This is a genomic window from Halobacillus litoralis, assembly GCF_020171725.1.
In the GTDB taxonomy this organism is placed as follows: Bacteria; Bacillota; Bacilli; order Bacillales; family Halobacillaceae; genus Halobacillus; species Halobacillus litoralis_F.
On the sequence record NZ_JAIVAJ010000005.1, the window covers coordinates 403701 to 461371 of the forward strand.

Annotated in this window: 50 protein-coding genes (2 of these 50 cut by a window edge); 13 read left to right on the forward strand and 37 right to left on the reverse strand. The window is 46.6% G+C overall.

All coding sequences use genetic code 11. The features are described 5' to 3' along the window. The 12 genes from LCM20_RS11835 to LCM20_RS11890 all read right to left on the reverse strand — a co-directional run. Window positions 1-289: the start of a ParM/StbA family protein gene (locus LCM20_RS11835; RefSeq protein WP_225195666.1), read on the reverse strand. The gene continues 887 nt to the left of window position 1, outside the view; only the first 289 of its 1176 coding nucleotides appear in the window; it begins with the start codon at window positions 287-289; the stop codon falls past the left edge of the window. A 460-nt stretch (window positions 290-749) separates the two neighbouring features. Beyond that, the gene (locus tag LCM20_RS11840) at window positions 750-1115 is read right to left on the reverse strand and encodes a rhodanese-like domain-containing protein (protein ID WP_225195667.1); all 366 of its coding nucleotides are present in this window, start codon (window positions 1113-1115) and stop codon (window positions 750-752) included. A 255-nt stretch (window positions 1116-1370) separates the two neighbouring features. Continuing rightward, window positions 1371-1925 (reverse strand): redoxin domain-containing protein, encoded by a 555-nt coding sequence (locus tag LCM20_RS11845; protein ID WP_225195668.1) that lies wholly within the window; start codon window positions 1923-1925, stop codon window positions 1371-1373. Window positions 1926-1971: 46 nt separating this feature from the next. Continuing rightward, entirely contained in the window at window positions 1972-2574 is a 603-nt protein-coding gene (locus tag LCM20_RS11850) for a hypothetical protein (RefSeq protein ID WP_225195669.1), read from the reverse strand. 140 nt (window positions 2575-2714) lie between these two features. Then, window positions 2715-3989: a murein hydrolase activator EnvC family protein gene (locus LCM20_RS11855; protein WP_225195670.1), complete on the reverse strand. Its 1275-nt coding sequence runs from the start codon at window positions 3987-3989 to the stop codon at window positions 2715-2717. A 45-nt stretch (window positions 3990-4034) separates the two neighbouring features. Continuing rightward, complete coding sequence (gene ftsX / locus LCM20_RS11860) at window positions 4035-4928, reverse strand: permease-like cell division protein FtsX (RefSeq protein ID WP_225195671.1); 894 nt, start codon at window positions 4926-4928, stop codon at window positions 4035-4037. Between the two features lie 499 nt (window positions 4929-5427). Further along, on the reverse strand, window positions 5428-5631 hold the full coding sequence (locus tag LCM20_RS11865) for a hypothetical protein (protein ID WP_225195672.1): 204 nt from the start codon (window positions 5629-5631) through the stop codon (window positions 5428-5430). 25 nt (window positions 5632-5656) lie between these two features. Beyond that, entirely contained in the window at window positions 5657-6364 is a 708-nt protein-coding gene (locus LCM20_RS11870; RefSeq protein WP_225195673.1) for an aspartate/glutamate racemase family protein, read from the reverse strand. Between the two features lie 40 nt (window positions 6365-6404). Continuing rightward, on the reverse strand, window positions 6405-7949 hold the full coding sequence (locus LCM20_RS11875; protein WP_225195674.1) for a Mur ligase family protein: 1545 nt from the start codon (window positions 7947-7949) through the stop codon (window positions 6405-6407). Between the two features lie 33 nt (window positions 7950-7982). Further along, window positions 7983-9170 carry a carboxylate--amine ligase gene (locus LCM20_RS11880; RefSeq protein ID WP_225195675.1) on the reverse strand — a complete coding sequence of 396 codons (1188 nt, stop codon included), beginning with the start codon at window positions 9168-9170 and terminating at the stop codon, window positions 7983-7985. Window positions 9171-9414: 244 nt separating this feature from the next. After that, complete coding sequence (locus LCM20_RS11885) at window positions 9415-9558, reverse strand: hypothetical protein (RefSeq protein WP_225195676.1); 144 nt, start codon at window positions 9556-9558, stop codon at window positions 9415-9417. Window positions 9559-9723: 165 nt separating this feature from the next. Next, window positions 9724-10512 carry an RDD family protein gene (locus tag LCM20_RS11890; protein ID WP_225195677.1) on the reverse strand — a complete coding sequence of 263 codons (789 nt, stop codon included), beginning with the start codon at window positions 10510-10512 and terminating at the stop codon, window positions 9724-9726. A gap of 102 nt (window positions 10513-10614) precedes the next feature. On the opposite strand from LCM20_RS11890, the gene LCM20_RS11895 reads away from it, so the two are divergent. Next, window positions 10615-11568 (forward strand): stage II sporulation protein M, encoded by a 954-nt coding sequence (locus LCM20_RS11895; RefSeq protein ID WP_225195678.1) that lies wholly within the window; start codon window positions 10615-10617, stop codon window positions 11566-11568. A 266-nt stretch (window positions 11569-11834) separates the two neighbouring features. Here LCM20_RS11895 and LCM20_RS11900 read toward each other — a convergent pair whose 3' ends face one another. The 5 genes from LCM20_RS11900 to LCM20_RS11920 are packed head-to-tail and all read right to left on the reverse strand — an operon-like array spanning window position 11835 to window position 16772. After that, window positions 11835-13193: a DUF58 domain-containing protein gene (locus LCM20_RS11900; protein ID WP_225195679.1), complete on the reverse strand. Its 1359-nt coding sequence runs from the start codon at window positions 13191-13193 to the stop codon at window positions 11835-11837. Beyond that, complete coding sequence (locus LCM20_RS11905; RefSeq protein ID WP_412097999.1) at window positions 13144-14049, reverse strand: AAA family ATPase; 906 nt, start codon at window positions 14047-14049, stop codon at window positions 13144-13146. The genes LCM20_RS11900 and LCM20_RS11905 overlap by 50 nt, the downstream gene beginning before the upstream one ends. 20 nt (window positions 14050-14069) lie before the next feature. Continuing rightward, entirely contained in the window at window positions 14070-15176 is a 1107-nt protein-coding gene (locus LCM20_RS11910; protein ID WP_225195681.1) for a DUF4350 domain-containing protein, read from the reverse strand. Beyond that, a complete protein-coding gene (locus LCM20_RS11915) occupies window positions 15163-15810 on the reverse strand; it encodes a DUF4129 domain-containing protein (RefSeq protein WP_225195682.1) in 648 nt (215 codons plus the stop codon). Before LCM20_RS11915 ends, LCM20_RS11910 begins: the two co-directional genes overlap by 14 nt. A gap of 5 nt (window positions 15811-15815) precedes the next feature. Then, a complete protein-coding gene (locus tag LCM20_RS11920) occupies window positions 15816-16772 on the reverse strand; it encodes a hypothetical protein (protein ID WP_225195683.1) in 957 nt (318 codons plus the stop codon). Window positions 16773-16895: 123 nt separating this feature from the next. Here LCM20_RS11920 and LCM20_RS11925 point away from each other — a divergent pair, with 123 nt between their 5' ends. After that, window positions 16896-17804 (forward strand): nuclease-related domain-containing protein, encoded by a 909-nt coding sequence (locus LCM20_RS11925; RefSeq protein WP_225195684.1) that lies wholly within the window; start codon window positions 16896-16898, stop codon window positions 17802-17804. A gap of 493 nt (window positions 17805-18297) precedes the next feature. On the opposite strand, the gene LCM20_RS11930 is transcribed toward LCM20_RS11925, so the two are convergent. The 12 genes from LCM20_RS11930 to glgB all read right to left on the reverse strand — a co-directional run bounded on the left by LCM20_RS11930 (window position 18298) and on the right by glgB (window position 39574). Continuing rightward, on the reverse strand, window positions 18298-19656 hold the full coding sequence (locus LCM20_RS11930; RefSeq protein ID WP_225195685.1) for a dipeptidase: 1359 nt from the start codon (window positions 19654-19656) through the stop codon (window positions 18298-18300). A gap of 31 nt (window positions 19657-19687) precedes the next feature. Beyond that, window positions 19688-20434 (reverse strand): hypothetical protein, encoded by a 747-nt coding sequence (locus LCM20_RS11935; protein ID WP_225195686.1) that lies wholly within the window; start codon window positions 20432-20434, stop codon window positions 19688-19690. Between the two features lie 105 nt (window positions 20435-20539). Further along, the gene (locus tag LCM20_RS11940) at window positions 20540-22027 is read right to left on the reverse strand and encodes a glutamate synthase subunit beta (RefSeq protein WP_225195687.1); all 1488 of its coding nucleotides are present in this window, start codon (window positions 22025-22027) and stop codon (window positions 20540-20542) included. 19 nt (window positions 22028-22046) lie between these two features. Further along, window positions 22047-26627 carry a glutamate synthase large subunit gene (gltB, locus tag LCM20_RS11945; protein WP_225195688.1) on the reverse strand — a complete coding sequence of 1527 codons (4581 nt, stop codon included), beginning with the start codon at window positions 26625-26627 and terminating at the stop codon, window positions 22047-22049. Window positions 26628-26951: 324 nt separating this feature from the next. Beyond that, window positions 26952-27788: a YihY/virulence factor BrkB family protein gene (locus tag LCM20_RS11950; protein WP_225195689.1), complete on the reverse strand. Its 837-nt coding sequence runs from the start codon at window positions 27786-27788 to the stop codon at window positions 26952-26954. A 141-nt stretch (window positions 27789-27929) separates the two neighbouring features. Beyond that, window positions 27930-29303 (reverse strand): FAD-binding oxidoreductase, encoded by a 1374-nt coding sequence (locus LCM20_RS11955; protein WP_225195690.1) that lies wholly within the window; start codon window positions 29301-29303, stop codon window positions 27930-27932. A 171-nt stretch (window positions 29304-29474) separates the two neighbouring features. Continuing rightward, the gene (locus tag LCM20_RS11960) at window positions 29475-31394 is read right to left on the reverse strand and encodes a glycoside hydrolase family 13 protein (protein WP_225195691.1); all 1920 of its coding nucleotides are present in this window, start codon (window positions 31392-31394) and stop codon (window positions 29475-29477) included. A gap of 20 nt (window positions 31395-31414) precedes the next feature. Continuing rightward, window positions 31415-33853 carry a glycogen/starch/alpha-glucan phosphorylase gene (locus tag LCM20_RS11965; protein WP_225195739.1) on the reverse strand — a complete coding sequence of 813 codons (2439 nt, stop codon included), beginning with the start codon at window positions 33851-33853 and terminating at the stop codon, window positions 31415-31417. A 29-nt stretch (window positions 33854-33882) separates the two neighbouring features. After that, window positions 33883-35313, reverse strand: coding sequence for a glycogen synthase GlgA (gene glgA / locus LCM20_RS11970; protein WP_225195692.1), 1431 nt, complete (start codon window positions 35311-35313; stop codon window positions 33883-33885). A 77-nt stretch (window positions 35314-35390) separates the two neighbouring features. Beyond that, window positions 35391-36497: a glucose-1-phosphate adenylyltransferase subunit GlgD gene (gene glgD / locus LCM20_RS11975; RefSeq protein WP_225195693.1), complete on the reverse strand. Its 1107-nt coding sequence runs from the start codon at window positions 36495-36497 to the stop codon at window positions 35391-35393. 12 nt (window positions 36498-36509) lie between these two features. After that, window positions 36510-37667, reverse strand: a complete 1158-nt coding sequence (locus LCM20_RS11980; RefSeq protein WP_263622074.1) for a glucose-1-phosphate adenylyltransferase — start codon at window positions 37665-37667, stop codon at window positions 36510-36512. Further along, window positions 37664-39574, reverse strand: a complete 1911-nt coding sequence (glgB, locus tag LCM20_RS11985) for a 1,4-alpha-glucan branching protein GlgB (RefSeq protein ID WP_225195694.1) — start codon at window positions 39572-39574, stop codon at window positions 37664-37666. Before glgB ends, LCM20_RS11980 begins: the two co-directional genes overlap by 4 nt. Before the next feature lie 276 nt (window positions 39575-39850). Here glgB and LCM20_RS11990 point away from each other — a divergent pair, with 276 nt between their 5' ends. From LCM20_RS11990 to LCM20_RS12005, 4 genes are read left to right on the forward strand one after another with little or no spacing between them, the layout of a single operon-like run. Beyond that, the gene (locus LCM20_RS11990; protein WP_225195695.1) at window positions 39851-40279 is read left to right on the forward strand and encodes a DUF948 domain-containing protein; all 429 of its coding nucleotides are present in this window, start codon (window positions 39851-39853) and stop codon (window positions 40277-40279) included. A gap of 4 nt (window positions 40280-40283) precedes the next feature. Then, entirely contained in the window at window positions 40284-40736 is a 453-nt protein-coding gene (locus LCM20_RS11995; RefSeq protein ID WP_225195696.1) for a DUF948 domain-containing protein, read from the forward strand. Beyond that, a complete protein-coding gene (locus LCM20_RS12000) occupies window positions 40729-40968 on the forward strand; it encodes a hypothetical protein (RefSeq protein ID WP_225195697.1) in 240 nt (79 codons plus the stop codon). The genes LCM20_RS11995 and LCM20_RS12000 overlap by 8 nt, the downstream gene beginning before the upstream one ends. Continuing rightward, window positions 40949-41413, forward strand: coding sequence for a YtxH domain-containing protein (locus LCM20_RS12005; protein ID WP_225195698.1), 465 nt, complete (start codon window positions 40949-40951; stop codon window positions 41411-41413). The genes LCM20_RS12000 and LCM20_RS12005 overlap by 20 nt, the downstream gene beginning before the upstream one ends. A 39-nt stretch (window positions 41414-41452) precedes the next feature. Here the strand turns inward: LCM20_RS12005 and LCM20_RS12010 are convergent, their stop codons facing one another. Further along, a complete protein-coding gene (locus LCM20_RS12010) occupies window positions 41453-41623 on the reverse strand; it encodes a hypothetical protein (protein WP_225195699.1) in 171 nt (56 codons plus the stop codon). A gap of 104 nt (window positions 41624-41727) precedes the next feature. Continuing rightward, complete coding sequence (locus LCM20_RS12015) at window positions 41728-43125, reverse strand: NAD(P)H-binding protein (protein WP_225195700.1); 1398 nt, start codon at window positions 43123-43125, stop codon at window positions 41728-41730. A gap of 160 nt (window positions 43126-43285) precedes the next feature. Between LCM20_RS12015 and LCM20_RS12020 the strand changes: the two genes are divergently transcribed. After that, entirely contained in the window at window positions 43286-44506 is a 1221-nt protein-coding gene (locus LCM20_RS12020; RefSeq protein ID WP_225195701.1) for a dicarboxylate/amino acid:cation symporter, read from the forward strand. 127 nt (window positions 44507-44633) lie between these two features. Beyond that, window positions 44634-46040, forward strand: coding sequence for a DHA2 family efflux MFS transporter permease subunit (locus tag LCM20_RS12025; protein ID WP_225195702.1), 1407 nt, complete (start codon window positions 44634-44636; stop codon window positions 46038-46040). Window positions 46041-46098: 58 nt separating this feature from the next. Here LCM20_RS12025 and LCM20_RS12030 read toward each other — a convergent pair whose 3' ends face one another. After that, window positions 46099-46668: a hypothetical protein gene (locus tag LCM20_RS12030; RefSeq protein ID WP_225195703.1), complete on the reverse strand. Its 570-nt coding sequence runs from the start codon at window positions 46666-46668 to the stop codon at window positions 46099-46101. A 172-nt stretch (window positions 46669-46840) separates the two neighbouring features. Between LCM20_RS12030 and LCM20_RS12035 the strand changes: the two genes are divergently transcribed. Next, complete coding sequence (locus tag LCM20_RS12035) at window positions 46841-47236, forward strand: VOC family protein (protein ID WP_225195704.1); 396 nt, start codon at window positions 46841-46843, stop codon at window positions 47234-47236. 262 nt (window positions 47237-47498) lie between these two features. Here LCM20_RS12035 and LCM20_RS12040 read toward each other — a convergent pair whose 3' ends face one another. The 3 genes from LCM20_RS12040 to LCM20_RS12050 form a co-directional block, all read right to left on the reverse strand. Continuing rightward, window positions 47499-48764: a PucR family transcriptional regulator gene (locus LCM20_RS12040; RefSeq protein WP_225195705.1), complete on the reverse strand. Its 1266-nt coding sequence runs from the start codon at window positions 48762-48764 to the stop codon at window positions 47499-47501. A gap of 279 nt (window positions 48765-49043) precedes the next feature. Further along, complete coding sequence (pruA, locus tag LCM20_RS12045) at window positions 49044-50591, reverse strand: L-glutamate gamma-semialdehyde dehydrogenase (protein WP_225195706.1); 1548 nt, start codon at window positions 50589-50591, stop codon at window positions 49044-49046. A gap of 18 nt (window positions 50592-50609) precedes the next feature. Beyond that, window positions 50610-51527, reverse strand: coding sequence for a proline dehydrogenase (locus LCM20_RS12050; protein ID WP_318247311.1), 918 nt, complete (start codon window positions 51525-51527; stop codon window positions 50610-50612). Between the two features lie 340 nt (window positions 51528-51867). On the opposite strand from LCM20_RS12050, the gene LCM20_RS12055 reads away from it, so the two are divergent. The 4 genes from LCM20_RS12055 (at window position 51868) to LCM20_RS12070 (ending at window position 55170) form a co-directional block, all read left to right on the forward strand. Further along, complete coding sequence (locus tag LCM20_RS12055) at window positions 51868-52917, forward strand: fatty acid desaturase (RefSeq protein ID WP_225195708.1); 1050 nt, start codon at window positions 51868-51870, stop codon at window positions 52915-52917. Window positions 52918-52994: 77 nt separating this feature from the next. Next, window positions 52995-54131, forward strand: a complete 1137-nt coding sequence (locus tag LCM20_RS12060) for a sensor histidine kinase (RefSeq protein ID WP_225195709.1) — start codon at window positions 52995-52997, stop codon at window positions 54129-54131. Continuing rightward, window positions 54128-54724 carry a response regulator transcription factor gene (locus LCM20_RS12065; protein ID WP_225195710.1) on the forward strand — a complete coding sequence of 199 codons (597 nt, stop codon included), beginning with the start codon at window positions 54128-54130 and terminating at the stop codon, window positions 54722-54724. Before LCM20_RS12060 ends, LCM20_RS12065 begins: the two co-directional genes overlap by 4 nt. A gap of 110 nt (window positions 54725-54834) precedes the next feature. Beyond that, on the forward strand, window positions 54835-55170 hold the full coding sequence (locus tag LCM20_RS12070) for a nucleoside triphosphate pyrophosphohydrolase (RefSeq protein ID WP_225195711.1): 336 nt from the start codon (window positions 54835-54837) through the stop codon (window positions 55168-55170). Window positions 55171-55740: 570 nt separating this feature from the next. On the opposite strand, the gene LCM20_RS12075 is transcribed toward LCM20_RS12070, so the two are convergent. Further along, window positions 55741-56811: a branched-chain amino acid aminotransferase gene (locus LCM20_RS12075; protein WP_225195712.1), complete on the reverse strand. Its 1071-nt coding sequence runs from the start codon at window positions 56809-56811 to the stop codon at window positions 55741-55743. A gap of 345 nt (window positions 56812-57156) precedes the next feature. After that, window positions 57157-57671, reverse strand: the 3' portion of a protein-coding gene (locus LCM20_RS12080; protein ID WP_225195713.1) for a carbohydrate ABC transporter permease. Its footprint extends 307 nt past the window's final position; the window shows 515 of its 822 coding nt (coding positions 308-822); its start codon lies beyond the right edge, outside the window; the stop codon is at window positions 57157-57159.

The following is a 57671-nucleotide window of genomic DNA, read 5'->3' on the forward strand; positions in this document are numbered from 1 at the left end:
CTTCTGACTTGTAGCTTCCCGGATCCAGCTCCGTAGAGTTTGTCGTTTTTGTAGCCAGGTTTCCTACACGATAAATCGCGTTATTTTCACGCAGTGCCGGTGAGTGCACGCGAATGTGCAAATTATCAAGTGGATCCTTTTCATCTAATTCTTCAATTCCGATGACAGGTCGGTCCTCTAAGTCTCGTGCAATTACGTTCGGAATATATAGAGAAGACTCCAATTTACCGAAGTTCGCTTTAACGGCATCGTTCCCCACATCAACGGCAGCAATTCTTGATTTCGTCATCCATCAGCTCTCCTTTTAAGAAGTTACTATTTTTTCCCTCTTGCATATTTTCAATCTAATAAACTATTCATCAATAGTCAATGTGCCTTTCGGTGTACCCATTTTTGCTTACATGTGCACAAGTGCGCACACATGAAAACAAAGGCGTGTACATACTGATATGACAGCATGTACACGCCTTTGTACACAAGTACACGGAATTGAAAACACGTTGTATACAGATTGTTTACATGAATACACTTTTGTACACAACTACATAGTCCCGAATATTTATACATATTTCGTCACAAAACCATGCACTTAGTCTCCCCTCTTTTCTATTAGAAGCCGGGCTGAGTCGAACGATTTTTTATATTTTTTTCGAAAAAAAATAGAGTGATTGACTCACTCTATCAAAATGGGTAGAATTCACCTCTTCATCACGCTCTCGAATGAATTCAAATCCCTATATTCAAACAATCTATTTTCCACTGACGCAAGGGACATGCTGGTCGAAAGTGTCACAGGCGAGTGTATAGCCGACCACATGGAAGCCTTTCTTTCTTAGAAGTCTTGTGCTTAGGTTCTTCTCAACCTGATCACGCACAATCAGCACAATCTCTTGATCCGGTAAGTCTTGATAATGACGATTCAAATAGGATAAAGGAATGCAGTACGCTCCTTCTACACGGTCTCGACTGGATGTTTGGTAATCACGCGCATCCAGAAGGACGACATCCTCTGTCCATTCATCTATATCTAAGGGTTTGACCCCTAAAACAGGCATATAACGATACAGGAAGTAAGCCAAAGCTATGATTCCAAATCCAAGCGCAACAAAACCCATAAAGGAACCTTCCTTTCTATTTATTTTCTCCCCTCATGTTATACCTATAAGGGTATGTGCGTCAATGAGAATGCTCAAGAACGGAAACGTATTGGGATTACATTCTACCAATGCAGAATTTATATCGTTACATCATTCGAAACGTGAGGAGTTCTAAACGAAAGTGCCCCCCCTTTCAATAAATGCTTTTGAAACACTTCCAAGAAAAGAAATGCTGAACACTGAAAAAGGCTGTTGCTTTAAACCAACTTCGCTTTAGAGATCACTGTACCTTTGCAGCATCATATCATAATTCATCGCACCCCTGATAACAGATTGAACTCTCCCCTCCGCATCGATAAAAATGGAAGTAGGGACGGGAACGATCTGATATAATTCTGATATCGTAAGGTCTTCGTCCATTAAAATGGGGAACGTCAATTCAAAGTCTTTGACGAAATCTGACACATCACTTGGCTGACTCTCTGTATCAGTCATATTGACCGCGAGAACCGTAACGTCCTCATTGCGGTAGAACTTCTCCATATCCGGCATTTCCGCCCGACAAGGTGGGCACCACGTAGCCCAGAAATTCAGCATCACTTTTTCACCTCGGTAGTCAGTAAGGGACACGGTTTCGCCCGAGAGAGTCTGAACCGTAAAGTCAGGTGCTGTCTGCCCTTTAGATAGTCCTGTATCCGCTTGTTGTCGATTCTCAGCAGTGGATTCCAACTCGCCCGAAGATTCCGTATGGGTCCTTTCCACGACCATATCGTAGACAGCCCAGCCAAACATACCCGCTAAAACGACTCCGATGATCCATTTCTTCATCTCGATCTCCCCTTATTCTAATAGTAGACAGCGAACCGTAAGCTGCTCACATTCTCTTTTTAAGTTGATTCATTACAACGAAGACGATGCACAATCCGATATAGAAGGATGCATCAATCCGAATCCCCATAAAATCAGGCCCGTCAGAAAAAACACTCATTACAAATGCCGTGATGCAACTGACAAGCAGCGCATAGTAACCACCCACTACCCATGAACCTATGTAAAGGACAAACCATAAGGAAAGCTCGTAGAAAGGTGCTTCATTCAAGGCAATCGTAATCAAAAAATAATAGACAAACATCGTTCCTGAAAGCACCCTGAAAAGATCGACATGCATGTCTTCCTGCTCGACCTTCCCTCTTTTCATATCTATGACGTAATAAACGGCTGTCATTCCTACGGCTAAATAAAACTCCAGTGTACCACTAGGGTAAGCAAGTAGCGCCAATGGCCTGTCCAGCAATAAAGGAAAGTGCGTGACGAACTTAAATACGAACATCCAGACGAAAACGATGCTGAATAGAGAGAGGGTACGTTCAACGACTTTCTTCTTATACGCGTTCGATTGTTGAGACAGAATATAATAGAATAAAATCCCCACTAGTAAAGCGACCGCTCTTGCCATCATATACGGAGGAATCTGCATACTTTCACCTCCTCCTTTCTCATTTTGATCTTACAGTTCGTTTGTGAAAAAGCGAATGAAAGTTCAATCATAGAACAACCCCCTCAAATGGTATAAAAAAAGCTGACTCCTGGTGCGAGTCAGCTTTTTATCTATCTGATTTATGGTAGGAAACGACGAGGGTTTACAGAGTTCGAACGGCTTCCATTCCAAGATCCTTCGTGAATCTCGAAGTGCAAGTGTTGACCTGTTGAATCCCCTGTACTTCCCATATTCCCTAGGAAATCACCTTGTTGAACCGTTTGACCAGAGGATACAGCCGGTGTACTTCTCATGTGAGCATACACGGTTGTATAAGTTTGTCCGTTAATCTGGTGTGCGATGAACACAACGTTTCCGTAACTGGAGGAATAGTACGAGCGAATAACCGTTCCATCCGCAGATGCGTAGATTGGAATCGTACCGACTGCCGCTAAGTCAATACCAGAGTGGAGTCGTTTCGTTCCGTAAATCGGGTGCACACGGTAGCCGTATTCTGACGTTGCTGGCGCATTAGCAGGCCATGCAAACGTAGAGCTTCCAGCCGGTGGATTAGAGGAAGAACTTGAGCCGGAGTTCGAGCTTGAGTTCTGAGCTCGTTCACGTGCTCTGCGTTCTGCTTCACGACGCTCAGCTTCTTTGCGCTGACGCTCGATTTCCTGTTTCATCGCTTTTTCCTGTGCAGCGAGAGTTGCGTTCTCTTCTTCAATACTCATAACGTGGTTGTGAAGCTCTTCTTCTTCACGTTCGAGAGATTGCAGCAATTCGTCTTTCTCTTTCTTACTGCTGTCGAGCTGCGCCTTCAAGTCCTCAAGCTGAGCGAGCTTCTCTTCAAGAGATGCCAGTTCCTCTTCGACTTGTGCTTTTTTCGCTTCAACAGCTTCTTTGTCTGCTTTATGCTGTTCAAGAATCTCTCTATCCTGCTCAGCGATTGTATTCAGACTAATCACGCGCTCAAGGAAGTTACCGAAGCTTTCTGCTCCCATCAGCACGTCTATGTAATCGATGGCACCACCGTTTTGGTGCATCGACCTTACACGGTCTTTCAGCAGTTCGTCACGTTCAGCAATACGCTTTTCAAGCTCAGCGATTTCCTGCTTTAAACGTTCAATATTTTCTCTTGTTTCTTTAATTTCGGTTTCTTTTGTGCTGATTTTGTTGCGCGCTTCCATGATTTGTTTATCAAGACGCTCAATCTCAGCATTCACCTTTTCCTGGTGCTCTTGAACAGCTTCAATTTCTTCTTTCGTCTGTTCTTTCTTTTCCTGGTTGGAAGATTGTTTCTCCTGGTTCTTCTCAAGCTTCTCCTGCAACGTTTCCGCAACAGCAGGGTTGGCTAAAAAACCAGATAACGCAAGGCTGACAGTCAAGACGGCTATAAACAGCTTAAACTTCAATGTTTTTTTCCTCCCCAGATCAAAAGTTTTCCAGTCGTGTTGTCTCTATACTTTCAAGTATTTACGGATGGACGTAAAGCTTCCCCACAAACCAATGGTAATGCCCATAAGCAGAAGGATTCCGGACACTTCCAGAACGAATGGGTATACAGGAAGCAAATCGATAAACAGCGTCGGGAATCTTGTCTGGATTTCCGTGAATAGGAAGTTGTACCCCAGCACAACCAGAGCGATCGGTATGACGGCACCCAGAATCCCGATCAGTACCCCTTCGATAAGGAATGGCCAACGGATGAACCAGTTGGTCGCCCCTACCATTTTCATAATCTCAATCTCTCGTTTACGAGCGACAATCGTGATGCGGATGGTGTTTGCAATTAAGAACATAGCTGTAAACAGGAGTCCCGCGATGATCGCAAGTCCAACGTTACGTGCAATATCCATCACATTGAAAAGACGTTCAACCGTCTCTTTTGCATACTCTACTTTTTCCACCGTCTGTAAACCTTGGATGGTTTCAGCTACTTCAATGGTGTCTTCCGGTTCTTCGGTTTGGACAATGAAGACGTCATTCAGCGGGTTCTCTTCACGAAGAGACTCAAAAACCTCCCCTTCATTCCCCAAACTATTAATTAATTCATTCAAGCCTTCTTCTTTCGACTGAAATTCAACAGAAGATATTTGAGATATATCCTCGATTTCCTGTCTCAATTGTTCCTGTTCTTGTTCACTAGCGGTCAAATCAATAAATACCCGGACCTCAACATCTTCTTCGATTTGAGCCCCGATGAAATTTAAATTAAGTAAGATCGTCGCAAATACACCTACGAGGAGCAATGTCACAGTTACAGCAGAAATCGATGCAACAGACATCCATGAGTTTCTCGTTAAATTCTTAAAGCCTTCTTTACCATGACGACCGAACGTCTTAATCTTCATTTTTTAGGACACCTCTTGCTTTCGTCGATCGTGTATAGAAGATGACATCTGTCGACACGAAATGACGAAATTCGACATGATGACCCGCACATGTCCTGCGTGATTCATCAAACAATTCCGATCACTTCCTACTAAACTCACATTTTGTCAGTCTGAGATGTTCACCTTATGTATATATCTTGTCGTTTTACGCAGTACCCTCTCATTATAACAAATAAATTCGCTAATAAAAGACAAATAATTATTACATTTTTGTTTCATAAGTTTACAGATGAATCGACAATGCCCCGATACCCTTAACAGATGTAAAGGACAATCGAACTAAGTAAAAGCGCCCATTTATATACAGAATATAGAATTTAAGGTATTGGTAATGAAATGTAATTTTGTCAGATGGATTCTGCGGTTGTTAAGAAGAATGGGGGCAGCGAGGAGAAATTTAGAAGATCCTAAAAAAGGTTCCGATCACCAAGTTGAGTGATCGAAACCTTTTATCGGTTTATGGCGTTGTCTTTTTCCGTCCATGATTCAAGCGAACTTCATACCACGTCTTTTGTTGTTGTGTCCCTGTTTTCACAAGAGATGCCTGTGGATAATACAAGCGCAGCCATTCTGCTTCTTTTGAGGAGAGCCTGAGCTCTCTTTTGCACACACCATCACGAAACGATTCAATCAAGAACTGCTGGAACTTCTGCTCTTTCAAAATCAGCACTCCTTCTTGGGAGGAATTATTTCTGATATACCGTTTCTTTCACAACCGCATGGGCTACCACTTCCATCGGATCGATTAATGGCGTTTTCACATGGTAGGGCTTCAGAACAAGACCGATTTCAGTACAGCCGGAAATGATCACTTCCGCGCCATTCCTGACCAGCTCCTCTGATGCTTCCTGGAGCAGTCGGAGGGGTTCTCCATCGGTGTTCCCGCTCTTAATTCCCCTTTTACCATAGATGGCTTCCATCACTTTGTTCTTTTGTGTGTGGGTCGTCGGATAGACCATTTCCACATTATCCATGTATTTATCGAAGAGACCGGACTCAAGTGTCCCCGTCGTGGCTAAGACCCCGACTTTCTTCGTCTCCGGATAAACATTTCCGATATATTTCTTCGTCTCTAAGAAGGCATTCAACAGTGGGAACGATACCGCCTTTTGGACCTCTTCAATAAAATAATGAGCTGTCATACAAGGAATACACGCGACTTCAACGTCCAGTTTCTCCAGATTCTTTGCGGCATGGATCATTTCAGGAACCGGATCAGGACCGTTCCCTGAAATAGCTTCCGTCCGGTCCGGGATCTTCGCGTTACTGTCTATGATCACACGGAAGTGTTCCTGGTCTTTCGAAGCATTTGTTGCGCGAATGATTTTCAAATAACATTCTGCCGTCGCTTCAGGTCCCATCCCTCCGAGAATACCTATGATTTTGTCATTCATGTAATGCCTCCTTGCGATAGACCTGAACAGTTCTTAGATGTTAGGAAATGCCTGCCACTCTATGCTTCAGCGGCTTGAATAATTTTTCTTCATCCATTTCTGGTCTCGCTTTGTTTAATTGTTCGAGTGCGATTTTTGCTCCTGGGTCCATCCCTTGGCAGCCAGCTAACAGAACAACATCATCTGTCTGAACATCTGCTATTGCTTTCTCAATCGCTTCATCCAAATCCTTGTATAAACGAACTTCAATGCCTGCATCCTTCATGACTTCTTGGAAGACTTCCAGCTCTTCTTCCGTAACCCGGTCTTTCTCCGTTGCATGACGGTCACTCGTCGTTGCGATGACTTCTGTAAGGCCCAGTTCCGGTGCCCACTCGACGATCGCCTCTGCATTCTCCCGGTTCACCGTCACGCCACGACTGCCACGGATGGCATACACGAGCTTCAAATCGTTATAGTTCATCTTTTGCAGCGTGCTGAGCGTAACATTAATATTCCCGTAGTTAGCAAAGTGATCATCGAGAATCTTGAAGTCCTCTTCGAAAATCATTTCAAAACGTCGCTCTACGCCTCCGAATGCTTTTAACCCTTTTTGGATCGTTTCAAACGGGATTTCGTTCAGAAGACCAACAGCGATTGCTACCATGGAGTTATACACTGAATGGTAACCAGGTGTGGAAAGTTCGATGGAAAAGCTCATCGGCTCATACGTCGTCTCTCCAACGGTGAACGATTTGCGGATTTCCACATCAAACTTGGCACGGCCTGTCGATAGGTCTAAATTGCGGCAGACTAGATCCCCATCGCCAGTCTCTACACTGAACGTTAACAGTTGAGCTTTCGTTTCGTCCACTAGAGAAGCCGAATACTCATCATCCAAATTCAAGATGGCCCATGAGTCTTCTTTTGCTTCTCTGATCAAGCTTGCCTTACTGTTGAAATACTCTTCAAATGATCCATGTAAATCAATGTGTTCCCGACTGATGTTGTTCAACGTTACAATGTCAAAATCAACACTTCCGACACGCTTCAAATCAAGCGCAGAAGAGGAGACCTCCATCGTAACGTGCGAAACATCCTGATCCCTCATCTGAGCGAAGTAATGGTGCAGATCAAGTGATTCCGGCGTTGTCAGTTTCGTCGGCTCAGAGTAATCCCCGAACTTCACGACAACTGTCCCGATGAGCCCTGTCTTCAATCCGTGCTCTTCCAGAATGGCATCGGTCATGAAAGAAGTGGAGGTCTTCCCATTCGTAGCCGTAATTCCAACTGTCTTCATCGATTGCGATGGATGGTTATAAAAAGCGTCGCTGAGCGCAGCCAATGCTTGCCTGCTGTCCTCCACGCGATACTGGGGCACATCCCAGCCTTCTTGATAATCTTCGACAATAATGGCGGACGCTCCGTTAGATACAGCTTCTAATATATACGTATGCCCATCGGTTTTAAAACCTTTGATGCACACAAAAATCTGCCCAGGTTCTACATTTCTTGAATTGTATGCGAGACCTGTAATGTCCACATCCTTCTCATTCCATGCCTCTACGATGTTTATGGATTGCAGCAACTCGTTCAACTTCGCCATACTATCTACCTTCCCTGCTCAAAATATGCTTGTCTAGCTTTTCTTCTTCACTTTTCCTACAACGAGACCTGCCAGCTTCTTACCAAAAGAGAGCGCCGGCTTCGGATCTTTCGGGTCCCAGATGGCATGTGCTTTCGGTCTGAAATAAGATCCGAGCACTTGCCCGACCGACAGCTGACCCGTTTTCACGTATTCCCTTACGGCAAGAAGATCTTCATAGGCATACCAGAACACAAGATTCTGATCGTCTTTGACGACTTTAGGCTCAAGTGGATCTCCGATAAGGTCACGGTAGGTGATATAAGGGATATTAATCCCCGCTTTATATAAAAGGTTGTTCAAGTTCGTAATCCGAACGTTGATTTCGATCAAATAATAACGGCCGGTCTCGGCGTCTTTCTTAAATTCGATTTCGGCAAATCCTTTGTAGCCGATGCCCTCCAAGAACTTTGCCCCTAGTTCATAAAGCTCCGGGACATGCTTCTGCTGGGTGTACACGGATGCGCCGTAATTCACTGGGAACTGACGCAGTTTCTGACACGTCATCCAGTGCGTCACTTTGGCATCCTGGTTGAGATAGGCATCAAAGGTGTACATATGGTCATCGAATCCAGGAATCATACGCTGGACGATCACTTCGATCTCCGCGTCTTTTGCCTGCTGTACTCTTTCAAGCAACTCTTCTTCATTGTGCACCTGGAACAATTTGCGTCTGAACTTCGCAACAAATGAAGGAGAGTCCACTGGTTTGACGAGACAAGGGTACTGAATGGTTTCATTTACTTTCTGAACGAAATTCTCCTCGTCCACCTCAACCGTCTCAGGAACAGCCACGCCATGCTGAGACGCCAGTGTATGTAATGTTCCTTTATCCATAATCTTCGTATAAAGACCCTGTTCTGTCTGTGGAATGAGGAAATGTTCACGGAGTTCCGGCAAATATGCATCCACGAACTCAACGTATGGATCCGCTGTCGGAATCAAAACCGGCGTGCCGGTCTGTTTCTTAGCATAGTCAATCAAGAATGACAAAAGCCCTTCAGGATCCTCCTTGTAATGAGGACCGATCAACGCCTCCGACACATATTTGGAATCCAGCGCGTACGCCCCTTCCCATGCATAATCCACTGCTGCGACGTGGACGTCGTGGATACCGAGACAACGAATGGTACTTAAACCGATATAATAATTGGCACCTAACACAACCGCTTTATTTTTCATCATTTAACTCCTTCACGTTGCATGCTATCGTAAACGGCTTTACAAAGCCGATTTTCACTGTCTATAAACATATTCATTTTACCATAATCCCTACAGTAAAAAAATGATAAGGAAAATCAGAGGGAATTGGAATAGAGCATCGTGCTCAAAAAACGATCGCTCACGATGTTCACGTGATTCTTTTGTATAGGTTTATCTGCTAAATAAAAAATGGCCCCCGATAACCGAGGACCATGAACGACATCTATTTCATCGACTGCGTGAATTCAACTTCCGGTTGAACGTGTTCCGGCTGCGCCTGTTCTTTCTCAAAGCGCTTGAAACGACGTACAATTTTGTCCGCAGCGTACATAACTAGGAACGTAAGCAAAACAGTTAGTGACAACATATACAGAGAAGTAAGCATAAGGCTTTGTTCTCCTTTCCTTAACTATTGATGAATTGAATTTCTTTAAATCCTAGTATATGATATCAAATTCCACGCTTTTGTAAACATAAATATTAAAATTCTTTCTCATGCATTCGTATACTCTCGATTATGCATGTTCTCTCATTAAAACGGCGTAATCTTCCAGTCGTCCCTCACCGTCAGATACAGGCGGAATAAATCGTTCTCAAGCTCGTCCGCTCCTTTACCCTGCACATCGTACCCGATCTTCGGGAACAGAATGTGCGCGACTTCATAGGTGATGGCTTGTTTTTGCGAAGGTGACAGGGTGAAATACCGGTCCAAATAGGTTTTCAATAAATCCCATTCCTTCTTCTGAAAAGCATGAAGGGTAAGGGACTCCTCTGAAAAAGGCTCTAAATCTCTACTATCCATCTCTTTTTCCAGCTTCGTCGTCTTTTTACGTTGGTGCCCATCAAAGACCACAAGTGTACCAGCCATGATATCTCCGAGCCGCTTATGCTTCTTGTGTGAGAAGACCATGACGATGCCCACCATATAATAAATTGGAAGCATATCAATGGCACGGAGAAGATTACGAATGAGAATGGACAGCGTAGTGGGACTTCCACCTTGATCATCCACCACCCGAATGCCGATCAACCTTTTCCCTAATGTCTTCCCTGCAGCAAGCCATTCACATAGAAAGAAGTATCCCCAATTCAACACAAACGCGATCACGATGAGAATGGCATAGAACGTGTCGCTTCTATTCGTAAAGAACGTATCCATATTCTCTTGAGTAAACACCACAATGGCCAACAACCCGACCTGCATCAACGTAATGAGAGCTTGATCAATCAGCAGGGCAGCTGCCCGACTTCCGAGCCCCGCCAGACGCACCTGCACTCTGACATGCTCAGGCGTATCAATATCCCACACTTCACGACTCATCGACATCCCCCTCCCTGTAATAAAAAACAGTTTCTTTCTATCATCAGCTTCTTTATAATGAAATTAAAATGTAAAATTCTTGCATACAAAAGGTGAGTTTTGATGAACTATAAATCTTTTATCAAGCAGCATAGGCAGGAGTGGAAACAGTTAGAAGAACTTCTCGAAGTCCTACATAAGAAGAAAGCCTCTCCCGCTTCGATTGAAGCCTTCCAACGCCTGTACCAGAAGGCCGCACAGCACTTATCATTCAGCCAAACCTACTTCCCGGGCGATGAGGTCACAATCTATTTGAACAACCTCGTCTCGAAAGCCCACAACACCCTTTATCAAGATCGGGTATCGAATATCGGGCAACTGAAGCAATTCTTCGGAACGACCTTTATCAAAATTTTCGTGGAGCAGTGGAAGTTCGTGCTGGCAGCTATGCTCCTTTTCGTACTTGGTGGAGCAGCCGCCTTTCTCGCCGTCTCACAAGATGTGATGAACGTCTATTCCGTCCTTCCTGAATCGATGGCGCAGAATTTCGACCCGGAAAGCCTCGGCCAGTCGGACGGAGCGGTCAACTCTTCGATTATGAGTGCAGAGATTATGACCAATAACATCCGCGTCGCCTTTCTCGCTTTTGCTGGTGGCATCACGTTCGGTCTATTGACGGTTTATGTATTGATCTTCAACGGAATCATCATCGGTGGCATCGCCGCCATGTATATGCACGCCGGCAAATCGTATGAGTTCTGGGCATACATTGTGCCTCATGGTGTCATTGAGCTGACGGCGATCTTCATTGCGGGAGGAGCCGGCCTGTTAACGGGCTACAAGCTGTTCGTCCCAGGCAATCGTTCCCGGGCCGTGCAATTAAAGGAACAGGCGTTACGTTCTGTCATCTTACTGATCGGCACGCTGCCGATGTTTATCATCGCTGGGTTGATTGAAGGCTTCATCACACCGGCAGCGATTTCTCTTGAAGCGAAATATGCGGTTGCCTTTGTGACATTGATTGGTCTTGCGCTTTATATCGGCTTCGGTCAATACCGTCGACTTCAAAGGACGTGACGGGTACAGATATTACAAAATATCCCACATGACCGCTGAGCTTCCATTACTTTGAGATGTAGTACTAGGACACTTGGAGTATAGCGTAAAAGGAATTGTGGACAACGGTTCTGTTTCCACTCATGGCGCAGCGGACTCCTCAAACAGCGAGACTCCTGTGGGATAAAGGTACAGCGTGAGACCCCGGAAGGCGTAAGCCTGAGGAGGCTCACGGTACCCCACGGAAAGCGAGTTGTTTGAGGAGCCCGCTGCATACTCAACTAGAGTTAGATTAACCCTTGGTTCAAGATGTCGATATAGCGTGTCACGGCGGTTACGGCTAACCTGTCCTCGGGGGCTTCGATCATTTGGATGCCCTGCTTCTCCCACTTTCTCACTTCTTTCGTTTTATCCATCTGCTGCTTCTGTGCCATACTTTTGACTATCGCTTCTTTCGTCGTTCCTGGGAATTGTTTTCCCTTTTGGATCGTCGTTTGATCCTCAATGCCGAGCATGAGGAACATGTGCTTTCGTCTTAGACGTTGAAGGTAGAACATGTTCCCTTCTTCGTGAACGAGCGTATTCACATCGCTGAACAATAGGAGAAGGCTTCGCTTTTTCTGAGCGGTTTCAATCTTTTGAAAAAGGGCGGAATAGTTGGATTCGGCCTGGCTGGCTTTCAAGCTGTACACTTGCTGCAGAATGGTTTGAAGGTGCTGCATCCCTTTCGCCGGTGGGATATACACCTCTACTTCCCTGGAAAAGGCAATGACGGATACCGCATCCCCTTTCTTAAGTGCCGCTGTCGCAACCGTAACAGCTGCTTCGAGGGCACGGTCAAGCCGGTTCCCCTTTTCCAGAGATACGCCCATCATACGCCCGCAATCGATCATCAGTGTAATGTATTTCCCGTGTTCAGGTTCGTATTCGTTCGTCATCAATTCTTGCAGCTTAGCCGTCTGGCGCCAGTTGATCAGCCTTAAATCATCACCAACGACATAGTTCCTGATTTTCGAAAACTCTCCTGATCCTTGCTTGCGTTTGCGGACGCGACTTCCTTCGTACAGTAAATAACGCTGAGCATCTTCTAAGAACTGCCGACTCTCTGTTAAATCAGGAATGACGCGCAGGCGACTCTCCTCATTAACTTTCATCTGCTTTTCCCACAATCCGTATTTGGATCGATAACGCACAAATAACGATTCCAACGTGTAATCCCCTCGTTCCTTCGCAACATATGGGATGGAGAGCGTTACTTTTTTGTCAGAAGGAATGCGCTCTCGAATGGGAAAGGGATTTGAAAATGACGTCGGGAACTGATCGATGACTTGGATGTCCGCTTCATAATCAGACGGATTATAAAACGAGACGGTCATCTCAGACTCAAGCCCCCGCTCCACCTCTTCCTCGATTTCTCTATGAATCTGCCATTGCTTTTTGCTGGGCGATAGACCTAAGTCGAACAGGCTGACGACCAGCACTCCGAGGTTCATAGCGAGCAAAGTGAACCAGGAAGTCCCGAGTGCGGCGAGAGCTGTCGACAGGACGGACACCACAACCATCAAAAGAAGCAGCCGTTGTGTCGGAAGGATCCCTTTATCGCGGAACAGGAACAGATCCCACAAGGCCTTGAATGACTTGGTCATGTGTCGATCCCTCCAGTTCCATGTGTGGAGAAAGTATGATTCGATGACGCAGCGCCGGCACGGACACTACCTTCACGTCGTCCGGGGTGACATAGTCACGATCATTCAAGTAAGCCCAGGCTTTCGACGCGCGGGCAATGGCGATTCCAGCCCTCGTACTTGCTCCGTAACGAATCGATTCGGAATCCCTCGTCTTTCGAACGATCGACATCATATATTCATAGACCGACGACTCGATCGTCACTTCCTCTATTTCCCGGGCAATCGCCATAAACGTTTCTATATCCATCACGGCGGAGGTTTGTGCCGATTTGTTCGAGGACTCAACGGCTTGTCTCAGAACATAAACTTCTTCTTCAAATTCTGGAAAATCCACATGCAGCTTGAATAAGAATCGGTCCTGTTGTGCTTCAGGAAGCATGTAAGTACCCTCTGACTCTATCGGGTTCTGAGTCGCCACTACAAAAAATGGATCTGGCAGTGGGTAGGTATCTCCCTGGATCGTCAGCTGCTTTTCCTCCATCGCCTCGAGCAGGGCTGCCTGTGTCTTAGCAGGGGTTCGGTTGATTTCGTCAGCTAGTAAGACATTGGTGAAAACAGGGCCTTTCAGCGTCTCAAAGCTTCCTGATTTCATGTTATAAATCATGCTCCCTGTAATGTCACTCGGCAGCAGGTCAGGCGTGAATTGGATCCTCTTGAAGTCTCCGCCAAGCAAGGTGGCAAGCGTACGGACCATCTGGGTTTTCCCCGTTCCCGGAACACCTTCCAACAGAACATGTCCCCCAACGAAGATGGATGACAGCATCAGCTTCATGTTGCGCGTCTGACCGATGATCCGTTTTTCATATTGGTTCATTAATTGTGATAGTTGTTCATTCAATCTCCCTGCACCTCTTTTCTAAGATCGTCGAGCTTCTTGCTCCATTTCAAATAATCGGTCTTACGCATCGACTGCAGATCATCCAGACCGTGCGTATAAGACCTCCATCGCTTCTGCTCATCTTCTGTCTGGAATTTGGCTATGGATTCTCGAACTTCCTGCCAACTTTCCTTCATCCCGATTCCATAGCGTTTATAAAGCAGTGAGCGCAGATATTCCTCCTGAATGCGAATGGACTCTTGATAGAATCCACCCCTTATATACCAGGCAGACAAAGCATGAAGCCGCTCATCTCCAAGCCTCACCGTATGTTCTCTCGGCGTAAAGACCGGACCGAACCGCTTCCCTTTCATCCATAACCAAAGAACAGCCAGGATGATCAACTGCAGGGCGAAGACAAGGATCCACTTCGGATAGATTGTCAGAACGGTCGGAACATTTTCAGAACCATGTATGTATTCATCGAATAGAACACGGCCAGCGTCTACGTCCTTCAACAGCTGGTCGATCAGATAAGCATGATCTTCGTTGAGAATCGTACCGTTAGCGGCCCAGCCGGGGTTCATGGAAACGATCAGCTTCCCTTCCCCGTAGGATCGTTGAATCGCCAAAGGACCTTGTCCGTCCTCGAGAAGCACTTCATCTTCCTCACCTGGGACAAGTCTGAACGTCTGTTCCACAATGGCACGGTAAGATTCACCAAACCCTGTGACCGTCACTGGACCATCCTGCCCCATGGCAGGAACGGATCTCGTTCCGAATGAACCTGTTGGATTCTGTTTCATAAAAACAATCGTGTTCCCGCGCTCCATCCAGGCTGTATAGGCGTTCGATTCTTCCGTCGTCAGCGTGTAGTAAGGCTCTACCATGAATAATGCAGACTGCTGCTGATCAGGCAGCACATCCGGCGCTTGGCGCCACCTGCTCATGTCACGCTCAAAAGAAGCGAACTCATACAACGCCTTCACACCGGTCGGGGAAGGGGATGAGGACAAGTAAGGCGGATAACTTTCCGGCTGTCTGGAAGAAGACAGCACAGCCCCCACAAGTAATACGAACAGACCGAGTGCGATGAAGAGCCATGTTTTCTTATTGCTTTTCATAGACATCCTCCCTTTCCGTCCGGATGAGGGAGTGCACTTTTTCATCAAACAAGCGAAAGGGTTCTTCGCTGATGTTCCGGCTTCCGTAGGTGACCTGGTCGAAGAAGACCGCTAATTCATGGAAGTCTTTCGCCAAGGAACGATCGACTTTGGACAGCTCCTCTACATAGTCACCGTTCGATTTCCACACCTGTGCCGAGACGTATCCTTGGTCATTGAAGTTGAGGAGGAGAGCAAGGAAACCGTGCCTGACCGCTTCCTTGAGATTTCCTTTTTGACGCATGGACTCCGCCTCTTGTAAGTGCTCTTCATACGTCCATTCCAAGTGGCTGCTGTGGCTGAGTGGGTTACTCTCCTTCAATGCCTTCTGACGCTTGGTCGACTGTGTCAGCCTGAACGCAAGGAACAGCAGTAATCCCACTCCAACAATCCCGAACAAGTAAATCAAGCCTTCAACTTGTGGAGAGTTGATGCTTGTATTCGGGAAAATACTTTCGAGCAATCCTTCCAGCCACTCTTTGATCGCTTCACGAATCGAATCGAGTGGCCCTTCCTCTACATCGTAATACGCCTGGTATTCCTCCTGATTCAGAATCTCTTCGATTTGTTTTTTTGCATCTGTCTCGTTACTCATCGAAATCACTGATCCGTGGACGAAGCAGCCGGTTCTTCATCCGTTTTGTAGGAAGAAATCATGTCCTGCAAATCACTAGCCTCATTACGTGTACGAAGATCCGCATATTTCACGGCATAACCGACCATCAACACCATCGTCGTAATGATCGTCGAAATATTCATGAGTACCGTAGAAAGCACGCTCGTTCCAAGAAGTAAGGACGAAACTCCATCGAATAGGAAAATGACGAGCAGGTTGATGACACCAAGAACGATAAAGAAACCGAATGTCGCCCAGAAGCGTCCCTTCGTCAGTTTCCAACTTCTTGAAAATCCAGGAGCTACTTTTTCAAAGGTAGTTGCTGCAAAGTACATGCCAAGTTTGATGGCAAAATAAGCCCCTAGTATGAGGAAGGCAATCAGGATGAAGATGATCATCACAACGGACACCGCGCCACTACCGGTTGTGACTGTGCCGAATCCTCCTATCAAAATGGCAAACACACCGATGAACACAAAGATCCCCATAAGCAGGCCGAAGAGCAAGGTGCTTCCGAATAATGGCCAGAATCTTGAGAAGGCAAGCTTGATCACTTCGGATACCGACCAAGACTCATTCTTCAAGCCACGTGTCGTTCCGATCAAGATGGCGGCGTGCGCCATTGGAATCAGCACAGCAGCTGCGATTGTCGTCAGCGCAATGTATAAAAATTCCGCTCCACTGCCCATCGACTCAAGGACAAACTGCTGAACCCCCGTCGATTCCGCAGTCGTGTTGAGCGTCTGCATAAATCCACCGCTCGAATCTCCCTGAAAGAAGCTCGCTCCACCTAAAAATAAGAATATGTAATTGATCAGAAACCCTGGGCCCATCAATAGAAGAAGAATGAGGAAATAGGATTTGAAATGTGCTTTCGTTAACCGGAAGGTCTTATCCAGGTTCTCCCCGACCGACCTCGGCTGCGTTTTGATCTGTTCCATACGTTCACGTCCTTTCGATTTCTATAGAGTCATTTTACCACGTTTACTCCTAAACTTTTACAAAATACGTCAATTTTATATAATAGAAAGTGCCATCTATTACTCTGTGAAAGGAATGATGTCATGATTGATAAGCCACGCAACGCCCCGCTGTCCCTACTTGTAATGGAGAGCCTCTTTCTCCGAACTGACCTTTCCTCCACCGAACAAAGCTACTATTGTGATTTGAAGAAGGGATCCGAAGGAGAGCAGCACTTCGACGAGCTGCTGAACACAGCGGCAAACGAGCATACCGTCACACTCCACGACTTGCTGTTTGAAAGTAACCGAACTCTTTTTCAGATTGATACCCTTCTCATCACTGGAGAAACCGTCCACTTATTTGAAATCAAGAATTATGAAGGAGACCAACTCTTCTTTGAAGGAAAGTTCTTCAGAATGCCTAAAGTCGAAATCCTCAACCCTCTTCACCAGATCAACCGCGCCGAGTCTCTATTTTTACGAATGATGAAAAAGTACGGGTTCTCGCAAAACGTTCAGGGACACGTAATCTTCGTGAACCCCGCATTCACTTTGTATCAATCTCCACTCAACACCCCGATCATTCACCCGACACAGCTTCATTCTTTTCTAGCTGGCATCTCGCAGCCCACGACTCCCCTCCGTTCAAGAGATTTAAAATTAGCCGACAAGCTCCTTTCCCTGCACACTTCCACCCCACCCTTAAAAGGTATTCCGATGTATGACTTTGAATCACTGAAAAAAGGAGTCTTCTGCCCTGCCTGTCATTCTTTTAGTCTTTACGTAGAAGGGCATTCGTGCATGTGCGAGGTCTGTGGAGAGATAGAGCCTTTGAAAGATATGATTGTACGGATGACCGTTGAAGTGAAGACCCTTTTCCCGAAAACAAAGCTGACGACTGAACGGATGGATCAGTGGTGCAATGGAATGGTCAGCAGAAAAAGAATTCAAAAGGTGCTGAATGAGCATTTTACTAAAAAAGGAATTAAAAAAGGAGCCTATTACGAGTGAGGTAAGATAGCTGAGGCTTTATCTACGTTTCTAGTTCTGTGTTGAGGCTGGAAGGTGATGGTCTTGTTTTTATCTACGTTTGGGGCACGCGGCTGTGGTGAAACGTAGATTATATCGTTTTTATCTACGTTTGAGGCTCGCGGCTGTGGTGAAACGTCGATTATATCGTTTTTATCTACGTTTGAGGCTCGTGGCTGAAGTGAAACGTCGATTATATCGTTTTTATCTACGTTCGAGGCTCGTGGCTGAAGTGAAACGTCGATTATATCGTTTTCATCTACGTTCGAGGCTCGCGGCTGTGGTGAAACGTCGATTATATCGTTTTTATCTACGTTTGAGGCTCGCGGCTGTGGTGAAACGTCGATTATATTATTTTTATCTACCTTTTGGCTTCACAACAGAATAGAAACGTCGATGATCATCCACCTCGCCCCCCCATCTTCTAAAACAAACAAAAAACAGCAGGAAGCCATCCGACTCCCTGCTGCCCTTCTTATGATTTTCCTAGTCTAGTGAAGTAATTGCCTATTGTCTCGATGCCCTTTTCGAAATTCTCTAAATGGAAGTGCTCGTTCGGGGCATGCAGATTCTCGGATGGCAGTCCGAAGCCCATGAGGACGACCGGCGAGTTCAATACGCGGCCGAACACTTCGACGATCGGAATCGAGCCTCCTTCTTTCGGGAACAGAGGGCGGACGCCGTAGACTTCTTCGTAAGCGTCGGCAGCAATTTGAAGCTTTTCGTTACTCGAATCCATCGCCACAGGATTCGCTTGAATGTATTTATGAAGAGATACTCGTGTGCCTGTCGGCTGGTGTTTTTCGACGTGACGCTGGATCGCTTCATAAATGTGCGTTGGATTCTGGTCTCCTACAAGACGACAGCTGATTTTTGCACTGGCTTCTTTCGGGACAATCGTTTTCAGTCCTTCGCCTTGGAAGCCGCCTGTGATGCCGTTCACTTCGAGTGTCGGGCGGATCCCGACACGTTCGTTGAAGGTGAATCCTTCCTCTCCATATAGATCATCAAGATCCAAATCACGCTTCGTACGTTCTTCGTCAAAAGGAATTTCGGCCACTTCTTCACGAAGGGCCTCGGTTAACTCCGGAACCCCGTCATAAAAACCGTCCACGGCAACTTGTCCATTTTCGTGCCTCATTGAATCAAGCAGCTGGACGAGGGCATGAATGGAGTTCGGCACCCCGCCACCGTACGTGCCTGAGTGAAGATCGGAATTGGCCGTCTTCACCTGCAGCTCCATCGCAAGGGCGCCACGCAGTGATGTACAGATCGCAGGCAATCCTTTTTCAATAAATGACGTATCACTGATGACGACCGCATCGTTTGAAAGCTTCTCTTCATTCTGTTCGATAAATGGAACAAGGTTCGGGCTTGCTACCTCTTCTTCCCCTTCGATGCAAAACTTCACGTTAACCGGAAGGGTTCCATTCTGTTTCATTAAAAGTTCCACCGCTTTGATATGAAGGAAGAGCTGTCCTTTGTCATCCGTCGCTCCCCGGGCAAAAATCTTACCGTCTCGGACGACAGGTTCGAATGGAGGCGTCTCCCACAAATCCAATGGATCCGCCGGCTGCACATCATAGTGCCCATAGACGAGAACCGTCGGCTTGCCCTCTGCATGAAGCCAGTCTCCGTACACGATGGGGTGTCCTTCTGTCTCTATGATTTCAACATTCTCCATACCGATGCTCTTCAAGGACTCAGCAACCCAATTGGCTCCTGTCTGCACATCTCCCTTATGCTCAGATAAGGCCGAGATGCTCGGAATTCTCAGAAACTCAATGAGTTCTTCCAGCATTTGATCTCTATGTAACGCCACTAATTCTTTCATCATCCACACTCCTTTATTAAAAGTATAACACTTACCTCTCCACACCCGGGAGACTCCGCTCCACCGCCATCGGCTCCACCACGATCTGGTAGTCACGGTATCCTTTTTCATCTAATAGACCCCTTGCTGCCTCCTTCAGCTCCGGGCTCAGTGTGCGGTAGTCTTCTGATGAGCCCACAATCTGAATGATAAGCTGTCTTTCTGACTCTGTGACCCCGACATTAATGTTCGTGTACCCCGATTGATTCAATCGATCGTAAACGAGTTCGTGAATCCGAGGAGCATCTTCCTGATCCGAAACCGTTGGCTGTGATAAATAGATCGATCCAACCATTAAAAACGCGACCAGTGACGCGACAGCTCCAGCAATCTTATACACTTTCTTTTTAGTTTCAGCTCGGCGCAATCTGTCCTCCACGCGGAACAGGATTTCATCCACATCCTGTCCAGTGTCTTGTCCTTGTAACCATTGCTCTAATTGGGTCATCTTCTTCCGTTGTTCCTCTTCCAGAACAATTCCCTTTACTTCATCCTCAGAAAAATGCCATTCATGCACAATCTGAGTTTCAGAGAGGTGAATCATGTACGTAAGCAGCACCAGGACCTGCGCATCTTCATCGAGTTCTTGTCGTAGTCTGGGGTAAGGGTTTACTCCTTTTCTTGCAGCCTCTATGAGAATGTCTTCTATAATTTCTTTTGCTTTGACAGTGTCATAACCCAAACAAAGAACCAGTTGATACATCAATCGAACATCGGTGCTTTGAATACCAAGCCTCATGACCATCCCTCCTGTTCTTCTATTCCTCCAACACCCTCAATCTATTCGATTTTGATAAAAGAAAAACCCTTTGGCAGACCTACCAAAGGGTTTGATTTCAATCTATTAAGGTAATTGAGTACTACCCATCAAGAAACGATCACATTCACGTGCAACGCCTCGTCCTTCGTTGATGGCCCACACAATCAAACTCTGACCGCGGCGCATGTCGCCTGCAGCGAACACACCGTCTAAGTTCGTTGTATATTTTTCAAATTGAGCAGCAACGTTGGAACGGACGGTCGTTTCCACGCCCATTTTCTCGATCAAATCTTGTTCAGGTCCTTCGAAACCGATTGCCAGAAGCACAAGGTCTGCTTCCCATACTTTCTCGGTTCCTGGGATTTCTGTACGTACTTTGTTGCCTTTTTCATCGTAAGAAAGGGCAACATCAATTGTATGCACTTCTTTAATTCTTCCGTTCTCATCGCCTACGAATTTCTTCGTCATGACGGCATAAGCACGAGGGTCTTTCTCGAATTTCGCTTCTGCTTCTTTCTGACCGTACTCGACACGGTGAATGACCGGGTACTGCGGCCATGGGTTCACTTCGTTATCACGAGTGGAACCTTTTTTGTCGTAAATATCGAACTGGACAAGGCTCTTACATTCGTGACGCATCGAAGTAGCCATACAGTCCGTTCCAGTATCTCCTCCACCGATGACGATGACATTCTTGTCTTTGGCGCTAATGTAATCTCCATCCTGGTGGTTGGAATCAAGCAAGCTCTTCGTATTCGAGTGAAGGAAGTCCATCGCATAGTGGATACCTTTCAGGCTGCGGCCATCAACCCCGATGTTACGCGGCACTGTCGCTCCTCCACAAAGGATGACAGAATCGTATTCCTCCTGAAGACGGGAAACCGGGTAGTTACGTCCGACTTCTGTATTCGTCTGGAAACGAATGCCCTCTTCTTTCAAGATATTCACACGACGCTCTACAACGGAGTAAGGAAGCTTCATTTCAGGAATTCCGTACGTTAACAATCCGCCGACGCGGTCGTTACGTTCGTAAACGGTAACCGAGTGACCCGCTTTATTCAGCTGAGCTGCTGCAGCAAGTCCTGCCGGTCCTGAACCGACAACGGCGACCCGCTTACCTGTGCGGATTTCCGGAGGCTGCGGAACGACCCAGCCTTCCTCGAACCCTTTTTCAATAATCGAACGCTCTACGCTGCGGATCGCAACGGCTGGTTCGTTGATTCCAAGAACACAAGCCCCTTCACACGGTGCTGGACACGCAAAGCCCGTGAACTCAGGGAAGTTGTTCATTTCGTGTTCCTTCTCAAGGGCTTCTTTCCACCTGCCTTGATATACTAAGTCATTCCACTCTGGAATCAGGTGATAGACCGGACAGCCGGTTGTCACCCCATTAATCTCCATTCCGGAATGGCAAGTCGGAACGCCGCAGTCCATGCAGCGCGCTCCTTGCTTCTGTACTTCCTCATCCGAAAGGGGAAGTGTGTAGTCTTCCCAGTCTTGAACTCGCTGGGCCGGATCTCGTTCTTTGATCGCTTGACGTTCGTACTCCATAAATCCAGTCGACTTTCCCATACAATCGCTCCTTCCGATGTTATTTCACGGTTTCAACCGGTTTGTTTCGCTCTTCAAATGCTGTCATTTCTGCATCGAATTTACCTAAACCATCGTCCTTGAGACGCTGGATGCGTTCCTGCATCGCTAAGTAGTCACGCGGAATGACGCGGACGAATTTCTTGACGTATTCATTCCATTGACCCAAGATACGCTGCCCCAGTGGACTGTTTGTGTATTCGACGTGTTTTTCTATCATGTTATAAAGGTCCTGCATCTCTTCACTGTCTGTCAGCTGTTGGAGATGGACAAGTTCCTTGTTGCATTTCGTATCAAATGACTGGCCGGTTTCATCCAGCACATAAGCTACGCCTCCGGACATACCGGCTGCAAAGTTACGTCCTGTGCCGCCAAGTACGACGACCTTACCACCTGTCATATATTCACACCCGTGATCTCCCACGCCTTCGACGACTACTTCTGCGCCACTGTTACGCACACAGAAACGTTCTCCAGCAAGACCATTGATGTAAGCTTCTCCGGCAGATGCTCCGTAAAATGCCACGTTACCGATGATTGTGTTCTCTTCCGGCTTGAAGGAAGACCTCGGTGATGGATGAACGATGATCTTACCACCAGACAATCCTTTTCCGACGTAATCATTGGAATCTCCGACAAGACGCAGCGTCATCCCTTTAGGAATGAAGGCTCCGAAGCTTTGACCGGCAGAACCTTTGAACTTCAAGTTGATCGTATCCTCAGGAAGTCCTTTTTCACCCCAACGGCGGGTAATTTCGCTTCCGAGAATCGTCCCCGTTACACGGTGAATGTTACGGATCGAGCCTGTGCTTTCCACACGCTCTCCTGTTTCGATGGCGTTTTTGCAAAGCGGGATCAGCTCTTCTACGTCCAACGTCTTATCTAAGCCGTGGTCCTGTTTACGTGTCGCATAGCGGCCGTAATCTGCTGGTACATCAGGCTGATAAAGCAAGGCTGAGAGGTCGACCCCTTTGGCCTTCCAATGATCGACGGCATCGTTTGCTTCCAACACGTCCGTACGACCAATCATTTCGTTCACCGTACGGAACCCAAGTTCAGCCATCAGCTCACGCGCTTCTTGTGCGATGAATCGCATGAAGTTCTCAAGGTGATCGGCTTCGCCTGTGAATTTCTTACGCAGCTCCGGATCCTGTGTCGCGACTCCAACCGGGCAAGTGTTCAAGTGGCAGACACGCATCATGACGCATCCCAGAACAACGAGTGGTGCAGTGGAGAAACCATATTCTTCTGCGCCAAGTAATGAAGCGACTACGACGTCACGGCCTGTCATCATCTTCCCGTCTGTCTCTACGACGATTCGGTCACGAAGACGGTCCAGGACAAGGGTCTGGTGCGTCTCGGCTAAGCCGATTTCCCAAGGTAGACCCGTGTGCTTAATACTTGTACGCGGAGCAGCACCTGTACCTCCGTCATATCCACTGATCAGTACCAGATCTGCGCGTCCCTTCGCAACACCTGCGGCAATGGTTCCGACACCGACAGCTGATACCAATTTAACCGAAATACGCGCTTTCGGATTGGCGTTTTTCAAGTTATAGATCAATTCAGCCAAGTCCTCAATCGAATAAATATCGTGGTGAGGAGGTGGTGAGATCAGTTCTACACCAGGTGTAGAGCCACGGACTTCCGCTACCCATGGGTACACTTTCTTACCAGGAAGGTGTCCACCTTCACCAGGTTTCGCCCCTTGCGCCACTTTAATTTGAATTTCATCTGCGTTCACAAGGTAGTGACTGGATACACCGAAACGACCTGAAGCTACCTGTTTGATGGCACTGCGCTTCGAGTCTCCGTTCTCTTCCGGTGTGAAACGGCTCGCATCTTCCCCACCTTCACCGGAGTTACTTCGGCCACCGATTCGGTTCATCGCAACAGCCAGTGCTTCGTGTGCTTCCTGACTGATTGAACCGTACGACATCGCACCCGTTTTAAAACGGCGGGTAATGTCTTCAATCGGTTCTACTTCTTCTATAGGAATAGATGGACGTTTCTTGAACTTAAGCAGGCCTCTTAAAGACTGAAGGTTCTGCTTCTCGTCTGTCAGCATCTTCGAATACGATTTGAAAAGATCATAGTCGTTGCTTCGGCAAGCGTGCTGAAGCGTCGCAATCGTTTGTGGATTGTATTGGTGATCTTCTCCGTTTTTACGGTACTGATAGTCGTCTCCAGCTTCCAGCGTACGGTTCCCGCCACGTGTTTTGCTGAACGCCACTTCATGACGCATCAAGACTTCTTTTTCAATAATGTCGAGACCTATACCACCGAGTCGGGATGATGTACGAGTGAAGTACTGGTCAATGACATCCTGACGAATACCGACAGCTTCAAAGATCTGCGCACCGCGGTAACTTTGAATCGTGGATATCCCCATCTTCGAAAGAACTTTAATGATTCCGTCTGTCGCCGCTTTTACATACGTATCGACAGCCTCTTCAAGCGATTCGACCGGCAGATTTCCAAGGTTGATCTGCTCACGGAACGTTTCATAAGCAAGATAAGGGTTGATCCCCTCTGCCCCGTACCCAAGAAGCGTAGCGAAGTGATGTACTTCCCTTGCTTCTCCTGATTCGATCAGGATGCTTACTTTCGTACGCGTTCCCTGACGAATGAGGTGGTGGTGCAGGCCGGAAACCGCAAGTAGAGCTGGAATGCCAGCCTTATCTTTGCTGACGCCACGGTCTGAAAGAATCAGGAGTACCGAATCGTCTTCAATTGCCTTGTCGGCTTCTTCACAAATTCGATCCATAGCCGGCTTCAGCTGATTTTCTTCAGCATCAAATAAAGTAGAGATGGTAACGGCTTTAAATCCATCGATATTCTGCTGACGCAGCTTCTCAAGCTCCTCGTTTTTCAGTACAGGCGTCTGCAATCGAATCTGACGACAGCTTTCAGGCTTCGGATCTACTAAATTGCCCTCTGCTCCGATTGTCGTTTCGACCATCGTGATGAGCTTTTCACGGATGGCATCGATCGGCGGGTTCGTTACTTGGGCGAAGAGCTGCTTGAAGTAGCTGTATAAAAGCTGAGGCTTTTTAGACAGTACAGCAAGTGGAGAATCGTATCCCATTGAACCGACAGGGTCTTTCTTATCTGTAACCATCGGCATCAAAATACGGTTCAGTTCTTCAGTCGTATAGCCGAACGCAAGCTGCTGCTCTACCAGATCTTCGGCAGGACGGAATGTTTCGTCTGCTTCCGGCAGATCACCAAGTTCAAACTTGTTATCTTCCAACCAGTCATCGTATGGATGCTCACGTGCAATCTGCAACTTGATTTCTTCATCTGGAATGATCTTGCCCTGCTCTAAGTCGACAAGGAGCATCTTCCCAGGGTGAAGGCGGTCTTTATATAGAATGTCATCGGCAAAGATATCAAGCGCTCCTACTTCTGAGCCAAGCACAATCATGCCGTCTTTTGTTACATAATAACGAGCGGGTCTCAGACCATTTCGGTCAAGACAAGCACCGATTTGTTTACCATTTGTATAAGCCAGTGCTGCCGGTCCATCCCACGGCTCCATAAGACAACTGTGATATTCGTAGAAGTTCTTCTTGTCTTCTTGGATCGTTTCATCGTTCGACCAAGGCTCCGGCACCATCATCATAGCCGTGTGCGAAAGCGAACGACCAGAGAGGTGAAGAAATTCAAAGGCATTATCAAACATAGAAGAATCACTACCGTTGTCATCAATGACAGGCAGAATCTTCTTCAAATCTTCCTCGCTGAAGTATTCAGATGAGCAAAGCTCCTGGCGTGCTCTCATCCAGTTTACATTGCCTCGTAATGTATTAAATTCACCATTATGAATCGTATAACGGTTCGGGTGTGACCGTTTCCAGCTCGGGAAAGTGTTTGTACTAAAACGGGAGTGCACTAAAGCGAGGGCCGTTTTAAAGTCCGGGTGATTTAGATCAATATAGAAGGAATCCAATTGCTCCGGAATCAACATCCCTTTGTAGACAATCGTTGATGTCGACAAGCTGCAAATATAAAAATCATCGTACCCATCTTGATTTGAAATTTCCTGTTCTGCGCGTTTGCGGATAATGTATAAACGACGTTCAAGCTCCATTTGCGTGTTCACATTTTCAGATGGAGCAATAAACGCCTGACGGATGAAAGGCTTCGTTTTCTTCGCATCGTTACCGACGAACGAATCGTTGATCGGTACTGTACGCCAGCCGAGGAACTTCTGTCCTTCTTCCTCTACGATGTTCTCAAACAATCGCTTGCAATCCATTCTTGTGTCATGATCTTCAGGCAGGAAGACCATTCCGACGCCATATTCCCCTTCTTCGGGAATCTCTATATCTTCTTTCTCACATTGGTTTTTAAAAAAGCGGTGTGGGATCTGAGTTAGAATCCCTGCCCCGTCCCCTGTACTGATGTCGGCGGATTGTCCACCGCGGTGCTCCAAGTTACAAAGGATCGTAACGGCATTTTCTACAATGCTGTGTGACTTCGTTCCATCAATATTGGCAAGTACACCAATTCCACATGCTTCGTGTTCTTGATCAGGATGATACAATCCCTGAGGAACTGGATATCCGTGTTTCTGCATAATCATTCCCCCTAGCAGTCTAGTCTTTCAAGGTTGCATACAAAAATTATAAAATTCCGTCTTTTCAGTTTTTTACTAGTATATCACGAAAAAACCATGTAATCACGCCTCTCATGCGCTTGAGAAAGATTATCCGCGCCCTCTACAAACACCAAAACGCTTATAAATCGACCATGTAAGCGCCATCAATAAACGTTAAACTTTTTTGAAAATTTTCTACTGAATCAATCGTAACGCATCGAATTATGTATAAAATAATAGTTTTGATGAATGAATATGCAACTGAATAATAGAAAAACTCCCCTGAAAAACAGGGAAGTTTATTTAAGCCGTCTTTCTTTTTTCATCGGATTTCTTACGGTGATGAATGACATTGAGTTCCGCCCCGATCATTAGAATCATCCCCGTCAGGAAGAACCAAAGCATGAGCACAATGATTCCACCCAGGCTTCCGTAAGTCGCCGAGTAGTTTCCGAAGTTACTGACATAGAAAGAAAAGGCAAGGGAAATCAACTGCCAAAGCACGGCCGTCAATATCGCACCAGGCCATATATGTTTGAAGGGAATCGACTTATTCGGTGCAAATCGATAGAGGGACAGTAATATTGCCCCCATGACGAGCACACTGATCACCCAGCGTAACAACTGAAATAAAATGACCGTCTGAGAAGGAAGGTTCACCGTACGATTAATGAAATCTATGATGACATCTCCGAACACCGGTAACGCCAACGCCACAACAATCGCGACAATCATCCCTAAAGTCAGACCAATAGATAGGAGTCGAACTTTAATAAAGGAACGTGTTTCCTCCACGTGATAGGCGAGATTGGCAGATTGAATGAAAGCATTGATTCCACTCGATGCGGACCAGATCGTACCGAGGATTCCGATCGTTAGCAATCCGCCTTTCGGTTCCTCGACGAGGGAGACGATATTCTCCCTGAAGATTTCAGCGGTTTCTGCCGGTATCACATTGCTGAGAGCATTGATTGCCGTCTCCGCTTCAATATTCATATATGGCAGAATAGACAATAACAAAATAAGCATCGGAACAACGGCAAGCAAATAATAATAGGCCTGTGCTGCCCCAAGCAGAGGGATATTATCTTTTTGGAATTCCGCGAACACCTCTTTTGCGTAATCAACCACTTTATTCAAAAAAACCATCCTTCCCTGTCTCCATCTCTACTTTTCTATCCCCTTTTTGTTCCCCCTTTAAGCATAGATCGGAACATTTTCAAATCCCCTATAGAAAACCCGGATGACGCATCGATGCATCACCCGGGTTTATTATATATTCTACTTACTATGAACAGATGACGGGCGGATATTATGATTCATTCGAAAAACATTATGAGGGTCATACTTCTGTTTCAACTCAAGCAGCTGTTCATAATTATCAGCATACGTTTTGCGAATCACGTGGTCTTCTGGATCAATCCCATTCAGATAGGCCGCTCCGTTAAAAGAGATCGGAGAGAACTTCTCGTAGAACGCTTCGATCCATTTGGCACAAGCTTCCTCCTGCTCGTCTTCATACATGATGTCCAGTAACAGAACATAACGGGCATCACGAATGGCAAAGGCATTGTCATCCGCAGGGATCCGGTTCATTTTTCCGTGTGTTTCCCATAACTGAAGCATCAAGTGGCCGGGGGCGATTTCTTTTTCTTTCAGGATACTCTGCCAGTTCTCTGGTGATAGTTCCGAAAAGAACAGGGAACTTCCTTTAAAGTTAGCCTGCTTAGGTACCATGGCATCCAGTTTTGATTGGAGCTGTGTATAAGGAACGACGCCTGATTGATCAGCAATCGGCACCGCCAGCTCACGCAATGGTTGGATCACTCTTTTCCCTTCTTCCACTTCACCAGCGTACATCCCTGCTACAATCATGACAGGTTTAAAGTGAAGGAATTCCGGGAGTTCTGGTAATGGAGGCAGATCCATCACGGTCACATTCAAGCTGATTTCATCAGGTGCGGTTTCCACAAACTGATCCAACTGTTGATAAATCTGATCGGCATCCTTCAAATCATACATCACATCAAGCGCCAAGACATTCGGTCCAACATCATGGAGACGAAATTCAAATTCAGTCACGACGCCAAAGTTACCTCCACCGCCACGGATCGCCCAGAAAAGATCCGAGTATTCATTCTCACTTACTTCGAGAACGGATCCATCTGCTGTTACGACTTTCGCTGCAGAGATGTTATCACACGAAAGCCCGTACTTTGCACGCAGATATCCTAAACCTCCCGCTAAAGCCAAACCGCCGATCCCGGTTTCTGAAACGGTTCCCGTCGGGGTTGCCAGGCCGAACTTCTGTGTTTCCGCATCGACATCAGACAGAAGCGCACCACCACCGACTTTAGCGGTCTTAGATTCCTCATCTACCGTGACGTGCCTCATTTCTGACAAGTCAATGAGCAGCCCACCTTCTGTCAGAGATGTACCACTCACATGGTGACCACCACCGCGGACAGAAATCTGCATGGCGTGTTCGTTGGCAAACTTTACAGCTTTTGATACGTCCCGCTCGTCCTTACACACCGCAATCGCGGCTGGCTGTTTTTTTACCGCCGCATTAAAAATCGCACGCGTCTCTTCGTAATTGGGGTGCCCGGGCAGAACGACTTTTCCGCTCATTTCGGATTGTAGTTGTTCAAACAATGTTTCACCACTCCTTTTTAAATCTCATTTCATATGTATAGTCCCAATCATAGAACTAAATACCTATATTACAATTTTCTTACAATCGTGACAAGGCAAAATCCTATACTTAAAATTTATTTTATATTGAGCACAAATGAAAACACCTAAGGGATCCCCTTAGGTGCTGCCTTAATTCATATATCGCAACAAGAAGCATTCGCTCGGCTCAAGTTCAAGCTTGAGCTCCCCGTTTCGTGCACGGAAAATCCGCTTCTTGTTTTCAAGGTGCTGCCATTTCCCTTTTTCCACTTGAAGCGTGACGTGATGCTTTTGACCAAGGCTTCGGTTGTATAAGTAGATGACCCGCTCATCGGTCGCCTTCTCACCAAAGGCATCAAGACCATTCGTTGTCGAGCGTTCGAATCCGTACACATCTTCATGAAGCTCATAAGACTTAAATTCACCCGTCCGCATCGACGTATGGGACTGTCTCCACTCCCCGATCTTCTTATACCATTGAAGGAGGTCTTTGTTTTCCCTGCCCCATGGATAGGGTTTCCGGTTATCCGGATCAGCACCTCCGCTTACGCCTGCTTCATCTCCATAATACAGTGACGGGACTCCCGGAAATGCATAGAGCCACAAGCTTAATGCTTTGATTTGGCGAAAGATCTGGTGTCGTTTATCCTCATCTGACCATTCGTCTGGAAGAAACCCTTCCAACATCGTATAAATGCGCTCCACATCGTGACTGGACAGCATATTCATTACAGAATAAAAGTAATGCCTCGGGTAGTGCTCGGCAAGGGTGGTCAGCGTCCGGTGTACGTACCTTGCATCTACTTCACCTCTCATAAAGTCAAGCATGATCCGGCGCAGCGGATAGTTCATGACCGAGTCGAGCACGCCACCCAAAAAGTAATCACGACGGTTACCGTAAGCCGTTTTGTTAGAGGCGTCTTCCCACACTTCACCCAGAAGCACACTTGAAGGATTGACCTTCTTCAACTGCCTGTAAATCTGACTGATGAGATCGTCGGTCAGTTCGTCGGCCACATCCAGTCTCCAATGGTGGATACCCGATTTCTGCCATGTCTTAATGACGCTGTCCTCATTGTGTACGAGGAAGCGCTGGTAATGGTCGTTCTCTTTGTTCAATGTCGGCAGTGTTCCGACACCCCACCAGGCGTCATATTCATCCGGATGGTGATGGAAGGAATACCAAGGATAGTAGGTAGATCCCTTCGATTGATACGCCCCTACAGAATCGTATTCTCCCTCACGATTAAAGTAGATGCTGTTACTTCCCGTGTGACTGAACACACCGTCGAGCATCACTTCGATTTTCTTTTTCTTCGCTTCTTTAATGAGCGTCTCCAAGTCTTCCTTCGTTCCAAGGAGCGGATCAACTTTGTGATAGTCTCCTGTGTCGTAACGGTGGTTACTTTCCGCTTCAAAAATTGGGTTCAAATAAAGGACTGTGACACCAAGTGATGCGATATAATCGAGTTTTTCAGTAATCCCGTTCAAATTCCCACCGAAGAAGTCCCACCGAATCACTTCTCCACGCTCATTCCGGATATAGACCGGATCATTTTCCCAATGAGCATGAATCAAGCTGGTTTTCGGTGCTTTGGACGGATCGACCTCCCCTGAGCTGTAAAAGCGATCCGGGAAGATTTGATACATCGTCGCATGCTTCCACCATCCAGGGGTTTCATAATCCGGATCGTAGACGGTGATCTGCCAGGAAGGAGGTACGTGGTCGTAGACCTTCCCCTCTCCGCTCTCCAAGATGTTTTCTCTTCCGTAATAAAGCGAATGGTCCGGGCAGACGACTTCAAAGTAATACCAAACAAGCTGAGGATCTGTCGGCATATGAAGCGTCGCCTCAAAGGAATTGTAATGATGCTCTTCGCTGTAAAGATCCATCTCTACCGTTCTTTCTTCATCGGTTCGATCTAAGATGTAGTGTAAAATGACGTGCTGAACGTCGAAATGAGTGTGGATATCAATCGTCAAGGAAACAGAGGAACCCTTCGGTGCAGCACCGAAAGGCTCCCTATACGCTTCCTCAAAGCTGTGGTGGTACATCTCTTTTTGTCTCACAGGAAAGGCCTCCTAAAACATCACTTTAGCGATTGCACTCGTTCAATCTGCCAGATATCACGGGCGTATTCCTGAATGGTCCGGTCACTCGAGAAGGCACCGGAATGAGCGATGTTCACTAAGCTCTTCGCATTCCATAGGCGTTTACGCTGGTAATCCTGACTGACTTTCTTTTGAATATGAACATAATCAGCAAAGTCTTTTAATACAAAGTATTCATCATTATGATGGATGAGTGCGTCATAAAGCTCCTGGAAATCCGTCTCTCCTTTCGAGAACGGACTGTAGTGCACGAGCTGGTCAAGAACGTTGCGGATTCGTTCGTCCTGCTCATACACCTCTCGTGACGAGTAGCCGCCACTACGGTAATACTCCAACACTTCATCAGAGCTTAATCCAAAGGTGTAGATGTTCTCATCACCAACGAAATCGTGAATTTCCACGTTGGCTCCGTCCATCGTACCAACTGTCAGGGCCCCGTTCATCATGAACTTCATGTTCCCGGTTCCGGAAGCTTCTTTACTTGCTGTGGAGATTTGCTCACTGACGTTGGCTGCAGGAATGATTTTCTCTGCCAATGATACAGAATAGTTCGGAAGGAACACGACTTTGATATACGGGTTCACATCCGCGTCGTTGTTGACGACATGTGCAATTCGATTGATCAACTGAATCACTTTCTTAGCAAAATGGTAGCCTGAGGCTGCTTTAGCTCCGAAGAAAAATGTGCGTGGGACGATTTCAAGCGTCGGGTCTGCTTTTAACTCATTGTATAAGTGCATAATATGAAGGGCATTCATCAATTGACGCTTGTAGCCATGCAGTCGCTTAATCTGGACGTCAAAAATAGATTCGGGGTCGACTGTAATTCCCTGTGTTTCACTTACCCAGTTTGCAAAGGAGCGTTTGTTCTCTTGCTTGATGTCGTGCAATTGATCAAGAAAAGCAAGGTCGTCTTTCTTATTCAGCAGGTTCTTCAACTGTTTCGGGTCTTTCTTCCAGTCCTCCCCAATCGCTTCATTTATGGCATTGGTTAAGGATGGATTTGCGTGCATCAACCAGCGGCGGTGCGTAATCCCATTCGTTTTATTATTGAAGCGTTCCGGAAACGTATCGTAGAACCGTTTCATTTCGCGTTTCTTCAAAATTTCTGTGTGCAGCTTGGCTACGCCGTTCACGCTGTGGCTTCCTACAATGGCAAGGTGAGCCATCTTCACTTGACCGTCTGCTACAATCGCGAGGTCCGCAATCCGGTCGAACTCGCCTGGATACGTCTTCCACAATATCTGACAGAAGCGTTCATTGATCTCATCGATGATCATGAAGACACGCGGCAGTAAGTTGCGTACCATATCAACCGGCCATGACTCCAGTGCCTCACTCAAGGTCGTATGGTTCGTATAAGATACCGCTGATTGCGTCAGATCCCACGCTTCTTCCCATCCTAGTCCCTTATCATCCATCAACACCCTCATCAGTTCAGGTATGACAAGCGCCGGGTGCGTATCGTTAATGTGAATCGCCACTTTTTCAGCGAACGAGGACCAAGGAAGATTCAGCGCTTCAAAGTTGCGTATGACCGACTGGACGCCAGCTGATACGAGGAAGTATTCCTGCTTCAACCGCAGTCTTTTCCCATCGTCTGTCGAGTCATCCGGGTATAAAAACTCCGAAATAGCTTCAAGTGAGCGTTTATGGTCTAAAAAATGACCGAAATGACTTTCGATCTCTGCTTTAGCTAACGTATCTTCTACCGTTGGCTCAGCAGACCATAGACGCAGCGTGTTCACCGTCTCGTTGTTGTAGCCTACGACTGGCACGTCATACGGCACCGCGCGGATCTGTTCATATCCGGTTTGTTCAAAGTGAAGGTCACCGTCATCATTTTCCACGGCGTTCACATGACCGCCAAACCGGACCTCAAGCGCTTCTTCAGGACGTCGTACTTCCCAAAGGAATTGTTGACTCAACCAATCATCCGGCAGCTCGACCTGCTTCCCGTCAATGATCTGCTGGTCGAACATCCCGTATTTATATCTCATTCCATAGCCATGCCCAGCCAATTCTAAAGAAGCCAGCGAGTCTAAGAAACAAGCCGCCAACCTTCCGAGTCCACCATTTCCAAGACCCGCATCTTTCTCTTTCTCTTCAAGTTCAGGTAGAGAGAGACCCAGTTCCTTCAATCCATCATCAACAAGAGACAACATCTGTAAATTCAATAGATTGTTACCTAGCAGGCGGCCCATAAGGAATTCCATAGAGAAATAATAGACTTGTTTCGTCTGACTCTCTCTGTATTCCTGCTTGGTCTTCACCCACTCTTCGTTAACCTTGTCCTGCACAAGTGAGCCGAGTGTGCGGTAAGCATCGTACTCTGTTGCAGACTCTACTGTTTTTCCGAACTGTGTTTCGAGCTTTTTCCTGAACGCTTCCTGAAACTCCTTCTTGTCACTGAACATCACCATGTGATTTCCTCCCATTGTCTCCCCTACTCAAGCATGGTTCGGTAAAGATCCAAATACTGACTAGCGGATTTCTTCCAAGTGAACTTACTCTTGCAAATGTTCTTCGTCAGTTTTTGCCAAGATGCAGGTTCATGATAGAGTGCAATGGCCCGGCGGATCGTGTAGAGCATGTCATGAGCGTTGTAATGGGTAAACGTAAATCCATTTCCCTCTCCCGTGTCTTCATCATACGACTCGACGGTGTCTTTCAGTCCACCCGTTTCCCTGACAATCGGAGCTGTCATGTAGCGCAGTGCAATCAACTGTCCGATTCCACACGGTTCAAAGCGTGACGGCATCAGGAACAAATCGCTGGCTGCATAAATCTGCCTTGAGAAAGGTTCCGAGAATCGAATATTCGTGGACATCTTGTCGGGATGGCGGTCCTGGACCCACTGCAGCATCTGTTCGTATTGGTATTCTCCAGTACCGAGCACAACCATTTGTACATCATCATGATACAAAAGCTCATCGATAACACGCCCGATCAGGTCGAAGCCTTTCTGTTCCACCAGCCTGGAAACGATGCCAATCATCGGGACATCCTTCCGTACCGGTAAACCGAGCTGTTCTTGAAGCCACATCTTGTTTTGAGCCTTCTTGATCAAAGAGCTGCGATAAGGAAAAGCGAGAGCCTCATCTTTCATAGGATTATAGTTTTGGTCGTCGATGCCATTGACGATTCCTACGAGCTCATTCGACCTTTTTCGAAGGACTCCGTCTAGATTTTCCCCATAATAAGGCGTTTGAATCTCTTCTGCGTAAGTTTCACTCACTGTTGTAATGAAATCCGCATAATTCAAAGCCCCTTTCATGAAGTTGATGTTGCCAAAGAATTCAAATGCGTCATCTCTCATCATACCCTCATCGAAGTCCATCAAATCGTGTAAAACCGACTGTGCATAAATCCCTTGGTACTTTAAATTATGGATCGTAAAGACGGTTTTCATACCTTGAAACTTCTCTACATCCTTGTAATGGGTATGTAAGAAAACCGGAAGCAAACCCGTCTGCCAGTCGTGACAATGCAGAACGTCAGGTGTCCAGTCCCAAGATACCATCAGCTCCATGACCGCGCGGTTGAAAAAGACAAAGCGTTCGGCTTCATCATCATACCCGTATAAATTCGATCGTTTGAAATAATATTCATTATCAATAAAATAGACAGGAATTCCTTCATACTCTATATATTCAATTCCAACATATTGGTTACGCCAGCCCATCGGCGCCTCAAGTTCCTGTACATGCCCCAGCTGCATTTTCCATTTGTCATCCATCATTTCATATTTCGGAAGGATGACCCGGACATCGGCTCCTTGAGTCTTCAGCGCTTGAGGGAGCGTTCCCAACACGTCCGCAAGCCCTCCAGTTTTGATAAACGGGGTACACTCTGAACCAACCATCAACACTTTCATTCTATTCAGACACTCCTTATTTTTTGTTATGATAAGAGGGCTGTCTGAATGATTGTTCGGACAGCCCCCGCTTTTATTTACATCGATTTTCTTTTGGGTACGACAAAAGGCTTCTCTGGTGCACCGATTAAGGTGCGCCCTTCTGAAATCTTGCAATCTTTGTCCAGGATGACGTTCTCCAAAACAGCGTTCGGCTCGATTTCACAGCGCTGCATGATGATCGAATTCTTCACGACCGCTCCCTCACCGATTTTGACCCCACGGAAGAGGATGCTGTCTTCTACATGTCCTTCAATGACGCAGCCATTGGCAACAAGCGTGTTCATCACGTCTGAAGATGGTAAATACTTAGAAGGCGCCTCGTTCTTCACTTTTGTGAAAACTGGAGCATCATCCGAGAATAGACCATCGTGTTCATCGGCTTCAAGAAGCTTACTGCTGTTGCGGTAATAGCTTTCAACCGAGTTGATGAGCGCGTGAGTCCCTTTATATTCATAAGCATGCACGTGAAGTTCTGACAGCCTCGACTTGATGCCATCAAGGAAGAAGTGGCTGCTTCCGTGTGCGATACACTGCTGAATAAGGTCGATCATCAATTCTTTCTTAATTAAATACATATCCATATAGACATTGATGCTGCTGTGATCATTATGAATACCTGTCACACGGCTGTTCTGATCAATTTCAAGCTTGTGGGCCCGCTGGTATTCCGGGTAAAGCTCATCTGCACGGTTGTAGATCACCGTGACATCTGCATTCACCTTCTTGTGCTCTTTCAAAACATCCTGGAAGTTGATGTTGCAAATGTTCTGTGAACCTGTGACTAAAATATAGTCAGCCCATGCACGGTGCAGGAAGTCGATATTGTTATGGAAGTGCTGCAAATCCCCTTTGGAAATATCCGTCGGGTCATTCCAGTCAGGAGGAAGAATGAACAATCCTCCACGCTTCCTATCTAAATCCCACGCCTTTCCCTGCTCGAGGTGGTCCATCAGAGAGCGATATTTACGTCTCGCAAATACAGCAACCGATTCGATTCTCGAGTTCGTCATATTTGATACGGTGAAGTCGATCATCCGGTACCGTCCACCGAACGGAACGGCCGCTCCACACCGAAAATAAGTTAATTCATCTAACAAGTCCTGTTCATGATCCAAGTTGATAATTCCGGCAATACGATCCATAATATCCTCCTTTTAGCTATTAACGTAGCTTGACGCTAGTACGCTGCCTTGTTCGGCTACTAATGTGATTTCACTACCCGGCGTCGGATCTCCGATCACCGCTCCGTCTTCAATGACGGTTCCTTTCGAGATGATCGCGCGGTTGATCGTCACGTTCTTCCCAATCTTCACTTCCGGCATGATGACGGAATCTTTTACGACCGACGATGCATTCACATGGACACCATAGAAAATGATCGACGTGTCGATTGTGCCGTGAATGCGGCAGCCTTCATTGATCAAAGCATTTTTCACTCTGGCTGTCGGCGCAATATATTGTGGAGGCTGGTTTGGATTCTTCGAGTAAATCCTCCAGCTCTGGTCATTCAAGTTCAAATCAGAGTCTTTCTTCAATAAATCCATGTTCGCTTCCCATAAGCTTTCAACGGTACCAACATCTTTCCAATAGCCGTCAAAACGGTAAGCCATCAGGTTTTTTTCATCATTTAGTAACGCAGGAATGATATCCTTACCAAAGTCGTGTGAGGATTGCTCCTTCTCTGCATCATCCATCAAATACTGTTTCAAAACGTCCCACTTGAAAATATAAACGCCCATTGAGGCAAGGTTGCTCTTCGGAAATTCAGGCTTCTCATCGAATTCATCGATTCGTCCCTCTTCATCCGTGTTCATGATGCCGAAACGATTCGCCTCTTCCCATGGCACTTCGATAACTGAAATGGTCGCATCCGCATTAGTCAGCTTATGATGCTCCAGCATTTCGCCATAGTCCATTTTGTAAATGTGATCCCCTGAAAGAATTAGGACATGTTCAGGTTCATATTGATTCAAAAATTGGATGTTCCGATAAATCGCGTTGGCGGTCCCTGTGTACCAGCCTCCGCCCTCTGACTGCATGAAAGGAGGCAGTACGGATACTCCACCATAGTTTCGGTCCAGGTCCCAAGGTGAACCGATTCCGATATAATCATTCAAAATGAGTGGTTCATACTGTGTCAGTACGCCCACAGTGTCAATGCCTGAGTTCGTACAGTTACTAAGTGGAAAGTCGATAATACGGTATTTCCCCCCAAAGTAAACGGCAGGCTTCGCAATCCGCTTCGTTAACGATTTAAGCCTTGTTCCTTGACCTCCTGCTAAAAGCATAGCGACACATTCTTTGTTCTTCATGATCTTTCCTCCTTGTTTGCTGAAGTTCGTTTCAAGAAGCTCACACCGAGCGGGGGAATTGTCATGGTTATATGCTGATCCTGGCCCTGCCAAGGTTCAGCGACCGCGTCTAAAGCAACACCATTAATCTGTCCAGAACCACCGAAGTGTTCCGCATCACTCGAGAAAACTTCATTATATGAGCCTTGTTGCGGTACTCCCACTTTATAGTTGTGATAAACTTCGGGAGTGAAATTACATACAATCACAAGCTGGTCTTGGCTTGTACGTCCATTTCGGACAAATGAAATGACACTTTGTTCATAGTTATGAGGGTCGATCCAAGAGAATCCTTCTTCTTTATGATCCAATTCCCACAGTGCCGGCATTTCACGATATAGAAGATGAAGCTGTTCCATGTAACGCTTGGCAGCCGCATGGGAATCATAATCCAGCAGTTCCCAGTCAAGATCCTCTAAATCTTTCCATTCATCAAATTGTCCGAATTCACCTCCCATGAAGAGTAGTTTTTTACCAGGATGGGCATACATGTAAGCAAGAAAGGCTCGTAAGTTCGCAAACTTCTGCCAATAATCACCCGGCATTTTATTTAATAACGACTTCTTACCATGAACGACTTCATCGTGAGAAATCGGCAGTACAAAGTTTTCTGAGAAAGCATACATCAGGGAGAACGTAATCAAGTTGTGATGATACTTTCTGTGGATGGGATCGGTCTCCATGTACTTGAGCATGTCGTTCATCCATCCCATGTTCCATTTATAGTTAAAGCCAAGACCACCGATATAAGTCGGTGCGCTGACCATCGGCCACGAAGTTGATTCTTCAGCCATCATGAGTACATTCGGTACCTCTTCAAAAATCGCTTCATTCATTTTCTTAATGAACGAGACGGCTTCAAGGTTCTCTCGCCCGCCGTATTCGTTCAGCTCCCACTCCCCGTCTTCTTTACCGAAGTCGAGGTAAAGCATACTGGCGACCGCATCGACCCGGAGCCCGTCCAGGTGATATTCTTTCAACCAGTAGATGGCGTTCGAGATCAGGAAGCTCTGCACTTCGTTACGGGCAAAGTCGAATGTGAGCGTCCCCCACTGGGTCTTCTCCGCTTTGCTCGGGTTTGCGTATTCATAGAGAGCTTCTCCATCGAACCTTCTCAGGCCGTGTTCATCTTTACAAAAATGACCCGGCACCCAGTCCAGAATGACGCCGATTCCGTTTTGGTGACATTGATCGACGAAGTATTTGAAGTCATCCGGTGTCCCGTAGCGGGATGTGACAGCAAAGTATCCTGTGATCTGATATCCCCAAGAGCGATCGAATGGGTGCTCCATAATCGGCAGCAGCTCAATATGGGTATATCCAAGCTCCTTCACATAAGGAATCACCATATCAGCATATTCACGGAAATTATAGAAGACTTCGGGTTCGATATACTTCCAGGAACCTAAATGGAGTTCGTAAATGGATATGGGGGATTCGTAGAGATTCCTCGACTGCCTGTCCTTGATCCACTCTTCATCATTCCAGTCATAATCATCCAGTGGATAGACTTTAGAAGCTGTATCGGGGCGTAGCTCGCTTGAGAAAGCATAAGGGTCCGCTTTCAATCTCAAATGACCATGAGGGGTCAGAATTTCGTATTTATAAATCGTTCCTTTTTCAATAGAGGGAATGAAGGTAAACCAAAGCCCTTCATCGTTGATCCGCCTCATTGGGTGCTCACGACCATCCCAGTTATTGAATGGTCCCACAACGCTTACCTTCTCTGCATTCGGGGCCCATACACCAAACCTGATGCCTTCTTGTCCATTTTGATTATCACGATGGGCTCCTAACAGTTCATGACTGTATCTGAGATTCCCTTCATGAAATAAAAAAATATCCTGCTCTAAAGCTGTATCATTCATCGTGCCACCACTCCTCTCAACGACTGACTCGAATTACTTGACATACTTTAATCATAAATTCTCGAATAACCTTTTACAATTAAATTTTTGAAAAAATTCTGAAAAGTTTTGTCGATTTGTGTTCTTTTTCACTCGCATGTAAAAAAACACCTTTAGTAAGCGTTTGCAATAGTCTGTATTCCACAATTTTACAAGTGAAAACCTTCACAGCACAGATTGTTTCACCGAAAAGATTTAGTGGTATAACGTTAAAAATGAATCAAAGAGGTGAGCCTTGTGTCATTAACCGGAATCAGTCTATTCATCATTGCCGTTTCCTTCGCATTCATTGCCATTTTTGTCATCAAGACATTAAAAGCGGCTTCAGGCACGATGACCAGCGTCTCCCAAACGCTTGAAAAAGTAGAAGGGCAGATGCAGGGAATTACAAGTGAATCAGAAAGTCTTTTGAAAAAGACGAATCGAATTGCAGAAGACGTAGAAAACAAAACGCAGACGTTGAATGGCTTCGTAGAGTCCATCAACAACGTAGGATCGACGGTCGGATCCGTCAATACGTCTCTTCAAGGCATGGCTGAAAGTGTTGCACATGCTTCCAACCAGAAAGACGAACGGGTTGTAAAAGCGATGAAATGGGGCGATGCTGCAATCGAGCTCTATTTAAAGTGGAAAACAAAGAAAGACCAGACGGGAAGGAAGGGATGATAAGATGGATTGGTTAGGAATCGGCGTATTCATTATAGGCATTGCCTTTGCAGTCGTATCGATCTTCTTGATGAAAGCATTGAACAACCTGGCAGAGGTATTGAAAGGCGTTACCAAAACCGTAAACCAACTACCTGAGCAGTTGGATTCTGTTATGAGCGAGACTTCCAATGTCCTCCATAACAGCAACGATACATTAGCTGATATCAATGAGAAGGTACGCGCGCTCAGCCCGCTGTTTTATATCGTAGGTGATATCGGAGAATCCTCACGCAAACTTACATCCTCTCTCGTAGATATGACCTCCTCTATGAAAGAAAGCACTCATGAAGGGGAGAAACGCGTCCACGAAGAAGGATGGAGAGGGATTTACGGGGCCCTGGCCCTCTCGTATTACTTGATCCAGAAGCGTAATGCCTTAAAAACAGTTCAAATCAAGAGCCAGACGAATGAATAAGAAGGAATGGATCAGCGGTGCCCTTCTCGGCGTCCTGACAGGAGCTGTGCTCCATCGCTACAAGGACAAACCCCAAGCCCTGGCAGACGGGTATCGAAGCAAACGAGCAAAATTGTACACCGAAGGTCAGAAGCAGTATGATATCGTTCAATCATCAAAACTACGCATGGCTGCATCCGCAGAGAAGCATGCAGTCGAAAGGGGAAATAGGAATGAAACAAAAGAACAATAAACTGCCATTAGCCATCTTAGCCGGAGCTGTAATCGGAGGGGCTTTCGTACTGATCCGTAACCCCGAGGAGCGCCGCCGATTGAAAGACCAATCACGCTCAACCAAGGACTCGATCACTACTTACGCGTCAGAAGCCAAAGAAAACCCGACAGAAACAAAGGATGCCGTCGTTTCAAAAGTACGAAGCTTCGTCTCCGCAGCCACTGAAGTCGTCTCGACTCTTCAAAGCGTCTACAACGAACAGGGTCAAGAGATTAAAGAGAAGGCGAAAGAAATTAAAGAAGAATCACAAGAGGTCTTAGATACAGCCAAGGAAGCAGGCGCTGAACTGCAGGAAGCTGGAGAGAAGGCACAGGAAGAGCTGTCCGATTCCACGGATGAAGAACAAGTAGCAGCCCCACCTGCTGAAGGAAAAGTCACAGACCTGACAACCCAGAGACATTAATAAGAAAGGGCGAAACCACCACGGTTTCGCCCTTTGCGTTTATTTCTTTTTCTGATTACCGAAGTATTCGTCTTTGTTTACATATTCGTTGGGTGGTGCACCGAATTCTTCGTTGTAATTTTTGAACTGTGCTTTACGGCCATTTCTTTTCTCACCATGGTTTTGATTCTCTTTGAACTGATTGTCAGGCTTTTTATCTTTTTTGCTCATTAGTCAATCACCTCAGTCTTAAGATGAGCGAATTAGGCTCATTTTATGTACGACATTTGAGTCGTTGAGGTGGTGGGAAGGAGCCACTTCTGTGCCCCCTATTTCTACATCGCCTTTAGCGTGCTCGCCGAACGATCTCTGCCACGTAAAAAGTGATGAAACAACCACATGACAAGCAGATGGACGTGGGCCTGGGTGAAACGATAAATGGTCCACGGAAGAGCAGGCACATATTCGTGAATGGCTGCAATCGCCTGTGATTGACCTGGGATTTTACGGAATTCGAACCTTCCTCTTACATTCTGTCTCTGATCCGTCAACCACCCGCCGGTAATATAATAAAGCGCACGATCCGGCGTGCTGCGTTCCTTTGAATAAGTCAACTCAAGGAGTGGTTTTTTCATAAAAACAAATCCGATCTGGCAGCACCATTGATCGTCGACCTTTGTTCGGATCCACGGGTTCAATACCCTCTCAAGCCACATGACATACTCCTGCGCCACATCTTCTGTCTGCCAGCCCTGCGGAATCGGCATGCGCTGTACAGACCGGACGTCATTCGGTTTCGGTCTTTTCAACTGGCGTTCTGTCCTATACACGCCTCCTTCATTGATCGCCTTTTCAGCTGCCTGCTTGAACGGGATCGTTCCTCTATAGGAGGGCGCACTCTTCCGAACAATCATGGAGTGTGGCAGGCTCTCAACCAAAGGATAGACGAGCTGCCTCGGTGCACCTGTCATCAGTCGGACGATCGCTTTGACAAAAGGCATCGGGACAAATCGCACAGAATGAATCTTGAGACGACGCCCCATCACGTCTGATAACTGTTCCGCCATTTCTTTGTAAGTCAGAGCTTCAGGTCCTCCCACATCAAAGGTTTCGCCAGCATCCTCCTCTTTGTGAATCGTTTGGTCCAATGCCTTCAGTACATCACTTAATGCAACAGGCTGTGTCTTCCTCTTCATCCACTTCGGAAGACAGAGTAAGGGAATACGCTGTATGAGTTTGGCCATCACGGGAAAAGATGAACCTTGTGGACCGACAATGAGCCCTGACCTGAGCGTCGTGACCGGAACACCGTAAGCCCCGAGGATCTGCTCGACTTCAAGTCGACTCCTGAGGTGCCGGGAAAGGTTGGCACGTCCTTCAGGCATGATGCCACTCAAGTAAATGATCCGCTTCACTCCCTGCTTTTTCGCCGCCTGTGCGAAGTTATCCGCCAAGATGACGTCCATATCTTCAAAGGATCCCTGGGTCAACTTCGCAGACGGAATCATCGAGTGAACGAGATACACCGCAATATCGGCCCCTTCAAGGGCGCGTTCGGCATCAGCCATCGAAAATAAATCACAAGGCCGCCACTGTATATGGTCTCGACTCTCATGTTTGTGCCCATTTCGTGATAACGCAATGACGTCTGCATGGCTCTCCAATTTCTTCAGAAGATGACTTCCTATATATCCACTGGCACCTGTCAATGCCACTACGGGTCTCTTGGTCACGTACCTTCACTCCTTTTTTCTTCCACATTCCTCTTTCTCCACTCATTCAAACAGAAGCATCTTCTTTGACAAGGGACGATCCTTCTTATAAATTGGGGAACGGTATTCCTACTATTTTCATCAGAATTACGGACATTTTATTAAAGGAGGCATACATCTTATGAAGCGAATTTTTCAAGCTTATTTAAATACATCCCTCATTAAGAAAATCACGGCAGCTCTTGTGCTCGGGCTTATTGTCGGTTTCCTCGCTGGAGAGCAGTCTACCGTACTTGCTCCGCTTGGGGACCTGCTGATGCGGCTGCTGAAGTTCATCATACTGCCGTTGATCCTGTTCACCCTGATTGTCGGGATTAACCAGACCGGAATTTCGAACCTCGGAAGAATGGGAGGCAAGGTATTTCTTTATTACGTCGGGACATCCGCTCTTGCGATCTTGGTCGGGGTTACGATTGCAAGCCTGTTCAATCCAGGTATGGGGCTGTCTCTTACAGGTAATGAGAGCGTCGACGTTCCAGAGAACCCTGGCGTAACCAGCGTCCTGCTCAATATTGTACCGGATAACATCGTGACGGCCTTCACGGAAATGAACCTCCTCGGAATCATTTTCACAGCGATTGTGTTCGGGGTCGCGATTTCTTATTTACGCTCGACCAATGCGTATCAGAAACAAGCCAACAGCTTGTACCGTGTCATCGAAGGACTGAATGAAGCAACACTAACGGTCATGAAGGGCATTCTCCAATATGTACCGGTCGGTATCTTTGCCATCATTGCAGAGATCGTCGGGACTCGTGGTGCTGATGTGCTCTCTGAATTAGGCTACTTCATCGGCGTCTTGTACATCGCCCTTCTAGTACAGTTCGCCTTCTACATGGTCCTGTTGTTCATCACGAAAAATAAACCCACTGCCTTTATGCGCGAGGCCCGCACGCCGCTCGTTACGGCATTTGCTACTCAGAGCAGCTCGGGAACATTACCCGTCACGCTCAATGCGGCGAAAAACCTTGGATTGAACCAGGGCTTATACGGATTCAGCCTTCCTCTTGGTGCGACGATCAACATGGACGGTGCGGCGATTCGTATTGCGGTATCTGCTGTCTTTGCAGCGAACGTCATCAACCAGCCGCTTGATTTTGCCGGCGTACTTCAAATCGTTCTAGTCGGTGTACTCGCTTCGATCGGGACGGCCGGTGTGCCAGGTGCCGGCATCATTATGATTGCGACGGTCTTCTCTCAAGTCGGACTGCCGATGGAAGCCGTAGCACTCCTAACTGCCGTAGACGTCTTCGTCGGTATGGGGGCAACAGCCTTGAACGTCACCGGCGACCTTGTCGGAACGAAAATCATTAACAAAACAGAAAAAAAACAAACCGCTTAATACAGAACGGCTGGTATCCAACTGGATTCCAGCCGTTTTTTCTGTAAGCAAATCATTCAACGCTTCCTAGCCTTTATGTTAAACTATTTATTTAGTGACCTAAGTAAAAAGAAAGAAGGAATTCATCATGTCAGATCAAACCAACCCACAGGAAATCAACCGGGTTCCTTTAATGATTGTTTTGATTTCGGGGGCGTTTGTCGCCATACTTAACCAAACCCTTTTGGCTACAGCGCTGCCGCACATCATGAGGGACTTGAGCTTAGACGCAAGTACGGCTCAGTGGCTTCAATCTATTTTCATGCTCGTGAACGGAATTATGATTCCGATTACAGCCTTTTTAATCGAGCGTTTCTCGACAAGAGGCTTATTTTTAACAGCTATGGGGCTCTTTGCATTTGGAACACTCGTTTGTGGAATAGCACCCAATTTCCCACTGCTTTTGACAGGTAGGGTCCTTCAGGCATCAGGTGCCGGAATTATTCTGCCATTGATGCAGACCATCTTGTTCCTTGTTTTCCCTATTGAGAAGCGAGGTTCAGCGATGGGAATGTTCGGTCTTGTCATCGCATTTGCGCCAGCGATCGGTCCGACTCTGTCTGGTTACCTTGTCGAGCAGTTCCCTTGGAGAAGTTTATTCTTTGTCGTTCTACCTATTGCTATCATTGATATTATTGTCGCTTATTTCATTTTGAAAAATGTTACGAAACAGACCTTCCCGAAAGTGGATCCAATCTCGATCATACTGTCCTCCTTCGGATTCGGTGGGCTGCTATATGGATTCAGTGTCGCGGGTGAAAGTGGATGGACCAGTGCACCTGTCATGATTTCCATGATTGTAGGTGCCGTTACCCTTACAACCTTCATCCTAAGACAACTGCGTCTTGAAAGACCGATCCTTGAGTTTCGTATCTTCAAGTACAAAATTTTCACGTTGACCACTGCTCTTGGTATGGTCGTATTCATTGCCATGATCGGAGGAGCCGTTGTGCTGCCGATCTTCATGCAGAACATGCTTGGGTTTACCGCCTTTGAATCCGGACTGATGTTACTCCCAGGTGCTGTCCTGATGGGGGTTATGAACCCGATCACAGGTAAGTTATTTGATAAATTCGGGGCGAAATGGCTTGCAGTTATCGGTCTCGCTCTGCTCGTCGTATCCACGTTCATGTTCACGAATTTAACGGTCGCTACAACCTTCACGTACCTGGCTCTCGTCAACTGTGTGCGTATGTTCGGAATTGCGATGGTCATGATGCCTGTAACGACGGCCGGCTTGAACCAATTGCCACCGCACCTTATGCCTCACGGTACGGCTATGAACAATACGATGCGTCAAGTATCTGGTGCAGTCGGAACCGCCCTGCTTGTTTCGGTCATGTCCAGCCAGGCGATTCCTTCAAACGGAGTCTCCGGCTTGATCCACGGGGTGAACGTCTCGTTCATCGTGGCTGGCATCATTGCGGTCATCGGTTTCGTCATGGCGTTCTTCATTAAGAACTCCCATCCAGATCAAGAAGAATATAGCAGTTAATCCTAGAAAAAAGAACTTCCCTTCGTGTGGGAAGTTCTTTTTTGTATATGGATTTCGCTTAAAAAGTATCTCTGTAAATATCCAGTCTGTTTTTACTGAGAATGAACTTGGTCCCTTCATTCAATTGCTCCACTGTTAGATCAGGATTGGGCTTTCCTGGTTCATTTGCATGCATTTCTTCTCTGATTTCGTCCAAATCCTCACGTATCGTTGTTAGTAATTTTTTCTCATCCGCATCCAGCCTGCCGTCCTGATCAAATCGAGCAAGGTCGACATCCACTGTGCCAGATGATTGCAGACCATACAGAATCCCTGCCGCTTCTTCGAAAAGAAAGGATCCATACAGACTCGAATCGATATACGACTTTGCGTTTTCATATATGTACTGGCTTTTCAGTAAATCTCTCTCCAGCTCACGGATCCGATCACCTAACCGATCCTCAGAAATATCCTTACTCAATAAATAGTCCAATTCAAAGATCGCATCATCAACAGAATAATAGAAGCGGTTGAGAAAACTTCTCCAATCAGACCTGTCCTCCTGAACACTTTGAACATATTTGAATGTGAAAAAGCTGAGGCATAAGAACAATAGGATAACGGGGAGGTACACTCTTTTACGTTTCATCATAACCCTCCTTGTTTCAACCATATTGTAGCATTCAGACTGGAGAAACGTCATGGGCATCCACAGTCCCACAACGATTTTTTTATTTCCATTTAAAAGAAGGAGGGCTTCAAAGATATGCCGAATGGTTATAGAGGAGATTCACAATCCTTTTAAATTACAGGAGGTACTTATGGGAAGAGTCGTACATTTTGAAATTCACGTAGATGATATGGATCGTGCCAAGCGTTTTTACAGCGAAGTGTTTGGATGGACGTTCGAAGACTGGACCGAATACGCCGGGATGCCTTATTTTGGTGCAGTAACGGGCAGTGAAGAACACCCTGGAGTAAACGGAGCATTGATGCAGCGCCAAGGTCCTGCCCCAGAGCCTAATCAACCTGTTAACGGCTTTGCCTGTACGATGGGTGTTGGAGATTACGATGCCACAGAGGCGAAAATTCTGGAGAACGGCGGAGAGGTAGCTCTTCCTAAATACGCTCTTCCTGGTATGGCCTGGCAAGGGTATTACAAAGATACAGAAGGCAACCTATTCGGAGTCCATCAGCCGGATGAACAAGCGAAATAAAGCATAAAGAAAAGGCACTCTAGGGGTGCCTTTTCTTTATGCGCCGTCTCCACCGATTGTCCATATGTTATGATTCCGATGATTGAGAGCACGATCAAGGCAACTCCGATCAAAAGGCAACTCACATGAAAAATCTTCTGAACTGTCGTCTCTGAACGAAAGTTCTTCATCGTCATCAAGCAAACCACTGACAGAATCATCCCCGTTAACAACACGTAAGCGTATCCCAACTCAAACACTCCTTATAGCCTGTAAAAATACTTCAGAGAGAGGCCGACTTATAGCGTTGATAATAGGAATCGACATTGTTGATCAATAGAAGCTCCGTATATAGATAAGCCTTCATATTGAAGTCACCAAAATCGATGTTCGTCAGGTCTTGGATCTGTTTGATGCGGTAATTCAATGTATTGGGGTGGATGAACATTTTTTCGGCTGTCTTTTTCACCTTCCCGTTATGGCCTAAGTATACTTCCAGCGTTCGCAGGAGGTTGGATTGTTTCTCCGAGTCATTCTTCATTAAAGAAAGCAGGTCTTCACTGTAATAGTCTTCTGAACTGTTTTTCTCATAAAGGGCAGCCAGATAGCGGTAAATGCCAAGCTTTGAAAATTCACGAGGCATCGTTTCCGGTCTCGGGCTGATAAAGTTTGCGGTTTCGATGACTTCGAGCGCTTCGAGAAAACTTTTTCGCATGTAATAGAGACTGGAGTACTCCTTCCCTACCCCAATCAGGAAATGATAGAACGACTCTGCAGTCAGGTCGTTTTTGACGGCGTCGATGAAATCGCGCGCTAAATCACGGGAAGAGAATCGTTCGCTCTTTCTTCCCTCCATGATCAACACCATCTGAAATTCCGAGGTGAGGTAATAAAGACGGCGGTGCTTTTTAAAGCGAAGGACCGTTTCCTGTAAGTAATCGAGCAGATTGTTGTACTTCGGTGAGGTAACCGAGAACACGACAACGGAATAGCGTTCAGGTAAATCCAATTTAGCAAGAGACGCATCATGGCGAAGCTGGCTCTCACTGCCGTATTCATGATGCAGCAGCTGCCAAAGCAGCTCTTCTTTCCGGTTTTCCTTCGCATTCACTTTTTCATATAAACGGTTGATCAGCTGCCCTAAATGAAGGGAAACTTCCTCTAGTAAAGCGAGTTCGTCTTTTTCCATCCACTGGTCGGATTCCTGAACCCACACGTACCCCACTGTATGCCCTAAGTGTTTGGCAGCGATGACGACACGTTGATGAAAGCCCAGTTCTTCAATGGGGTGCACCCTGATCGGGTCGGATGCTCGCTCCAGCTGCTGGACGATACCTTCTTTTTTCAGCCGATCAATGATGAAGACCGGGCATTTCTTAGAAAGAATCGTCTTCTGCTGGGTTTGGTCGAAATCTTCTGACATGGAACTATAGGCCACGAGCTCGAAGTTTTTATTTTCAATGATTACGGGTTTTCCAAGTTCGGTAGTAATGAGGTCGGTCGCTTTATGGATATCTTCTGTTTGGAGAATTCGTTCTTTAGCATCCATCGGAACTCTACCCTTTCCAACAAATAGAATTTTAATCCATTATAGCAGAAGACGCGCGATTAGGAACCACCCTTGAAAATGAGACTGCCTGAAATATCGAAAAACGGGTCTGTTACAAATGAGGAGGGCAGCGGGGTGGAAAATAGCTCGCTCTTCACGGCGTACGCCCATGGAAAGCGAGTTGTTTCGCCAACACCGCTTCTCAAACTTCATAAGAACAGATAGAACGTTCTCTGCAACATGAAAAAAGCTCCCCCAATTGGGAGAGCTTTTGTTTGATTAAAACATTTCGGAAATTGTTTTCGCCTGCATGTGAAGTGCAAGGTAGTCTGGTCCGCCGGCTTTGGAATCCGTTCCGGACATCTTGAACCCGCCAAATGGCTGGTATCCTACAATCGCACCTGTACAGCTGCGGTTGAAGTAAAGGTTCCCGACGTGGAAGTCTTCCTTCGCTTTTTCAAGGTGCTGACGGTTGTCAGAAATGACGGCACCTGTCAGACCGTATTCCGTATTGTTTGCGATCTCGATCGCTTCATCGAAGTTCTTCGCTTTAGTGAAGCAAACGACTGGTCCGAAGATTTCTTCCTGCTGCATGCGGGAATCCGGTGCTAGGTCAGCAAACACAGTCGGCTTGATAAAGTAGCCTGTTGAATCGTCACCTGTACCACCTGTCACAAGGCGTCCTTCTTCTTTACCGATTTCAATGTACTTCATGACTTTGTCATAGGCGCCTTGGTCTACGACTGGCCCCATGTAGACATTCTCTTCAGCAGCATTTCCTAAAGTCAGCTTCTCTGTGCGTTCCTTCACCATTTCAAGCAGCTCATCATACACATCTTCGTGCGCTACGACACGGGAGCCGGATGAACATTTTTGACCGGAGAATCCGAAAGCAGACGTGATGACGGCATCCGCTGCTGTCTCAAGGTTGGCCTGATTGTCAACGACAACCGTATCTTTACCACCCATTTCAGCAATGACCTGCTTAAGGTGCTTCTGCCCCGGCTGAATGACAGACGCACGCTGAAGAATACGCGTTCCGATATCGCGGGAACCAGTGAATGAGATCAGGCTTGTTTTCGGGTGATCGACAAGATAGTCTCCTACTTCTCCACCACTTCCCGGAACAAAGTTCAATGCACCCTTCGGAAGACCAGCTTCTTCAAGGACCTCGATGAACTTCGCAGCAACGACCGGGCTGTTACTTGCAGGCTTCATGACAACTGTACTTCCTGTTACAAGTGGAGCAACTGCTGTTCCCGCCATGATGGCGAAAGCAAGGTTCCATGGTGGAATAACGACAGCGACACCTGTTGCTGTGTACACGTAACGGTTTTGTTCACCTGGGCGGCTGTTGATTTCTTTTCCTTCGCTCAGTTCGATCATCTGGCGACCGTAATATTCAAGGAAGTCGATCGCTTCTGCTGTATCTGCATCCGCTTCTTTCCAAGGCTTTCCTACTTCATAAACGAGGTAAGCGGAGAATTCATGCTTACGACGGCGGATGATGTGTGCAGCACGGAACAGCATCTCAGAACGAGCACGCGCGCTCCATTTTCTCCATCCATCGAATGCGTCTGATGCCGCTTGAATCGCCTGCTCGGCAAGTTCAGAGTTAGCTTTCGATACCGTTCCGACGACTTGCTTCGTGTTTGCCGGGTTCGTTGATGTAATCACTGCATCGGTGCGGACACGTTCGCCATTAATCAAAAGATCATGGTGCTGCCCTAATTCTTTTTCTACCTTTTTGAGAGCTTCCTCGAATGCTTTTTTGTTTTCCTCGATTGTGAAATCTGTGAATGGTTCGTGTTTATAAGGTTGTACCATGATAATTCCTCCTTCTGATTATTTACTGAATATGCCTTTCAGCGCAAACGCTATGTTAGCTGGGCGCTCGGCGAGACGACGCATGAAATAGCCGTACCAATCCTCGCCATAAGGCAGGTACACGCGGACTTTATAACCTTCCTTCGCAAGCTCGGCCTGCGTTTCATTCCTCATGCCGTAAAGCATTTGGAATTCGAAGCGGTCATTCGGAATCTCGTAGTCACGGACGAGCTTTTTCGTGTAATCGATGATGGCATCATCGTGACTGGCGATCGCTGTGTAATGACCGTTCAATAAGTTTTTCTTAATCAAATGTTTCAAGTTATCATCAACAAGGCGCTTCTCTGGAAAAGCAACTTTACCAGATTCTTTGTAAGCCCCTTTGACGAGACGTAAATACGGATCGTATGGACTAAGGTCATCCAAATCCTGATCAGAGCGGTACAAGTACGATTGGACGACGGTTCCAAGGTTGGGATACTCTGCTTTCAGCTCTTTGTAAACCTCAAGGGTTTCGCCGCAGCGAGAAGAGTCCTCCATATCGATGGTGACCGTAATGTCGTGCCTGGCCGCTTCCTCTAAAATAATGTGCATATTCTCTAAGACGATTTCCCTGGAAATATCGAGTCCTAGAGACGTGAGCTTAAGAGATACTTCTGACTGCACTCCATGGTTTGCAATGGCTTGAATACTTAGAATGCACTGTTGCGTGCGTTCCTTTGCTTCCTCTTCAGAAGAAACAAATTCACCTAAGTGATCCACGGTTACGTGCAACCCTTCATGGTTCAGCTTTTGAATAATTGGCATAGCCTGGGAGATGGTCTCTCCCCCTACAATCTTGTCAGCCCCGAAATTGGTACCAAAACGCTTGGCTAAGCGATCCAACACTTTATTATTAGAAAGGTATAGGAAAAAGTTTTTGCTGATGGCTTCCAAGATCATCACACCCCTTTCATCAATCCTTTGTAGGAACCATGAGGGTTCTCAGGTGGATGACTTTTTTTTAATTGTTAAGAAAATTGTAACGAATGAAAGCGCTTAAATGCAACGTGCGTTACACACAAAGATCGGGCATAAGTTTTATAGTTTTAACACAATAGACAAGTTCACCCCAAATGTGTAACGGTCTCCAAGGCGACTCCTAACATTTTTTCCTTTCGTACCCAGCAGACTATGACAACTGTCATACTCATATCCTGACGTTTGTGTCTTATAACATGACAAGGGTTTCGGCTATGATAAGGATACATTGAACGTTAGTGAAGGAGTCATTAACATGAATAAAGAGAAAACCAAACAATTAAAGAAAAGTGTTGCAAACTACGCTAAACCCGATACGTCTGCCGGAGTCCGTCAGCTCGTCAATACGGTCCTGCCTCTGATCGCCCTATGGTCCCTTGCCTATATCAGCCTTTCATGGTCTGTATGGCTGACCGTTGCAATCGCTGCCATTACAGGTGGCTTCGTTGTGAGATTGTTCATCATTTTCCATGACTGCACCCACCAATCCTTTTTGAAAAGTAATAAAGCGAACCGGATCATCGGAACCATTACCGGAATACTGACGCTGTTCCCATTTGAAAAATGGAAGCGCGCGCACTCGATTCACCATGCGACAAGCGGAAACCTGGATAAGCGTGGTACAGGAGACATTTGGATCATGACCGTCGAGGAATACGCCAAAGCTCCACTGCGTACGCGCCTATTGTACCGCCTTTACCGCAACCCCGTTGTCATGTTCGGATTCGGACCTCTCTATCTATTCCTTGTCTCCAACCGCTTCAACCGAAAAGGAGCGAAAGGAAGAGAGCGTACCAACACGCACATCACGAATGTCAGCGTCGTTGTGTTGTATGCCTTGATCATTGCCCTTGTTGGATGGAAAGCCTTCTTGATCATTCAGCTTCCGATCCTTTATGTATCAGGTGTCCTTGGCATTTGGTTGTTCTATGTCCAGCACCAATTCGAGGATTCTTACTTTGAAGAGGAATCCGATTGGGACTTCGTCAAGGCAGCCGTCGATGGAAGTTCCTATTATAAGCTTCCACGTGTTCTTCAGTGGATCTCAGGAAACATCGGTTTCCACCATGTGCACCACTTGAGTCCACGTGTGCCGAACTATCACTTGGAAAAGGCTCATGAGGAAACGCCGCCGCTTAAGCATGCGACGACGATTACGTTGAAGACGAGTCTTGAATCGATCCGCTTCCGCCTCTATGACCAGAAGGCGAAGACGTTTGTTACGTTCAGAGAAGCGAAATCAAGAATTAAGAAATACCGGATTTCCCTGCCTCAGAACCGTCAGCCAAGTTTACAGGATAAGTAATTTCATGACAGCCTATCCGTATCGGATGGGCTGTTTTATCGTTATAATAGAAGTAATCGTCAAAGGAGGCTTTTGGGATGCAAAAGTGGTATCATATCATTCCTAAAAATACGGGGCTGTCCAGTTATGTCTGGATCATATTTTGTTTGCTGCCGTTTCTATTTATTTTCAGATCTTCTTCTATGTATGAGGTCGCCTTTGGCATCATCATGACGTTGATCTTTTTCCTATCCTACCGATTATCCTTCGTTTCGAACAGTGGTTGGATTTACTTATGGGTGAGCGTAGAGATGGCCATCAGCCTCGTCATGACACTGTTTTTCGGTTATGTTTATTTCGCTTTATTCATTGCGTTCTTTATCGGAAACGTCCGACACTTCGGAGGGTTTCTTTCTTTATATATTGTTCATTTAACAACGACACTGATTGCTGTGACGACGACGCTGATTACAGAAATCGAAGCGCTCTTCCCGCAGCTCCCTTTTATTATCATCACGATTATCGGCGTGATCCTTCTTCCATTCACAGTCCGGTACCGCAACCAGCAGCAGAAGCTGGAAGGGGAATTGGAAAATGCGAATGAGCGGATTTCCCAGCTGATGGTCCTTGAAGAAAGAGAGAGGATTGCGAGAGACTTACACGATACCCTTGGTCAAAAGCTGTCCATGATCGGCCTTAAAGGCGAGCTTGCTGGAAAATTGGTTTCTAAAAACCCGGACCGGGCGATAACGGAAATCGATGATATCCAGCAAACCGCACGAACTGCACTGAAGGAAGTCCGGGACATGGTCTCGAATATGAGAGGGAATAAACTCGAAGACGAACTGATCCGCGTCCAGCAGATCATCGAAGCCGCTGAGATGGAATATTCGATGGATGGGGATCCTTCGCTTAAGAATACCCCTCTTCTCGTGGAAAATGTGCTGAGCATGTGCCTGAAAGAAGCGGCGACGAATATTGTGAAGCACAGCCAGGCCACGCACTGCCACGTCTCGATTTCCCAGTATCCGACGGAAATTCTTGTCTCGATTGAAGATAACGGAACCGGAATGCCGGAGAATATCGAACCGTTCCAAGGACATGGATTACAGGGCATACGCGAACGCCTCGAGTTCGTGAACGGACACCTTACGATTGAGAGTGAAAAAGGGACGACCTTGATTCTGCACGTTCCGAACGTGATCAAACATGTAGAAAAGGAGGACTATTCATGATTCGCATTGTCATAGCCGAAGACCAGCGCATGCTGCTCGGTGCATTGGGAGCGCTGCTTGATCTAGAAGATGGAATGGAAGTCGTCGGCCAGGCCCGCAATGGTCAGGAAGCCGTCGAACTTGTGCATAAGGAGAAGCCAGACGTTTGTATCATGGACATCGAGATGCCTGTACAGGACGGGTTGGATGCAGCAGAATCCTTGAAGCACGAGCCATGTAAAATCATCATTCTAACGACATTTGCCCGCCCGGGTTATTTTGAAAGAGCCCGAAAAGCAGGCGTAAGCGGCTATTTATTGAAGGACAGCCCGAGTGAAGAGCTGGCTTCTGCCATCAAGAAGATCATGGATGGTCAGCGTATTTTCTCCCCGGAGCTGGTAGACCTGGCTTTCACACAGCCGAACCCACTCACTGAGCGCGAACGCCAAGTCGCCCGATTGATTGCAGAAGGGAAAAATACGAAGCAGATCTCGAAAGAGCTTTTCATCACGACAGGAACCGTCCGGAACTATGTATCGGTCATCCTGGATAAGTTGGAGGTCACGAACCGAATCGAAGCCATCTCCCGCCTGCAGGACGAAGGCTGGTTGTAATCCTTTCTATCCTCCTTTTTCGTGAACCGACCACCGAACCTTCCTACGTTTTTCCTATAATAAAATAGGGAATAAAAAGGGCACCAACGTAGAAAGTGAGCTGGTACGCGATGAAAAAATACAACAAGCTGGTGCGCGATAAGATTCCCGATATCATGGGGACGCTCGGTAAAACGTTCAACACCCGCACCTTGGATGAACCAGAATACGTAGAATCATTACGGAACAAACTCCAGGAAGAAGCCCGAGAATATTTGAATGCGGATAATGACCAGGATGCCTTAAAGGAAATGGCGGACATGCTGGAAGTCATGCATGCCCTTGTCCAAACGCACCATGCCACCTTTGAAGAGCTTGAGCTGATCCGCCAGCATAAGCGGAATGAACGGGGTGCGTTTAAGAAGAGGGTCTACCTAATGGATGTAGAAGAAGATAAAAATGCTTGATGAGAACGCCTTCCCCGCATCGGGCAAGGCGTTTATTCGTTTTACCTGAGGATCGGTTGTGGATTCGGACAGTGTGGCCCTCTGCGCATTACTTGGTTATTGGGACTGTGTGCACTCCTCTTGTGCCGTACCCTGTCCCATTTATCTCTTATCAGGACTACGAACACCTCCCTCGTTCCGCTCACTGTCCCATTTATCTCTTATCAGGACTACCAACACCTCCCTCGTTCCGCTCACTGTCCCATTTATCTCTTATCGGGACTATGAACACCTCCCCGGTTCCGCTCACTGTCCCATTTAACTCTTATCGGGACTACCAACACCTCCCTCGTTCCGCTCACTGTCCCATTTATCTCTTATCGGGACTATGAACACCTCCCCGGTTCCGCTCACTGTCCCATTTAACTCTTATCGGGACTACCAACACCTCCCTCGTTCCGCTCACTGTCCCATATATCTTTTATCGGGACTACCAACACCTCCCTGTACCACTCCATGTCCCAATCTAAATCTCTCACCCTTTTTCACTAAGAAAAAACGCCCTACCCTTTACCGGGCAAGGCGTCTTTACTAGATTTGAATCGTCCAATCTTCTGTATCCTCAATGTGTCCGCGTTGAATGCCTGTGATCGTGTCATAAAGCTTCTGAGAAAGCTCACCGATTTCACCGTCATTGATGTCCATCTTCTGCCCGGACCAGTTCAACTGACCGACGGGTGAGATGACCGCTGCGGTACCGGTTCCGAAGACCTCTTCAAGCTTCCCGCTCTGATGCGCTTCATAGACTTCTTCTATTGAAATCTTACGCTCTGTCACAGGAATCTCCCATTTTTTCAGAAGCTCGATGATCGACATACGCGTGATTCCCTTTAAAATACTTCCGCTCAGGGCAGGGGTCACAATTTCACCATCAATTTTGAAAAAGATGTTCATGCTTCCGACTTCTTCAATGTAGCGCTTTTCAATTCCATCCAGCCACAGAACGTCTGCCAGTCCTTCACCATAAGCTTTCGCCTGCGCTTGATAAGCGGAAGAATAGTTTCCGGCTGTTTTCGCCATGCCAGTTCCACCTTTGACCGCTCTGGTAAACTGCTGTTCGACGTTGATCTGTACAGGCTTCAGGCCGCCTTTGAAATAAGGTCCGACCGGCGCGAGAATGACCATCAGCTTGTACGACTTCGACGGAGCGACAGCAAGGCTTGGTTCTGTTGCGATGATAAATGGTCGAATGTATAAGGACGTACCTTCGAAATCAGGAACCCATTCCTGCTCCAGACGAATCAACTCGATCAAGTGGTCCATCACACTTTCCTCGTCGATTGGAGGAATGCTCAGTCGCTCACTGGACTTGTTCAATCGCTTCAAGTTTTGATCGGGTCTGAAAAGAAGGATGCGGTCATCTTCCGTCCGATACGCTTTCATTCCTTCGAACACGGTCTGTCCATAATGAAAGATCATCGCCGCAGGGTCGAGTGTCAGTGGCTCATACGGTACGATCCGCGGCTCGTGCCACCCTTTGCCTTCTTGGTAATCCATCACAAACATGTGATCTGTGAACGTTTTACCAAACGCAATGTCCTTCGATTGTGGCTTCGGCTTTTTATCTGGATTCTTCACAATAGTAATCGTTGATGAACTCATCCGCTCAAACTCCCCTTTTCACACGCTTTAACAAAGCAAAGCGTCATCGTGTTTTATATTACATTGTAAAAGGATAACCCGAAAAAGAAAAGGCTTTTGACCAAATTTTCAAAAAACATAACAAATGAATCGTTAACACGATGACAGCAAGAGCGATTCACAAGAAAACCCGAGAGACGCACTTGATTTACGTTTACGTCTCTCGGGTTCTATGGTTGTGTCACTGACTTACATCTTGAATCGTGCATACACATCATGCGGTGATACCAGAGGTTCCGATCCCTTTTGGCAGAGGTGTTTCTCCAACGACGGCACACTCAAGTTGTAAGAACCGACGTCCAAGTTCTATTTTCCTCCCGTAAACGTAACCCCTTTGATGAAGTAACGATTAAAGAAGGCGTATATGAGCAGCGACGGAATCGTCATGAGCGTCGAAGCAGCCATGATCAAGTTCCAAAAGCTGATATACTGCCCTTTGAAGGAGTTCAAGCCGAGCGTCAGTGTAAACATCTCTTCAGAAGACATGATAACGAGCGGTCTCATGAAATCATTCCAAGATGACATGAAGATGAACACAGCCTGTGCCGCTAGCGCTGGTTTCGCAAGGGGCATAACGATTTTGAAAAAGGTCCCCATCCGGCTCAGGCCGTCCATCTGTGCGGCTTCCTCAAGCTCTTTCGGGAAGTTCAGGAAGAACTGTCTCATCATAAAGATGAACGTTGCGTTGACCATACCCGGGATGATGAGGCCTTGATACGTATCGAGCCATCCGAAAGCTTTTAGAATCAAGTAACTCGGAATAAGCGTAACTTGAAACGGAATCATCAGGACGACAAGGATCAGGAAGAAACAGAATTTAC

Coding starts and splice junctions, on each gene's coding strand:
- LCM20_RS12020 (WP_225195701.1), top strand. CDS start 43,286: ATGAAGCGAATTTTTCAAGCTTATTTAAATACATCCCTCATTAAGAAA.
- LCM20_RS12000 (WP_225195697.1), top strand. CDS start 40,729: ATGAATAAGAAGGAATGGATCAGCGGTGCCCTTCTCGGCGTCCTGACA.
- LCM20_RS11925 (WP_225195684.1), top strand. CDS start 16,896: ATGATTGATAAGCCACGCAACGCCCCGCTGTCCCTACTTGTAATGGAG.
- LCM20_RS11895 (WP_225195678.1), top strand. CDS start 10,615: ATGAACTATAAATCTTTTATCAAGCAGCATAGGCAGGAGTGGAAACAG.
- LCM20_RS11850 (WP_225195669.1), bottom strand. CDS start 2,574: ATGCAGATTCCTCCGTATATGATGGCAAGAGCGGTCGCTTTACTAGTG.
- LCM20_RS12070 (WP_225195711.1), top strand. CDS start 54,835: ATGAAAAAATACAACAAGCTGGTGCGCGATAAGATTCCCGATATCATG.
- LCM20_RS12030 (WP_225195703.1), bottom strand. CDS start 46,668: ATGAAACGTAAAAGAGTGTACCTCCCCGTTATCCTATTGTTCTTATGC.
- LCM20_RS11910 (WP_225195681.1), bottom strand. CDS start 15,176: ATGAAAAGCAATAAGAAAACATGGCTCTTCATCGCACTCGGTCTGTTC.
- ftsX (WP_225195671.1), bottom strand. CDS start 4,928: ATGAAGATTAAGACGTTCGGTCGTCATGGTAAAGAAGGCTTTAAGAAT.
- LCM20_RS11980 (WP_263622074.1), bottom strand. CDS start 37,667: ATGAAGAACAAAGAATGTGTCGCTATGCTTTTAGCAGGAGGTCAAGGA.
- LCM20_RS12035 (WP_225195704.1), top strand. CDS start 46,841: ATGGGAAGAGTCGTACATTTTGAAATTCACGTAGATGATATGGATCGT.
- LCM20_RS12025 (WP_225195702.1), top strand. CDS start 44,634: ATGTCAGATCAAACCAACCCACAGGAAATCAACCGGGTTCCTTTAATG.
- LCM20_RS11845 (WP_225195668.1), bottom strand. CDS start 1,925: ATGAAGAAATGGATCATCGGAGTCGTTTTAGCGGGTATGTTTGGCTGG.
- LCM20_RS12065 (WP_225195710.1), top strand. CDS start 54,128: ATGATTCGCATTGTCATAGCCGAAGACCAGCGCATGCTGCTCGGTGCA.
- LCM20_RS11885 (WP_225195676.1), bottom strand. CDS start 9,558: ATGTTGTCACTAACTGTTTTGCTTACGTTCCTAGTTATGTACGCTGCG.
- LCM20_RS11995 (WP_225195696.1), top strand. CDS start 40,284: ATGGATTGGTTAGGAATCGGCGTATTCATTATAGGCATTGCCTTTGCA.
- LCM20_RS11840 (WP_225195667.1), bottom strand. CDS start 1,115: ATGGGTTTTGTTGCGCTTGGATTTGGAATCATAGCTTTGGCTTACTTC.
- LCM20_RS11930 (WP_225195685.1), bottom strand. CDS start 19,656: ATGAAAGAATTAGTGGCGTTACATAGAGATCAAATGCTGGAAGAACTC.
- pruA (WP_225195706.1), bottom strand. CDS start 50,591: ATGGTACAACCTTATAAACACGAACCATTCACAGATTTCACAATCGAG.
- LCM20_RS11920 (WP_225195683.1), bottom strand. CDS start 16,772: ATGGAACAGATCAAAACGCAGCCGAGGTCGGTCGGGGAGAACCTGGAT.
- LCM20_RS11875 (WP_225195674.1), bottom strand. CDS start 7,949: ATGGCGAAGTTGAACGAGTTGCTGCAATCCATAAACATCGTAGAGGCA.
- glgB (WP_225195694.1), bottom strand. CDS start 39,574: ATGAATGATACAGCTTTAGAGCAGGATATTTTTTTATTTCATGAAGGG.
- LCM20_RS11905 (WP_412097999.1), bottom strand. CDS start 14,049: ATGAACCAATATGAAAAACGGATCATCGGTCAGACGCGCAACATGAAG.
- LCM20_RS11880 (WP_225195675.1), bottom strand. CDS start 9,170: ATGAAAAATAAAGCGGTTGTGTTAGGTGCCAATTATTATATCGGTTTA.
- LCM20_RS12010 (WP_225195699.1), bottom strand. CDS start 41,623: ATGAGCAAAAAAGATAAAAAGCCTGACAATCAGTTCAAAGAGAATCAA.
- LCM20_RS11940 (WP_225195687.1), bottom strand. CDS start 22,027: ATGGGAAAGTCGACTGGATTTATGGAGTACGAACGTCAAGCGATCAAA.
- LCM20_RS11870 (WP_225195673.1), bottom strand. CDS start 6,364: ATGAATGACAAAATCATAGGTATTCTCGGAGGGATGGGACCTGAAGCG.
- LCM20_RS12005 (WP_225195698.1), top strand. CDS start 40,949: ATGAAACAAAAGAACAATAAACTGCCATTAGCCATCTTAGCCGGAGCT.
- LCM20_RS12060 (WP_225195709.1), top strand. CDS start 52,995: ATGCAAAAGTGGTATCATATCATTCCTAAAAATACGGGGCTGTCCAGT.
- LCM20_RS12040 (WP_225195705.1), bottom strand. CDS start 48,764: ATGGATGCTAAAGAACGAATTCTCCAAACAGAAGATATCCATAAAGCG.
- glgD (WP_225195693.1), bottom strand. CDS start 36,497: ATGGATCGTATTGCCGGAATTATCAACTTGGATCATGAACAGGACTTG.
- LCM20_RS11935 (WP_225195686.1), bottom strand. CDS start 20,434: ATGAGGCTTGGTATTCAAAGCACCGATGTTCGATTGATGTATCAACTG.
- LCM20_RS11890 (WP_225195677.1), bottom strand. CDS start 10,512: ATGAGTCGTGAAGTGTGGGATATTGATACGCCTGAGCATGTCAGAGTG.
- LCM20_RS12055 (WP_225195708.1), top strand. CDS start 51,868: ATGAATAAAGAGAAAACCAAACAATTAAAGAAAAGTGTTGCAAACTAC.
- LCM20_RS11900 (WP_225195679.1), bottom strand. CDS start 13,193: ATGACCAAGTCATTCAAGGCCTTGTGGGATCTGTTCCTGTTCCGCGAT.
- LCM20_RS12075 (WP_225195712.1), bottom strand. CDS start 56,811: ATGAGTTCATCAACGATTACTATTGTGAAGAATCCAGATAAAAAGCCG.
- LCM20_RS11965 (WP_225195739.1), bottom strand. CDS start 33,853: ATGTTCAGTGACAAGAAGGAGTTTCAGGAAGCGTTCAGGAAAAAGCTC.
- gltB (WP_225195688.1), bottom strand. CDS start 26,627: ATGCAGAAACACGGATATCCAGTTCCTCAGGGATTGTATCATCCTGAT.
- LCM20_RS11915 (WP_225195682.1), bottom strand. CDS start 15,810: ATGAGTAACGAGACAGATGCAAAAAAACAAATCGAAGAGATTCTGAAT.
- glgA (WP_225195692.1), bottom strand. CDS start 35,313: ATGAAAGTGTTGATGGTTGGTTCAGAGTGTACCCCGTTTATCAAAACT.